The sequence below is a fragment of the Aerococcus viridans genome (genome assembly GCF_001543285.1).
GTDB classification, from domain to species: Bacteria; Bacillota; Bacilli; order Lactobacillales; family Aerococcaceae; genus Aerococcus; species Aerococcus viridans.
The window spans coordinates 2,133,846-2,191,516 of sequence record NZ_CP014164.1; the positions used below are offsets into that span (position 1 = coordinate 2,133,846).

A 57,671-nucleotide genomic window follows, 5' to 3' on the forward strand; every position below is an offset into this window, starting at 1 on the left:
CTCGATCCAAATTCAGAATGTGAATAACGGTCTGAATAGAAAGCATGTTGCCACTGATGCACCATCCCAAGCACCGTATTATTTAAAATAATAAATTTCGGTTGAATGCCATAATGTTGGATGATATTCAATTCCTGGTTGGTCATTTGGAATCCCCCGTCACCGATGATCCCTACAACAGGATGTTTCTCATCCGCCGCAAATGCCGCCCCAATCGTTGCCGGCACCCCGTATCCCATAGTACCCAGTCCACCTGACGTTAAGTTTTGGCCAGGGAATTGGTAAGGATAATACTGGGCAGCCCACATTTGGTGTTGGCCAACGTCGGTCACGATATAGGCCTGACCATCCGTCGCCTTCCCTAAGTAATCCAGTACCGCTTGTGGTCGAATCGCGTCTGTCATCTCAGGCACCCGAGTAGGATGTAAGGCTTGGTTAGCCGCTTGGTGAGCCAACCAGTCCGTCTTATCAGACCAGCCCGCGATAGCTCCTTGTAAAAGGGCCCCCAAAGCCGTTTTAGCATCTGCCAGTAAGGCAATATCTGGTTCCATAATCTTGCCAATCTCCGCTAAATCAATATCCACGTGGATAATCTTGGCATCCGGCGCAAAATTGTCAGGATTAGAAGCCACCCGGTCATCGAAACGGCTACCAATATTTAAGAGACAATCTGTCTCCATCAAGGCCATATTGGCTGCATACGTTCCGTGCATCCCTGCTAGCCCTAAGTTTAGGGGATCATCACTAGCAAGTAAGCCAATCCCTAGTAGGGTATGGGTTACCGGGATATTGTACTGATGAGCAAAGTCGCGTAGTTCTTGGTGGGCTTCAGATTTCACCACACCGTTCCCTACTAACAACAAAGGTTTTTCAGCTTGAAGCAAAGCTTCCTTAATCGCAGCTACCGCTCCCAAGTCTACCTCATGATCCATGTTGTAACCTGGTAAATCGAAGCTATCATCAATATCTTCTAAAGCTACTTCCTGCACGCCGATATCTTTCGGAATATCCACTAAGACAGGTCCTTTACGGCCGGAATTCGCTAAGTAGAAAGCTTCTTTGATGATACGTGGAATATCTTTAGCATCTTCAACTTGATAGGCATATTTCGTGATTGGCGTCATTAAAGAGACAACGTCGGTTTCCTGAAAGGCGTCTTTCCCAATACCAGATGTCGTAACCTGGCCCGAAATGACGACTAGAGGCACCGAATCCATCTGCGCTGTCGCCACCGCAGTGACAATATTTGTCGCTCCCGGTCCACTAGTTGTCACCGCTACACCCACTTGGCCAGCCACACGGGCGTAACCATCAGCCATGTGACCAGCACCTTGTTCATGACGAGCTAAGACGTGATTGACATTCTGGCGGAAAAATTCATCATATATATGTAAAGCTGCACCACCAGGATAGCCAAAAATAATCTCTGCCCCTTGATCTCGCAAGGCATTGACGAGTAATTCCGTTCCTATACTGGTCTTCTTCGTTCTCTCCACATGAGCACCCCATTTCTTTAAAATTTCATTTCCTTGGTATTGAAAGCAATTAAAAAGGCATCCCACAAACAGTATGTGGGATGCCAAGTCCCACTCAACATCGAATAGGACTCAAATTAACAGTAGTTAATTCCAGTCCTACGTCACGATAATGACTACAATATTAAAATTCGCTTCTTTGAACGATTTCATAATGAGTGAAACTCCTCTCGTCTTTTTGAATGATTCAATAACGAAAGTATACTGAGAACTCTTTAACTTGTCAATGGCTATTTTTAATTGTTTTCTCATTTATATATCTGTAATTCGCCATATTGACTTTCTTACTTGGTATGATAAGTTTAATTTAATAGAATATGCGACTACATTCAGAAAGGACACGCCCGTGACATCAACCACAAGAAAAACCATCATCGAACTCGACAATATCTGCTTCAACCGCCAAGATAAGGCCATATTAAAAAACATCCAATGGACCATCAACCAGGGGCAACACTGGGCCCTACTTGGTTTGAATGGGTCTGGTAAGTCGTCCATCATCAATATTCTAACCGGCTATCATTTTCCTTCTAGCGGTCAGGTGAAGGTTCTTGACCAGTTGTTTGGCGTATCCTCAATCCCTGACCTACAAAAACGAATCGGTATAGTTTCTGCTAGGATCAACCAGGAAATCCCAAGCCACTTATCTGTATTAGATACCATTATTTCGGGTAAATTTGCCAATCTAGGCCTTTATCAAAAAGTAACGGATTCTTTAATCCAGGAAGCTGAAGATCTCTTAGACACCTTTAATTTCGCCGCATTTAGGAACCGCAGGATGGCGACCCTATCTCAAGGTGAACGACAAACCGTTTTGATCTTACGGGCCTTAATGACCCAACCTGAATTATTAATCTTAGATGAACCTACTAGTGGACTAGATTTATTTGCTCGCGAAAGTCTTCTAGCCATGCTGGACAAATTGGCCAAAGAAAAGCCAGAAGTCACCCAATTAATGGTGACCCACCATACCGAGGAAATCATTCCACTTTACCAAAAAATTTGTTTATTAAAAGATGGGGAAATCTTTGCCAAAGGTGATCGGCCCTTGATGCTAGACCCTGATAAATTGCATGATTTCTACGGCCAACCAGTACTTTTACGTCCCTTTAAAAAAGGTCGCATTTTGGTAATGCCAAAATAATTTATACAAGAACTATCAATCCTTCGGCCGGACTTTCTCGATCATTGCTTTTAAGAAAATTCGCCAGGAAAGCTTTTGCCTCGGCTATACCTTACTTTCAATATTTTCCATTCACAAGTAAAGGCATTCTTTCAAAGAGGCTGATGGCTAAAATCATCAGTCTTTTTTGACGTATTTAAACTACCGATGCAGTATTGCATAATATCTTTGAACGACATTTATGGTACTCAAAAAGCCGCGATAGTTCATCACGGCTTTGAAAGGTGAATATGATTATTTGAGCTTTTAACGGAATGAATGTCACCCAAATTTAGACAATAGGTTCAGAGACGTATATGAAGTCTAGTACCTATTCATAGTTTGCGCGGTAGTATTGGTTAACACGCAGGTTTAAGTTTTCCAAGAAGCCTGTACCATCTGTTAGGCCATCTGTTAAAGCAACTAGGCTATATTGAGCTTCGTCGTTTTCATAGTAGATACCACCGTCATTTAAGGCAGTGCCGTAGTTACCATATTTATTCGCCATCAAACTGCTGTTCACATATGTTGTAAATAAGCGGTCTGGTGAAGTATTCAATAGATAATCCACAAGTGGTTGATAGGCACCATCCGTTGCTAATAAATCATAGTAAGCTGATAGCAGTTTAGCAGAAGCAACGTTGTCGCTATAGAATGCCTCATCAATTGCGACATCCACACTACTAGCAATGCTTGTTTTATATGTTTCTGATCCGTAAAGTTCATTATAGTATCTAATCAACATATTCGTTGCTGTATTATCTGAATACATCAAGGCGTTAGCGATTAAATCTTCGATAGTATAGGCTGCTTGACCTGTGCCGCTAGCAACTGCTGCGGTAATAGTCCCATCACCCTCCTCATAATCAGCATATGTATAAGTCACTTCTGTATCCCAATCAATGGTACCTTCATCAATCGCATCTACATAAATAACTGACAATGGTAATTTGATAGTAGAAGCAGCTGTTTGAAAGTTATTTTCATTAACCGTGTAACTTTCACCTGTTTGGTAATTGATGAATTCTAATGAAATTTGACTTTCATCTACACCAAATTCGACCATTGTATCTTCAATGACATCAGCCATTGAGTCATAAGAAGTTGGGTCAATCATGGCTACACCATTGGCCTGCATCAAATCCAGGTTGTATACTTCTTCATCACTTAAGGTTAATGGGGTGCTACCTAAGGATTCACTTGCAGTAGATTCGTCTACTGTCGCTGTTAAAGAATCCCCTTCACTCTCATCATTATATTTAAATATAGCAATTAATACCGCTACTAAGGCCACTCCTAAAATAAAGAAGGGCACTAGCGGTTTAATACTAGATTTTTTTCTTCTTTTCGACATGCATTACTCCTTATTCATTTTTAATATTCTATGGTTCTCGTTCCATGCATTTGCATTTTAACAATAAAATATGATGATACTGTGACAAATTGTCACTTAATATGAATGAATGATGTTTTATATTTTAAGAGTATGTTAATTCTATATCCCATCTCTAAAAAAACAGAGTTGTGACTTCATATCACAACCCTATCCTCTTTAACATTGCTCACATTATCGGGTTTAAAAAAGTCAGAATTTCCCGACGTTTTTCACACCTACCTATCATTAATAAGCACGTGCATACCACACAGTGTATTTAGCAGGTTTACCTGAATATAGGTCAACTGTCTTTTCTATTGGTGGGTTGAATGGAATATTACGCGAAGTAAATCCTGTGGCTTCTTTGATGGCTGCTTCTGATTCGTCAGTACCATCCCAACCAGCTAAGATCCAACCTGGACGCTCGCCGTTTTCTTCACAAGCTTCAAGGTGAGCGGTTAATTGATCCATTGTATCAATGTCAAAATGTTCATTCTCAGCACGGAAAGCTACCGCTTTATCGTAAAGACGTTGGTGCATGTCATCAAAGCGTGTGTTGATTTCAGCAAGTAAGTCTCCGTCTAATGAGAAGGCTTCTTTACCATCAACATCACGCATTTTTATCATGACCTGGTTGTTTTCCATATCACGTGGACCAAATTCAATCCGTAATGGTACACCGTGTACTTCAGACTCATTGAATTTATAACCTGGTGAGTTGTTTGAATCATCAAGGTTTACGCGTAAGCCAGCTGCTGATAAAGTGGCTTTAATTTCTTGTAATTTCTCAAGTACTTGTGGATTTTTCTTGATATTGCCAACAGGGATTAGGGATACTTGTGTACCGGCAACGCGTGGCGGTAAGACTAACCCTTGTTCGTCACCGTGGATCATGATCATGGCACCGATTAAACGAGTTGATGAACCCCAAGATGTTGTGTGTACGTATGTATGTTGGTTGTCTTCATTCAAGAATTTAATATCAAAAGCTTCCGCAAAGTTTTGGCCCAAGTAGTGAGAAGTCCCTGCTTGGATGGCTTTTGTATCTTTTGTCATCGCTTCGATTGAGAAAGTATCAACCGCACCCGCAAAGCGCTCTGATGGTGTTTTTTGCCCTTCGTAAACTGGCATCGCAAATACTTCTTTTACCAATTGTGTATAGTAGTGCAACATTTTCATGGTACGTTCGCGTGCTTCTTCTTCATTCGCATGCGCTGTATGACCCTCTTGCCATAAGAATTCTGACGTACGGATGAATGGTAATGTCCGTTTTTCCCAGCGGAAGACGTTAGCCCATTGGTTTAATTCCATTGGTAGGTCACGGTATGAGTTGATCCAGTCAGACATAGCGTTTCCGAATAAAGTTTCAGAAGTTGGCCGTAATGCCAATGGCTCTTCTAATTTTTCCTCACCTGCTTCAGTTACCCATGGCAATTCAGGGGCGAAACCTTCTACGTGGTCAGCCTCTTTTTCAAAGAAGTGTTTTGGAATTAACATTGGGAAGTAGGCGTTACGAATACCTTCCTTCTTCAACATTTCATTGAAGGCATCTTTATATGATTCCCATAATAAAAAGCCATCTGGTTTAAAAATCATTGTCCCACGGGCAGGACCGTAATCCATCAAATCACCCTGTTGAATTGCTTGTAAATACCATTTTGAAAAATCTGTTTGTTGTAAATTTTCTGTTGCTTCTTGCTTCGCCATTTTCATGCTCCTTTTAAAAATATGCTGATAACCAAAAAAGCACTTCATCCATAAAGGACGAAATGCTCGCGGTGCCACCTTTTTTAGCCAGGAAATCCATCGTCCCCAGCTCTCTCAAATGCGTTAACGGCGCCACCGTGCCTCTTTCAAGGCGATTTTTACATGTAGCAGGTTCATGTAGTCAGTGGGGATGTGCTTACACCTGGTCACATCTCGCTTAATCCTTGACGACACTACTAGTCTACAAATCGTTTATTTATTCGTATAGCTTACAGCCTATATTTTGCTTGATTACCCGCTAAAAGTCAATATCTCAAGTCCTTTTCCTTTGAAAAAAGGCGCCCATTACTTAATCTAGTAACTCAACTGTTAGCTGACTGATCAATTCTTTAGTAGCTTGACGGTTGTCAGCGTGTGCCGTTTTCCGGGTTTCATAACCCTTACATAGATAGATTTCCTCATCTGTATGTGGCACAACTTCTGGTAAGTGATAGTCGTCATCTACATAATCTTTCAAGACCACGTAGGTTAAAAAGGCAGTCGCAGCTAAGTACCGCTCGCCTGTGCGATTTTCGCCAATTACCTTAGCAAAAATCTCCATTGACCGTTTACCGGCACCTGTTACATAAGTTTCAACGTGGGCAATATCCCCTTCTGGTAAGGGGGCTAAGAAATTAATATTATCCATGTTGGCAGTCATAGTACCAAAATCTGTCAGTCGACCCGCCGAAACAGACGCCACGTTATCCATAATATATAACAATTGACCCCCGTACATGTTTTTGTAGAAATTGGTTTGATTAGGCATAATTCGATGTGATTGTACTGCCTTTGTTCGTTTGCAAGTTACTTGTGTCATAAATCTGACCTCCATTTAATCATTCATTCCGGACCTTTTAAGTAATTTACTTAAGGGTAACGATAGAATAGGCGTTAAAATCCCTGAAGTGACAGCTTCTAATAAACCATTACTACCAATAGTAACTAAAAAAGTAGCAATTAAAGCAGATGTTGGGATATTTAGCGCATTCGCATAAGCTTCTGCTGAAAATAGGTAAATCGCACCTAAAACAGTAACTGTATTCACAATAGAGCCGATAACACCTGTAATGATAAATTTTGTTCTATCTTTTACCTTACCATCAAGATAGACAGCTAACCAACCTGAAATCAAACCAACTAACATCCTCGGAATAACGGATACCAAAGGGTTCAAGAATACCACTGACATGATATCTGGCACAATCGCCGCCTTGATCATCCGCAAAATACCCCAAGAAGCACCGAGGATAAGTCCAGTTTGTGGTCCAAATAAACTAGCACCGATAATAACTGTTACATGAATAATTGTTGCCTGGACTGGTCCAATCGGGATATAGCCTATTCCAGGAACAAAAGTTTGAATAATTAAAATCGCCAACATCAAACTAATCACAGTTAATCTGGCGGTCCGTTCTTTTTGATGATCCATAATAAACCTCGATATCTAAATTTATAATATATGTGGCGTTATCATACCACGAATCCGCCCAAAAATAAAAGGCTAACATTGAGCTAGCCTTCCTTGTCATCCTGATTAAATGAAAGATGTTTACCCTTCAGTATATCCACAAAACGGGCAGTTAATTTAGCAGTCATTCCCCATAAATGTTCCCCTTGAATATTGTAAAAAAGAATTTCCCCTTGTTCAGATCGACTAAAATTATATTGTTTCCCACCTGGAATTAGGTTAAAAGGGAAATCATCCGCCACTTGCTGGTGGTGGGCCACATAATGGACGTCAGGTATCATGGTCTTCAACTCACGCAAAGGGATGGTAAAAACATGGTCCACTTCATACTTATTGAGGGCCAAAACATCCAAACTTTCAATGGCTAATTCACCAACATAACAACCGATCATTCGTTTGCCCATGACAATATAATCCATTTCCCCAACCACGTCGATCTTATCAGGGCTTAGCCCCAACTCCTCCGTCGTTTCACGGACCGCGGCTTGCTCAAACCCTTCGCCCGCTTCTACCCGACCACCAGGAAAAGCGGCATCCCCAGCTTGGGAAATGCCGTTTGCCCTGTGTTCGAATAAAATATGCCATTCCCCGTCCAATTTGGCTAGAGGGATTAAGACGGCATATGCTTTTTCAACGTCGAGAGGGCGTGGTTCGTAGGTTTGAAAGATACGTCTAACCTCATCCATCACAATCGCCCTTCCTTCAATTGATGTTGATCTTTTGATAATAAATTATTTGTCGCGGTTTTGGTAAGCTTCCCAGTCAGCTGTAAAGCCTTCGATACCTTTGTCAGTTAAGACGTGACCCCATAATTTAGGGAATAGGCTACCTGGAATAGTACCAATGTGAGCGCCCGCTAAAGCAGAACCTTCAAAGTGGACAATGTGACGGATAGATGCCGCAATAATTTCAGCTTCGTAACCGTAGATATCTAATACTTCACGTAATTCAGCAATTAATTTCAAGCCGTCTTGACCTAAGTCATCGATACGACCGATAAATGGTGAAATGTAAGTTGCACCAGCCTTAGCCGCCATTAAACCTTGAGAAACTGAGAAAATCAAGGTAACGTTTGTTTTGATACCTTCTTTAGAAAGTGTGTTAACAGCTTTCAAACCAGCTTCGGTCATAGGGATTTTAACAACAACGTTGTCAGCCCATTTAGCGATTGCATGTGCTTCTTCAACCATTTCTTCGTAAGTTAAACCAGTAACCTCAGCAGAAACTGGACCATCAATTGTACCAGCGATGTCTTTAATTACTTCTTCAAAATCGCGTCCTTCTTTAGCCACTAGAGATGGGTTAGTTGTTACACCGTCAACTAAACCTAAGTCATTAATTCGTTTAATTTCATCAATGTTTGCAGTATCTAAGAAAAATTTCATTTTTTCAAAAGCCTCCTGTTAGCTAATTCATAACTGTCGTAGTGACAAAGGCGGTAGCTGACGAATTAGTCAGCTAAACCCTTATAAGTATTGGCAACATTTTCAGGTGTAAAGCCGTATTCTTCTTGGATTAAAGCACCTTTACCTGAAGCACCAAAGCGGTCAATACCAACAATTGCACCGTTTAAGCCAGTGTATTTAGCCCATCCGAATGAAGAACCCATTTCAACAGCTACACGTTTAGTGATTGCTTTTGGCAATACAGACTCTTTATAAGCTTCGTCTTGTGCATCGAAGATTTCTTGAGACGGCATAGAAACAACAGATACGTTGATGCCTTCTTCGGCTAATTGCGTTTGCGCTTCAATCGCTAAGCTCACTTCAGAACCAGTCGCGATTAAGACACCTTCTTGTTCGCCAGCAGCTGGTGAAATCACGTAAGCACCTTTACGAACGCCTTCTTCAGCGTTTTCTTTAGTACCTTCAATAACCGGTAAGTCTTGACGACTTAAGACTAACATTGTTGGTGTTTCTTCTGATTCTAAAGCTAATTTCCAAGCCACACCTACTTCGTTTCCGTCTGCAGGACGAACAACATTTACGTTGTGCATTGCGCGGAATGAAGCTAATTGTTCAACTGGTTCATGAGTAGGACCATCTTCACCAACACCAATTGAGTCATGCGTAAATACATAAGTCACTGGTAATTTAGAGATTGCCGCTAAACGAACTGCTGGACGTAAGTAGTCAGAGAATACGAAGAATGTACCTGCGTATGTTTTAGAACCGCCGTGTAAAGCAATACCGTTCATAGCTGCAGCCATTGCAAATTCACGCACACCATACCAAATGTTACGGCCTTGGTATGAACCTGCTTGGAATTCTTCGTCTGCATCGTTCATTGTGTTGTTAGATGAAGATAAGTCAGCTGACCCACCCCAGAATTCTGGTAAAGCTTTACCAATTTCTTGAATAGCTGCTTGAGAGGTTTTACGACTTGCTGCTGCTTTATCGCCTACTTCATAAACAGGGATGTTAGCTTCCCAACCTTCAGGTAATTTACCTGCATAAGCACGTTCATATTGAGCCGCTAAGTCTGGGTAAGCTGCTTTATAGTCAGCAAATAGCTTGTTCCAAGCTTCTTCTTCAGATTGACCACGAGAAGCTACGACTTCATTGAAGCGGTCATAAACTTCTTGTGGAATATCAAATGCATCGTAGTCCCAGCCAAATTTTTTCTTAGCGAAAGTAGAGCCTTCAACACCTAATGGCGCACCGTGAACGCCAGAAGTACCTTGTTTTTCAGCACCGAAACCAATAATTGTTTTAATTTCAATTAATGTAGGTTGATCAGTGTTAGCTTTAGCTTGTTCAATTGCAGTATTGATTGCTTCTAAATCATTACCGTCTTTTACTAAAATGTGTTCCCAGCCGTAAGCTTTGAAACGACCACCAACATTTTCAGTGAAGGCCTTAGAAGTAGGACCATCTAATGAAATATCGTTTGAATCGTATAAAGCAATTAATTTGTTCAGTTTTAAATGACCAGCTAGAGATGCTGCTTCTTGCGTCACACCTTCCATTAAGTCACCGTCACCAACTAGGGTGTAAGTAAAATGATCCACAACATTGAAATCATCTTTGTTGTAAATAGCCGCGTCATGCGCTTCAGCCATAGCCATACCAACTGCATTAGCAAAACCTTGACCTAATGGACCTGTTGTTGCTTCTACACCGTCAGTTACGTGTACCTCTGGATGTCCAGGGGTTTTCGAACCGAATTGACGGAAGTTTTTCGTATCTTCTAAAGATACATCAAATCCTGATAAGTGAAGTAAGCTATAAAGCATTGCGGAACCATGTCCAGCCGATAATACAAATCGGTCGCGGTTAGTCCACTTACTGTGTTGTGGGTTTTGACGCAGGTGTTTAGACCATAGGGCATATGCCATTGGTGCAGCACCTAAAGGTAAACCTGGGTGTCCAGAATTCGCCTTATCCACCATATCTGTGCTTAAAGCACGAATAGCGTTTGTTGCTAAAATATCCGTGTTGTCAAACATTCATTTCACTCCTTAAAAATCTGTTCAATTTCTCATTTAAAGCTAACAGCTTGTCATACTGTCAGTATAACAAAAATTCTCTAAAATCACTATTTATAGCCGTTAGAACTTATTGGTCACGCAAAATTTTATTCTGTGGCGAAGACCAATTTTTCTAATGCTTTTGCAATCCCTTCATCATCATTGGATGCTGTTACGTATTGGGCATTGTCTTTTAATTCATCAATTGCATTACCCATCGCAACCCCACAACCAGCCCATTTAATCATGGATAAATCATTCGCTTGATCACCAAAGGCCATTGTTTCACTTTGATCAATACCTAAGCTTTCTGCTAACTTAGCTAAAGCTTCTCCTTTGTCAACGCCTTTTGGCATAATTTCTAAGAAGAATGGCTCAGATTTCATGATCGAGTATTTTTCGAACAATTCAGGGTCCAATGTTGCGATAAAAGTATCTAATTTTCCTGGTTCAGCAGTAATCATCACTTTTGGTGCCGTAACTTCCCCATCAAAGAAATCAACTGTTCTGATTGGCATCTCATTCAATTTAGACTCAACATCTACATATTGATCTTTAGGTGCATCTTGTACAATCACATATTGATCATCGTGGGCATGCACATCTAAATCGTGTGCCTTTGCTAATTCAACCCAACTTTGTAATTCACCGTTGGTTAAGGCATGTGAAAAGACGGTACGATCAGTTGCTACTTCTTTTACTAAGCCACCATTAAAACAAGAAACAAATGGTACGATTTCACGGCCAACTAAATCTGCATTTAATAATACACCTTTGTAAGGTCGACCCGATGAGATAACTACATGAATACCCGCATCATGCAATTTATGTAAGGCTTCCTTGGTCGCTTGTGTGACCTCTTTCTTTGAGTTGACTAAAGTCCCATCAATATCAAACGCGATTAATTTATACATCTATACATTTCCTCCGTCTTCTTTAAAGTACTCCGGCAGTTGCATGTCACCTTCATAAGAAATAATGACCGGCTTCTCACCCAAGGTTACACGGCCATTGACAACCCGGTAACTTTCTTTAGTAATTTCATTCTTATATTCACCGTTGGGTATACCTAATTCAATCGTAGCGGGCTGGCCATCTTCTTTTAACTTGAATACCCCAAACAAATGTTGGTTATAATAATGGTAAGAAAGGACTACAGTCGCTTCCCCTGCTGGCATAATCGTATAGTAACCACTCTTACAAACTTCTCGTTTCTTAATTTGTGACATTCGATTGATCAATGGGGTTAAATCTTGATTAATAGTCCAGTTAATCATCTCACCGCTTTGGAAGTTAAATCGTTCTTTTGATCCATACTCCTGTCCCATAAATACGCTGGCTATCCCTTTTTGGAAAAAGGAAAAAGCTGTCCAATTTTCTAGTTCACTACCTGGTTTAACACATTCTGCAAAGCGTGGGAATTCCTCAAATTCTAAAGAATGCATACTTACGTATGTATTTGGCAACATCAACTCTTGGTAATTTAAGGTACCAACAAAGTTTTCCAAGGACAAATCTCCATGATAAAAACGATTTTTATAGAAGGAACCTGGAATTTGATCAACTACGTCAAAGTTAGGATATAATTCCCCTTCTGTCCAATAAGGCATATTCATTTGTTGTAACTTCGTTAGGATTGATAAAGGCATGGTTGCAGCCACCCAATAGAAATATGGATGAACATCTTCCACTTCAGCCCGTGCTGACGCCCAAAATTCAGGACGAACCAGTTGGGCATGGTTTGCCGCAAACCCATCCACAAATTTAGCCCAATATTTTAGATTTTCAATGATGTAATCCCATAATTTAGGGTTGGTATAGTCTAAATCGTAGGAACTATCATAGATGTCCAATCGAGAAATCATTTCGCCCTGTTCATTATGTAAGAAATATTCAGGATGTTCTTTAACTAACTCCGAATCCTTTGCCAAATGGAATAATTGTAGGTTTAACATCACTTGCATCCCCATCTCATGGATACTGTCCACTAATTCTTGAAAATCATCTAGGCTCCCATACTGCTGGGAAACCTCAGAAATATTTTTCACGATCATTGGATTACCTTTCAAATTATCAGCAACCCTCAAGTCAGTAGTTGGAAAGATAGACTGCAGTAAAATAATGTCTACGCCCAAATCTTTTAAACGTTGAAGCTCTGGAATAATCGATTTGAAAGTCCCTTCCTTTGTAAAATTGCGAACAAATAACTTATACAACGTTTTGTGACGTAACGTTAAATTCGTTACTTTAGCCATGGCTGACCTCCTATATTAACTGCGGCTCTTTTTGCTATCTTCATTCTAGCATACGTGCATCAAATTACTCACCATAATCATCCTTATCACTAGTAAAAATGATTTTATTAGTTTAACAACGTGTAAAAGGCTTTTTTTGCCCGTGAATAAGCGGAATTTATACATAAAAATTTTTGCGAACGATTGAAAAATAAATTAACTAAACATTCGTGTTTAGTATTGATTTTTCCTCTCGAGTCTTTATAATGATAGGAGTAGTTAATTAAATTCATAAAAGGAGCAAGAAAAGTGAAAAAAATAGAGGAATTTTTCCAATTGAAGGAAAATGGGTCAAACTTTTCAACTGAATTGATTGCCGGTTTATCAACCTTCTTTGCAATGAGTTACATCATTTTTGTAAACCCAGCAATTTTATCTCAAACAGGTATGCCTTACCAAGGAGTATTCTTAGCAACCATTATTTCATCAGCTTTAGCGACATTATTTATCGGATTATTTGCTAACGTACCTTACGCATTGGCACCAGGTATGGGATTAAATGCTTTCTTTACTTATACAGTAGTTTTCTCACTGGGCTTTACTTGGCAAGAAGCGTTGGCAATGGTATTTATCTGTGGTTTATTCAACATCTTCATCACAGTAACTAAATTCCGTCAATTAATTATTAAAGCAATTCCAGACTCATTACAACATGCAATTGGTGCTGGTGTTGGTTTATTCGTTGCTTACATTGGTGTTAAAAATGCCGGTTTCATCAACTTTACAACTGAAGCAGCAAACATCACAGCTGTTAACGGTCAACCATTTGATGCCACTCAATCTGTATTCGAAGGCGGTCTAGCGACAATCAACTCTACTGGGTCAACACTACCAGAAATTTCTACTTTTACAGACCAAACTTCATTATTAGCATTATTCGGCCTAATCCTAACCATCATTTTATTATTGAAAAATGTAAAAGGTGCGATCTTAATTGGTATCATCGCGGTTTCAACTATCTACGTTATTTTAAACCCAGCTGCTTTAGCCACTGTCAACTTCGACCAATCTGGTTTAGGCGCTGCCTTCCAAGACTTGGGTGTTACTTTCGGAGCAGCCTTTGGTAAAGAAGGATTACTATCACTTTTTGCTGATCCATCCCGTTACCCATTAGTAATCATGACAATCTTTGCTTTCTCTTTATCTGATGTATTCGATACAATTGGTACCTTCATTGGAACAGGTCGCGCTTCGGGTATCTTTACTAAAGAAGACATTGATAATATGGATCAATCAAGCGTCATGAACACTAAATTAGATAAAGCACTTTTTGGTGACGTTGTTGGTACCTCATTAGGTGCGGTCTTCGGTACTTCAAATATAACTGTATATGCTGAATCTACTGTAGGTATTTCCATAGGTGGCCGTACAGGTTTAACATCTGTATTTGTTGCTATTGCTTTATTCTTATGTGCTTTCATCTCACCTTTCGTTGGTTTAGTACCAAGTGCTGCAACTGCACCAGCCTTAATCATCGTTGGTATTATGATGATGTCAGCTATTCGTGAGATTGATTGGACTAGCTTAGAGGTTGCAATTCCTGCCTTCTTCGCTTCAGTATTTATGGCTTATGCTTACTCAATCTCATATGGTATTGCAGCAGGATTCATCACTTACTGCATCGTGAAAGTAGCACTAGGGAAAACAAAAGAAATTCATCCAATCTTATGGGGTGCATCATTCTTGTTCTTAGCTAATTTCATCATCTTAGCCATGATCTAAATCACTAAACTAATATTATTCGCTATACCTAAAGACCAGGTTCTCTGGTCTTTTTTCTTGCTTTTTAGAAACATTTTTGTATTCTTTTTTCATTCAACATGATATAAAATTTCTTTGAATATTTATGAAAACGTAACAATTCAAGGTTTTCTTAAGGATACTTTGCAGAAGTTGATTTCAAATGATTTATAAACCATTAAACCGTTTCCTTTTTGACATCATAAGCGCTAAAATAGGAATGTTGATAGATTTGTCTTGCTCTATTTATTTTACATTTAGGAGGAGAGAATATAATGAATAACAATGACATTGAATATAATGCACCTAGTGAAATCAAGTACATTGATGTTGTCAATACTTACGACTTAGAAGAAGAAGCAAGTAAAGTGGTACCACATGGTGGTTTTAACTATATTGCCGGTGCATCTGGTGATGAGTGGACTAAACGCGCTAATGACCGTGCTTGGAAACATAAATTACTATACCCACGTCTAGCGCAAGATGTTGAAGCGCCCGATACAAGTACTGAAATTTTAGGTCATAAAATTAAAGCCCCATTCATCATGGCACCAATTGCTGCACATGGTTTAGCCCACACTACTAAAGAAGCTGGTACTGCACGTGCAGTTTCAGAATTTGGTACAATTATGTCCATCTCAGCTTATTCTGGTGCAACATTTGAAGAAATTTCTGAAGGCTTAAATGGCGGACCCCGTTGGTTCCAAATCTATATGGCTAAAGATGACCAACAAAACCGTGATATCTTAGACGAAGCTAAATCTGATGGTGCAACTGCTATCATCCTTACAGCTGACTCAACTGTTTCTGGAAACCGTGACCGTGATGTGAAGAATAAATTCGTTTACCCATTTGGTATGCCAATTGTTCAACGTTACTTACGTGGTACAGCAGAAGGTATGTCATTAAACAATATCTACGGTGCTTCAAAACAAAAAATCTCACCAAGAGATATTGAGGAAATCGCCGCTCATTCTGGATTACCAGTATTCGTTAAAGGTATTCAACACCCAGAAGATGCAGATATGGCAATCAAAGCTGGTGCATCAGGTATCTGGGTATCTAACCACGGTGCTCGTCAACTATATGAAGCTCCAGGTTCATTTGACACCCTTCCAGCTATTGCTGAACGTGTAAACAAACGTGTACCAATCGTCTTTGATTCAGGTGTACGTCGTGGTGAACACGTTGCCAAAGCGCTAGCTTCAGGGGCAGACGTTGTTGCTTTAGGACGCCCAGTCTTATTTGGTTTAGCTTTAGGTGGCTGGCAAGGTGCTTACTCAGTACTTGACTACTTCCAAAAAGACTTAACACGCGTAATGCAATTAACAGGTTCACAAAATGTGGAAGACTTGAAGGGTCTAGATTTATTCGATAACCCATACGGTTATGAATACTAGATTTTAGCAGTCATTTTATATATAAGATGAGGTCAAAGGGAATGTAGACATTTTCTTTGACCTTTTTGTTATCGCTAATAAAGGCGAGTATTTAAGCACCTGTCCTAGTATTAGCAATCCCCTCACCTTAGATACTAGTCTTTGCATTCCTGAATCGACACGCTTATAATACTTACTATAAGTAAATTGTAGAGAGGAGCGTTACCATGGGTATCGAAAGCCATAAATCTACTGAGTTAGAAGACTTATTTGCCTCTATCGTTAATATTGACGGCGATGGAGATAAGAATAAAAATCAAGATGATCAAAAAAACGAATCTGAAAACGACAAATCAAGGGACGATAATAAATAAACCACTACAAGGGAGCTATTTTTCTACATGGAAATTACAATTTGGTCTGACTTTGTATGTCCGTTCTGCTACATTGGACAAGCACATTTAGAACGCGCAATAGAAAACTTTGCCCACGCTGATGAGATTACAATTGAGCACAAATCATTTGAATTAATGCCTGGTGCAAAACATGATCCAAATAAGAACTTCTACGAATCATTTGCTGACTTAAAGGGCACTACACCTGAAGAAGCGAAACAAATGAACGACCAAGTCAAACAAATGGCAGCTGCTACTGGCTTAAACTTCAATTTTGATATTATGAAAATGGCAGATACCATGCCAGGCCACCGTGTATTCCAATATGCGAAAACACAAGGCAAAGATGACGAATACTTCAAAGCATTCTACACTGCATATTTTGAACAAGGTGCTTTAATCAGCGACGAAGACACTATTATTCGCTTGTCTGAATCTATTGGTTTAGACGGCGACAAAGTCCGTCAGATTTTAGCCAGCGAAGACGAATTCAAAGCTGAAGCCACAGCTGACATCTTCCGCGCAGGTGAAGTTGGCGTTCAAGGTGTCCCTTTCTTTGTATTTAATGATAAATACGCGGTACAAGGTGCCCAACCTGTAGAAGTATTCCAACAAGTTTTAGACCAAGTATACGCAGAAGAACAAGAAGCATAATACAACCTTATGGCCCGCAGCTTATTAGCGGGTTTTTTTGTAAAAGAAAAAGGCTAGGACAACTGGACCCTAGCCAATAATTACTTATATTTGTGAATTTGTATCCAATGAATGTACAGGTGTTCGTTCATTGATTTGCCAATGGAGAACGATAAAGGTCGCAATCCAAACAGCAGCGATATCCAAGCCTAAACGAGCTACTAAGTCAAAAATGCCGACATCATAACGTAGATACATCATGGCATAATTGGCTACTGCAATCCAAGCAAAGAACTGTAGGGCAAACTGATTGGTTTTGCCAATATGGTTCTGCCGGATGATATAGCGTTGTATTGCACCAAAAGATAAGCCAATTGAAAGTCCCATAATACCGGACCAAAGAATAGCTACTGGTAACTGCCCATCATCCGCTCCATAAATATCTAGGCCTAGATAAGCCACTAGCCTCATAATCGCAAAAACTAGTATGTAGACACGTAAGCCTCTGGTATAGAAAAAAGGTTTTGGCTTATACATTAACCGTTGGCGAGCCATTAGCCGGTAAATCAACTGACCTTGTATCATGAAAATTAAAATCGCTTTAACCGGATTAATCATCCAGTCCGTCTCCACTAAATGGGGCATGGGTTCAGCTCGGTAAACTAAGAAGACCAATAACTCTGAAATAACATAAAGTATTACCTTAGTTCCTTTGGTTCCTGGCAAGCGAAAATCGACTAGATAGTAAGCATAGGTCATGAATGTATAAATCAAAAAATAAATTATAAATAAAGTTGGATAATAAATCCCTTGTTGAACCGCTATACCATCTCCAAGAATTGCTTGAAAACTTGGATTTGGGAACCACATCTCTAACATCACATGCAACAGGCTCATAACACTCGCTATAAATGCGCTATATAGCCATCTTTTATTTCTATTTCGCATATTCCCTCACTTCTCAAACCATTATGAATAGCTAGCATGAAAAAAAGACAGCCAGCATTAAACATATGGATCATCATTAATAAGTCTATTCTAACATGCTATAATAAAAGTGAGAACTATGACAAATTCAAAAAAGGTGACCTATGGAATCAAAACGAACACAAGCAATTCAAAAATTTAATTACTGGACTACGCGCATGACCTGCCCTATCTGCAAAAGCAATCTATCTTTTAGCCATAATCAAGTCCGTTGCGATCACAATCACAGCTTTGATATCGCTAAACAAGGTTATATTAACCTTGCACCTAATCACCAAGAAGCACACTACAACAGCGACCTATTCACTGCTCGCCAACGAATCATGCAAGACGCAAATCTATACGCCGGTGTTTACCATCAAATCTTAGACCTGATAATGGAAAAAGGGGTAGACTTGTCGCAAGTTAGCAACCTAATTGACTTAGGCACTGGAGAAGGTAGTCACCTCCACCAGCTAGCGCAAACTTGGCAGGCACATGTGGCCAACGATCAAGATCAAATGCCACAATTCTTAGGCTTAGACTTAGCTAAAGATGGTATCCTTTCCGCTGCCAAACACTATACCAACGCCCTTTGGGTGGTTGCTGATTTAAGTCAATTACCCTTTAAAGATGGACAAGTAGAGGGTACGATTACCATCCTTTCACCCTCTAACTACGCTGAACTAAACCGAGCACTTTCAGAACAAGGTTGGGCCCTAAAAATTGTACCCGGCCCTAACTATTTAAAAGAATTACGGAAAATCATTCTACCAGTGGATGAACAAAAGCACGACACTTCTGCGTCCATTGCTAAATTTAAAGCAGCCTTCAATGACTTTGGTCAAAGCCACTACCAACAATATCGACCATTAAATAAAGAGCATATACGCGATTTAATTCAAATGACACCGTTAATGTGGCATGCCAACGAAAGTCAAATGACAGAAGCTATGGCATTAGATGGTATTACTATTGACTTACAAATTCTATTTGGACGCAAAAAGGAAAAGAGTTAGCCCTTTTCCTTTTTTTAATCTATCTCACTGATAATCAACCTAGACGTTTATTCTTTTGCATCCTCAAACACATAATCTGGGAAATACTTTTCTAAAATAACCGGTAAATCATAGTCATCCGGGAAAAATCTACTATATACCTCTTGTCCTTCATCAAATTGACCTTCAAGTCCTAAAACTTCAAAAACATCAACAACTTTAGCAACTGCCCATTGGATTGAAGTGCCTTCAACCACTTCATAAGGTTCTTCCAAATTATCCTCTTTGATAAAACGAATCAATTCTTCTTTTGGCATGTCTTCATCCAAATGATAAAGTAAGATTTGGTTTTCATAGGAATGACGCGGACTTCCATCATCCACATTATAAGCTTGTTTGATAATATTGATACTATATACATTCTTCATGTATTTCAACATCCTCTTCTACAAAGCTCTTTACCCGTAAAACATATTTACATGACTGCAGCCGCACCACCATCAATATTAAGTGCCACACCTGAAATATAAGAAGCTGCATCAGATACTAAGAAAGTAATGGCATTAGCAGCTTCCACCGTTTCACCAATACGACCTAAAGGTGTATTGGCTGATTGACTTTTAGAAAATTCTTCCCAAGTTTGATCAGGAGCGTTATCTTGCCAACGTTTTTCGATTTGTTCACTACGCACTAAACCAATAGATACAGCATTCACACGAATATTATACTCACCTAATTCTTTACTTAATTCCTTTGTTAAGCCAAGACCAGCAGCACGGCTAGTTGACGTTGGCAATGAATTAGCTGGAGGTGTTTTTCCGGCGATAGCAGTTAAATTCACAATAGCGCCTGAATTTTGTTTCTTAAAATATGGCAACACTTCACGAGTAAAATTCACTACACCAAAAACTTTAATATTCAAGTCTCGTTGCCATTCAGCATTATCCACCGCATCGAAACTATGGGCTGATGATCCACCTGCATTATTAATTAAAATATCAATACGACCAAATTGATCAATTGTCTCAGCAACTACTTTTTTAGCATCTTCTTCGACAGTTACGTCCCCAACGACATAGTGGACTTTTCGACCTGTGATTTCTTGAATAGCTCTTTGCGCATCGACAAGACGATCCTCACGGCGGGCAACAATTGTCACGTCAGTCCCCTCGCTCGCTAATGACTTAGCTGTCTCAAATCCGATTCCACGGCTGGCCCCTGTAATAATCGCTACCTTTCCTGATAAACCTAATTCCATCAAAAGACTCCTTTCTAAATTGTATTTCTATATATATTATAATCGAAATATTTTTAAACCAAAATAAAAACCCTTACAATCAAAAAGACCTATGACACGATAGGCATAGGTCCACTTCCGTATTGCTTGTTAGCCGATACCAAATTTGGCATTTTCTAAACGGGCTACATCCATTTTTTTCATTTTAAATAATGCATCTAGGACTCGTTTCTTTTGTTCTTCATTGGCTGTTTCCATGATTTGTAAGTAGGCTTGTGGGACCACTTGCCAAGAAATACCGTGACTGTCTTTCAACCAACCCATCGCCTCAGATTCTTCGTGGGCAGATAATTTGTCCCAGTAGTAATCTACTTCAGATTGCGCACCGGCAACAATCAAGAAGGAAATAGCTTCAGAAAACTCTTCATCACTACCAAAACCATGGTCCATAAAGACTAATTGTTGGTCGCCAACATTTAACTCGGCATAATTCACCTTAGCACGCCCATCTTGAGCTTCACCTTTTTGGTAATAATTGATGTGGCCGGGCGCTGCCATTTGAAAAATAGTGGCATAATCCTTTAAAGCTTGCTCTGCTTGACCACAATACTGACCGGCAAACAATAGAGATACACGGATTTTATGGTTTTTTGGCACGTCTGGTGCCAGCATAATTTGCCATGATAAACCAAATTGATCTTCTACCCAAGCATAGCGGTCGCTAAACGGATAAGCATCCAACGGCATCAAGTCTTTTCCACCTTTTGCTAATTTAGCATATAAAGTATCTACCTCTTCAGCAGTATCTAACGATATCATCAAAGAGAATGAGGGGTTCATTTTAAAATCACTATCCCCATTAAAAGCCGCAAATGCTTGATTTTCGATCGTAAAATCGTAAGCAACAGATTCACCTTTAGCCATTGGATAGTGGATTTCACGAGTAATCTCACTTTGACTAAAAACTTCAGTGTAGTATTTAACTGCTTCTTCAGCTTGGTTGTCGAAACATAACTGGATCGCAATTTGTCGCATATTTATTGCTCCTTCAACATTGAACTCTTCCAATACTTATAAGTAAAGAATAAGCTAAAAACCAATGAATGTCGAATAAAAACGGCTATACTTTTTACCAAGAAGCAACTACTGCACCTTTGAATGTTTCTTCGATAAAGGTTTTAACTTCGTCTGTCTTATAATATTCTTCTAGTTGTGCGATAACGGGATCTTCGGCGTCCTCAGTACGTGATACAACCCAGTTTACCCATGTAGTATCTTCAGGATCTTCCATAGCAATGGCCAACTCTTCTGCACTCAAACCGGCGTCTAAAATATAATTTGAGTTGATACCTGCCGCAGCCACATCGGGTAATTGAGCGATAAATTGGGCCGGATCTCCTGTAATAAAGTTTAAATTCAAATGATTTTCTTCAATATCATCTACTGTAGCAGCAATGCCTAACCCTTCAGGCAAAGTAATCACACCAGCTCGTTCTAATACTAGAAGTGCACGACCTTCTTGAGAAGGGGTATTTGGTACTGCAATCGTATCGCCTTCTTGTAATTCATCTACTGTATCGTACTGTTCAGAGTATATCCCCATTGGAATCGTGATATTTTCAAAGGCCTGTGTAAATTCATATCCTGTATCTGCGATCACGGTTTCTAAATAAGGGCCAGTTTGGATAGAGTTAAGATCTAATTCACCATCCGCTAAGGCGGTATTTGGTGCAATAAAATCATTGAACACTACTAATTCAATATCCAAACCATCCGCTGCTGCCCTTTCTTTTACTAATTCAAAAATATCTTCGTGGGGACCAGCTGTGACACCAATCTTTAGAACGCCATCTTCTAACAAGCCTGACGACGTTGCCGTCTCATCTTCACTTGTAGCTGTTGATTCACTTGCTGGATTAAAGCACCCTCCTAATGCAAGTGTCGCCGCCCCTAATACCGTTAGTAACCCTTTAGTCCGTTTCTTCATCTGTTATTCTCCTCCATATATAATGATTAGTTATTGAATTGCTTGTATACTCGAGCAATCCTACTAGCCGCTTCTTGCAAAATAGCTGTATCTGCGATTAAGCCAATTCGGATATACCCCTGACCTGCAGTACCAAAACCATTACCCGGCGCCACTGCCACATGCACTTCTTCAGCAAGAATTTGCACAAAAGTTTCTGCATCCACCCCTTTTGGTGTCTGCATCCATTGGTAAATGGTCCCTTTGGATGGCGTCACTTGAATGCCTGCTTGGTCAAATTCCCGAATGACCGCGTCCCGTCTAGCTTGGTAAGTGGCTTTCATTTTGCTAGTAAAGTCTTGATCTTCGTCCGCTAATAAAGCTGCGACGGCTTCCTGGATAGCCCCGTACATACCAACTGTCGTATGGTCCTGCAAGCTGTTCAGATAGCCGACTACTTGCGGGTTACCCACTGCGAAACCGACGCGCCAACCTGGAATGTTGTAAAACTTGGATAGAGAAAATAGCTCAAGACCAACTGCCTTAGCACCCGGGGTTTCAAGATATGATAGGGGGGGTGCCTGGTCAAAAACATACGGAGCGTAGGCAAAGTCATGAACCACGAAAATCTTGTTGTCCTTGGCTACAGCCACCGTGTCCTCGAAAAATCCCGGCGTGGCTAAAGCGCCCGTTGGATTGTTGGGGTAATTCAGGTACATGACCTTAGCACGGTCGCGGTCCCCTTGGGCAACCTGGTCAAAATCAACCAGGTAATTATTTTCCGCCAGTAGGTCCATAAAAATCGTATCCGCTTGGGTTAAACCAATGGCCGATAGATAGTCTGGATAGGTAGGATTGGGCAGTAAAATTCCGTCCCCCTTGTTGACTAAGACCTGACTCACCTTCATAATGGCCTCTTTAGACCCGTGGAATAGAGCCACTTCTGTTTCTGGATCAATGTCTACCCCAAATTGATGGTGGTAAAACTTGGCCACCGCTTGCTTTAGCAAGTCTTCCCCGCGATACGGGCCATACCGGTCATATTTCGGATTATCGATAGCCGACCGTAACACCTCTTTCAGGGCTTGTGGTGCCGGTAAATCTGGCGTCCCAACCGCTAAATCGATCACGTCATCATAGCGACTCTTAAGGTCCGATATCGCTGCTGTTAAACTTGAGAAATATTGACTTGGCAAGGATTGAAAAATATTTGAAGGTTGAAAATCAACCATATGCCACCGTCCTTTCTGATAAAAACTATGCGGTCTCTATCCAATGAGTTATAGCCACTTTACCTTTTAATCTCCTCCATATCAATTATTTAAAGATATCGATTTCCGTCGTATATTGAACGGTTATAACTATCACAAATCATTGAAAAAGGGGATTGCAACCGGACATTGCAATCCCCATCTTAATACGGTTATTTCAAAATAACCTGCCTGGATCATTATTTAATTTTACTAGCAATTTCAGCTACTAAGTCAGCGTCTTCAAGACCAGTGACCGTTTGAATAACTTGGTCAAGTGGTTGATCTGCTAACATTTTTTGCAGTTCTTGGCTTTGTTCATCGTCTGCGTCACTGTATTCAAAAATGTATGCGACTGTTTCAAGTAAAGCGTCGTAAGCTAGGCCACGTTCTTTTGTCTCACGAATTGGACGGATAAAGCGTTCGTCGTAACCTAATTTACGGATTGGTGTACGGGCAACACGTGTAATAGCATCTGAAATATGGCTGTTTTGGAAACGGCCTACGATTTTGTTGGCATAAGCTGCGTGTGCTTCTTGGTCAAAGCCCCATTTTTCAACTAATAAGGCACCAGTTTCTGCTAGCACTGCTTGTAATTGTTGTAAGACATTGTCGTCTTTTAAGGCCTGGTCAATTGTTTCGTAACCATAGTGTTTACCTGTATAAGCTGTCGTTGCATGCCCGGTGTTTACAGAGAATAGTTTACGTTCGATATAAGGTAGTAAATCTTCAACGTATAATACGCCCTCTAGCTTGATTTGCGTCCCTTTAACCTTAGTTTGGTCGATAACCCATTCAGAGAATGGCTCAACGGATACAAACAGAGGATCTTCGTGACTTTGCATTGGGACAATACGGTCAACTGCCGCATTGGGGAAACCAATATATTGGTCAACGTAGATACGATCAGCCTCATCGAAATAAGCTGACACTTTCTCATTTAAGAAATCAGTCCCACCGATCATATTTTCGCATGCGATAATGTCCATTTGACGAGTGTCGCCATTTTCCCGGCGTAACTTAACCCCATTGGCAATTAATTCAGCAATATAAGGTAAGATATTAGGTCCTATAGCAGTTGTCACAATATCTGCTTCAGCTACTGCTTCAGCTACCGCTTCAGGTTCTTTACCGTTGTTTAAACCACTGAAACCAGAAACAGTTAAACGTTGGTGCGCATCATCAGCGTATTCAATTTCGTAACTATCACGGTCGTTTAAGGCATCGATTAACGTTTCGTTGATATCGACAAAGGTGATGTCGAACCCATTCTTATGTAAGATTTCACCTATAAATCCACGACCAATATTGCCAGCACCAAAATGTACAGCTTTCATTTATGCTTCAACCTCCTTCAACATATCAATAACTTCTTCAGCCGTTTTTGCATCTCCTAGACGGACAACATTCGCCACATCTGAACAGTAGGCTGCAATTTTAGACAATAAATCTAAGTGATCATCACCAACGCCAGCAATTCCAAAAATAGCCACAGCTAATTTCTCTTCTTTACTATTATCAGAGAAGTTAACGCCCTTTGGCACTTGCACAAAAGAAATTGCCGTATGGTTGACGTGGTTTTTACTATCGTCTGTACCATGTGGGATAGCGACAAAATTGCCCATGTATGTAGACACAATGCCTTCACGCTCGATCATACCCTCTACATAATCAGCATCTACCGCACCGTCTTGTACCAATAATTGGCCAGCAGCGCGAATGGCTTCCTCTTTTGTTGTAAATGTATTATTCAACTGAATTAACTCTTTTTTCAATTCCATTCAATCACATCCTTCTTTTGCTTGAGCTGAACTGTAAAGTCCAGACTTAGTTTCCTTGCGCTCACCCAGTATTGAGTTCGCACCCTTTTTAATCTCACTTGTAACTTAAAGTTACGGGCTCTCGCACTCGCACCCTTTTTGTCTCATCCTTTATTCAAATGTGGTGGTTTCTTCTACAAACAATGCACTCAATAGTTGTAATACGATGGCCTTTGTCCCACTTCTATAGATTTCCGTGTTCAAATCATTATCAATAATGGAAGAGGATATCTTACCCAGCAATAGTTCATTTTCCCAAGATAATGGTTCTGGGGCTAGTAATAACAAGATTCGTTTCAATTCAATTGTCGTCCGGTCCATGCCCAATATTTCAAACGGTCGGTCTAATTCATATATGGAGAAGAAGGCTTCCTTGACTTGTGGGTTGGTCGAGTGGAATAAAGCAATGTTTGAATGCGGTATCCCAATGGGCGCTTCCAGATAGCGCTGAATCACTCGTTTCGTCACTCGGTCAGGTTCCTCCACCACTTGGTCAGATAATCCCTGGATGATTTCTAACAAACTAGCTTCAACTGTTTCCTTAGATTGAATTTGGTGAATATCAAATTTCTCGAGAATCTTATTGGCCGTGTTGACCAATTGATAAAGTCGTTCAAACTGCATGTCCGCTGACCCATTTGCCTGTTGACTCGCCTGGGTACGCTCTTTTGACTGCGATAAGTGTTTAATTTCTTGCCGAATCGCCATAATCTCATCATCCAAAAGTAAGGGCGAAATCACCTGATATGGATAATTAAAGCCTGCCAGGAAACTAGTCGATAAAATCAAATCATACTGGTCATAATCGACCTTGGACATCTGCGAAACCTTCACAATATCCAACTGCTTCACTTCTGGAATCTTATTGGAAAAACGGCTCTCCAAGATTTTGCTGGTACCAAACCCGCCAGCACTTAGGATGACAATCTTCAAGTTGCGGGAGATCGGCTGGCGCTCAATAGACGAGGCGTAATGGATAATAATATAAGCCATCTCTTCCTTAGTAAAGGTAATATCCGGAAAGACCTCTTTCAATGATAGGTCCACTGCTTCATGTAAATTAGGGTAGCCTGCAATCATTTTATCTAAGATAATATCATCACTAGTAATCGCTTGGTCTAAACGTTTTAAGGCCGCATTTAAATGGGTCAATAAGTCTTCAAACAAGCGGTTGTCCTGTCTAAAATCGTAACCTGTTTTGGTCGAAATTTTTCTAGTTAACTCCGCCACCCGATAGGACAATTCCGTATCAAAGTTGTTGGAGAAGATATTTTGTGGTCGGTTGAAATTCATCCCTTCCAACTGACGCGCAAACATATGGCGTTCATTGAAATCAATGGCCAGCTTCATTTCCTTGGCAATAATCTCATACATTTGATGAGACAAGCGGATGAAATGACTCGATTGGTCTTTAGCTAGGATTTCACTATGAATACTGTGCCCTTGTTGGATACGGAAAATATTCACCACAAAACTCAGGATAATCGTCTTCAATTGGTTATCTGGTAAGTTGGACAACTTTTGGTGAATCAAGTTCGACTTAAATATCTGGTAAGCAATTTCATATATGTCACTCGGGATTATCTGGATGAAAAAGGCATCCTCTGAATGGGGCAGTTGCCCTTGTTCAGTCATTTGGTTGAAATACAGAAAGAAATCAATTTCCTTGATATTGTAATCCAACAAATTGACAATTAATTGCCGGATAACCGTCTCTTCACCCTTCACCTTCAAATTAGCATGACTAGAGCTTTCAATTTGAATATCATATTCACTCAAACTGGCTTTTACACTAGCCATATCCGTGTTGAGCGTCCGTACACTGACGGAAAAATCATAGGCCATGGCTTCAACTGTGCTAATCCCTTGACCCGACAAGACCATTAAGGCAATGGCATTTTGTCGTTGGGCCTTAGATAAGTCACCATAAGGATGGGCATTGAGCTGGTCCCTCAACGCCGCCTTATCCTCATCGCTACCAATTAAGTAATACCCTTCATTTCTTGGCTTGTCTAACCGCAAGTTCAACTGTCTAAGCGACTCTTCAATATGGCTAATTTCACGATACACTGTGCGTTTGCTTATATCGAGTTCATCTTGAATGTCTTTTTGGGTCACACCTTTTGGATAGGCCAGCAACAAATTCAAGATGCTCTTTTCTCGCTCTGTAAAATACACTTCCATCGCTCCCTTAGTCAAAACCTACATGTTTTCGATATGACTAATTTACCTTATTTAACAGCTTGTTGTACTGGTTTTGCTCATATAATTTCGAAACTTCTTCAAATTGTGCTTCCGGTGCCACTTCTTTAGCAGGGTGAACCGTGTCTGCATCAACGATAATCAAGGTTTGCGAGTTATTTTGTAATTGTGCAAAAGGTACTGCTTCAGCTACAAGGTCAGATCCCGCTTTCTTCAATTCATTACGTAAGTTTGAAGCTGCCATAACTGAAGCTGATGGTTTATCTTCATGGAAAGGCACTTGAATTAACCGCACATCTGCATGAACATCATCTGTTGTAGTGGCTGCTGGACTTACCGGTGCTGCTGGGCTCGTCTCTTCTTCAGATGCTACCTGCATTTCACCTAAAATTTCATCATAACGGTCACCATCTAAGAAGTTACCCACAGATACGTGAGATGCTAAAGGTGCTTGTCGCTTAGCTCGATCAGTCAATTCTTCTTGAGTGATAACAAGGACACCTGCTTGATTTTCTAATTTCGAAATAGCCGTATTTGTGATAGACATGTCATAACCTAATTTTTTCGCTTTCTTACGTAACAATGAGGCACCCATGGCACTAGATCCCATACCTGCGTCACATGCGAAAATAATGCTGTTAATATCTTCTGGTGCAGGAATTTCACCTTCAACTGACGCTGAGCCAGCATTTGTTTCCTCAGAAGATTGGCCTTTTGAATCTGCTTTGGCTGCTTTAGCCGCCGCTTGGCTTTCTTCAAAGTTGTCTTGGTCTTGTTCACGGTCCATTTTAATAATTGGTGCCGCTACCAAGAATGAAACAAGTGTTGCAACTAATACTCCACCGATAACACCGATGTATGCACCTGGTGCTGTCATACCAAGGATAGCAATGATTGAACCTGGTGATGCTGGACCAGTTAAGGCTGCGTTTAATAGTTGGAAAGTTAATGTACCTGATACCCCACCAGCAATAACGGCTAGGAATAATAAAGGTTTCATCATCACATATGGGAAGTAGATTTCATGAATACCACCTAGAAAGTGGATAATAATCGCACCCGGTGCTGATGATCTTGCTGAGCCTTTTCCAAATACAGTAAAGGCTAATAGAATACCTAGACCAGGACCTGGGTTGGCTTCTAATAGGTAAAGAATTGAACGACCTGTTTCTGCTACTTGTTGTGACCCTAATGGCGTTAGAATACCATGGTTCAATGCGTTATTAAGGAATAGAATCTTGGCTGGCTCGATAAATACATTAGCCAATGGTAGTAATCGTCTTTGAATAATCCAGTCTACACCTGTTGCAAAGATGGTTGTCATTCCTGAAACGAATGGCCCAACTGCATAGAAACCAACTAATACTAATAAGAAACCGATAATCCCGATTGAGAAGTTGTTAACCAACATTTCAAAACCTGACGGGATTTTATCTTGAAATTTCTCATCAAATTTCTTGATGGCCCAACCACCTAAAGGACCTAAAACCATTGCTCCAATAAACATTGGCACTGTTGCTTGACCTGTTACAATTTCTGAGGCCCCTACAACCGCACCCATTGTGGCGATGGCACCAGTTACAGCCCCACGTTGACCATAAACCATGGAACCACCGGTATAACCGATTAAAATTGGTAGTAGGTAGTCACGCATTGGACCTACTAAGTTTGCTAGTGCTTCATTTGGCATCCACCCATCTGGAATGAACAGTGCTGTAATAATCCCCCAAGCAATAAATGACCCGATATTGGGCATAACCATACTAGATAAATAAGAACCTAATTTTTGAACCGATGCCTTTAAACCTGAATCTTTTGTTTTCTCCGACATAAGCGTTCTCCTCCTTTGTTTAATTCATCTATTATCTTATTCGTAATCGGAAGCGGTTACAATGATTTCAGCATGTAAGTTTGGCACACTTAAGCATGACACTTTTTCCTTGTTCCGGTTTCTATCTTTCTATGATAAACTGACAGTAAAGATTATGTATTGATCAAAAAATCACATTTTAGGAGGATTATTTATGGATATCAAGATTTTTGATACCGCAAAAGAAGCATCTAAAGAGGTTTTCCATGAATTTGAGCAAGCATTAGCCAGCGGTGCAACAACTTTTGGTTTAGCAACGGGTTCAACACCAGAAGATTTATATGAATATTTAACATCTTCTGACTTAGACTTTAGTAACGCAACTGCTTTAAACCTAGATGAATATTTTGGCTTGCCTGCTGATCATCCACAAAGTTACGCAACTTTTATGGACAAGCACCTTTTTAGTAAGAAACCTTTCAAAGAAACTTTTATCCCTAACGGTTTAGCAACAGATGTTGAGGCAGAAATTGCTCGCTACAATGCACTATTAGAGGAGCATCCAATTGACCTACAAATCCTAGGTATTGGACAAAATGCGCATATCGGTTTCAACGAGCCAGGTGCTTCTCGCCATATGAAAACACAGTTAGTAGACTTAGCAGAAAGTACTATTCAAGCAAATGCTCGTTTCTTCGATTCTATAGAAGATGTACCAACCAAAGCTTTCTCTATGGGCTTAGCGTCTATTATGCAATCTAAACGTATCCTACTACTCGCTTTTGGTGAATCTAAAGCACAAGCAGTTAAGGATATGGTTGAAGGTCCTGTGACTGAAGAGGTACCTGCAAGCCTGTTACAAGAACATCCTAATGTGGCCGTTTACCTAGATAGGGCTGCTGCAAGCCTCTTAAATAAATAGTCACCGAGTTTTACTTATAAATAAACAAATAGCCTATGACAGACTTAGAGTCGGTGTCATGGGCTATTTAATTGTACATTCCTTATTACTACAATCCTTCCTTTAGTCAGTGTATACAACTTTCAACCATTTTGCCTTTCAATGATTCATACTTATACTATACCCTGTGTCTTTTATTTAATGCATCTTCCTTTTACAAAACTTTTGTATGCACATTGAAGATTAATAGAGGAAATCGCATAACGCCTTGTAAGAATATGGGTAAATATTTGCAAATCTAATAAAGCGTTGTTATAGTGAATAATATAACTAATATTGGATAGGTCATATAGGAGGAATTTCATATGTCTAACTTAAAAAATCCAAAGGAACTATATCATAAAGATGGATTCCCCAAGCAAGACCAAGAGGGACCGGCTCTGCAAAATAAAATGAAACCTGTACCTGACTGTGGTGAAAACACTTATAAAGGTTCAGGAAAACTAACCGGTCGTAATGCGCTAATTACAGGAGGAGATTCAGGTATTGGTCGAGCGGTAGCGATCGCTTTCGCAAGAGAAGGTGCCAATGTGGCCATCCATTTCTTACCAGGCGAAGAATCAGACGCTGAGGAAGTAAAAGAGTTGATTGAAAAAGAAGGTCGTAAAGCACTCTTATTACCATACGATTTTAAGGAAGAGGGAAATGGCGCTAAAATTGTGTCAGAAACTGTTAAGGCCTTTGGTGCACTAGATATTTTAGTTTTAAATGCGGCGCAACAAATTGCTCATGAAAAGCTTGAAGATCTACCAATGCAACAAGTAAGAGACACCTTCCAAGTAAATATTATCAGTATGTATGAATCCGTGAAAGAAGCTGAAAAATACCTAGAGCCTGGCAGTACAATTGTTACAACTTCTTCCGTGAATTCATTTAATCCTTCTGTTTCATTCTTTGATTACGCCGTAACTAACGGTGCAATATCAACTTTCACTGCCCTATTATCTGGATACTTTGCACCAAAAGGCATTCGGGTCAATGGTGTAGCACCTGGTCCAGTATGGACACCTTTACAATTAGATGGTGGACAACTAGAAGGTGGACTCGAAAGTTTTGGGCAAGATACTCAACTAGCACGTTCTGGTCAGCCAGCTGAACTTGCACCGACTTATGTCTTACTTGCTTCAAATGATTCTTCTTATATCAGTGGAGAAATTATTAAAGTTACAGGTGGTAGCACCATCTCTACTGAATAATCAATGTGCATCATTAAGTGATTATGACAAATAAAAGCTTTAATAAGAGGTCAAGCTTAGCTTTAGGGATAAGCTTGAATCTCTTATTATTTATATAATCGACTAAATCGTTGCTAGCCTTAATTAGGTTACTAAACTGAAAGTAACACACCAATCACATAATAAAATACTGAGCAATATAGTCATTATTCCCTTTCTAAAAAAACGGTTCTTTTACAAATAGTGTTGGTAAATAATTTCAAACCAAGCGAATATGTTTTTTAGTTTTTAATAACAATTAAAAAATCAATAAAGTTAAATGCCATGCACGCCGTGATGTGTATGGCTTTTTTCTTGCCTTTAGGCAAGGAATGCGACCAATGAGATAACATTTTCTAACAAATGGTGTTTCGATCTTACAGTGTACGTTCCTTAAAAGCCGTGGCACCAGAGAAAGCCAAGGTCTCTTTTCTTTGAAATCGAGCCTTAGTCTAGATTTCATGCTTGTTCACGGCTAAGGTCGTACAGTTTCAGTCCTCTTTATTCAAAAATATACCACTATCCCTGGGTTAGCTTGCCATCCCGTCAAATGTATATGGTTCAGGATTGGATGGTTTGTAATTTAATTTGAATTGTACTAAAATTCTTGCACATAAATGGTGGAAGTTCGAATATCCAAAACCTGTTCGTTTAATTAATTTAATTTTATTATTAATACCTTCGGTAGGACCATTTGATACAGTATATTTCAAGGCGTTATGTATATAAGGCAAGAATTTGACTAATGTTCTGATCGTTCTTCTCGTACGACTTGGCAAAGTGCGATGCTTAGCCCCTTGTAGGATTTCATTGAAAATATTGATATCATGAGTTGAAATGGCATATTTTAGTTCATTCATCAGGGTATAAGTAACCAAAAGTTCGTGTGAGATGCTCAAAAGATAATCAACAATACGTTGTTCTGATATTGCTTCACCAAATTGGCGAATATAATGTGTATCCGTAAAATTTAAATCTTCAGCATTCTTTAACAATAATTTCCATTGTTTTTTGAGTTTTTTGTAGTCCGATAGACGGCTCGTTTTGATAGTATTCATCACTTTAATACGATTAGAATTGATTGTTTCATTCAGCAGCTTTACTATATGGAATCGATCAATTACAATCTTAGCATTAGGAAAACTAGTACGTATTACTTCAAGATAAGGTGTATATAAATCAATCGAAACTGTCTTCACGCTGCTTCGAGCAGTCCAGGTAAAAGAAGAAAAGTAATCGATGAGCGACGCTTGTTTTCTATCAACGATAATATCAATTAGCCTTCTATTATGCGTGTCTACAAGGACAGCACTCATCGCATTCGCTACACGACTGGTCGATTTAAACTCATCTACACCGAGGTGATTCGGGAGATAATTTCCCTTAGGTGATAGTCCCTTACTTGCTTTCATTAAAGTTCTGGCCACTGTTGGAGAGGAGACATGGTAACGTTTAGCGATTAACCGCATAGATTGCGTATCAACCAATTCGGAGCTAATTTGGCTTTTAATGGCTTTAGAAATACAGCAAAATTTTTCAACTAATGGTGTTTCAGCAATAAAAGTTTGTGCACAGTGTTTACAATAAAAGCGTTGCTTCTGTAATTTAAGTAAAACAGGATTAGTAGCTGTGTTCGGTAATCGAATGATAGCTGGTTTAAAGCCATGTTTGATGATATCTTGGTTACCAGTATTCTTTACACCACAGTGCATATAAGCCTTAGGCTTGTATGTAAGAACCCCATGTAAAACGAAATGATTGATTTCATGATACTTTTCAAGTGGCAACAGATGCATAGATTTTGGTATTTTTATATCAATATTATTGTCGAAAATACCGCAAAGTTGTTTTATAATAGATGTATGGGACATGATTTTTCCTTCTTTCTGTATTCGTCGTGGTTTACATGAATTAAGGATATCATGTCCTTTTTGTGTACACAAAAATAGTGTCAATGAGATTCAACATTGAACTGCACCCTGTCAAGTAGACAGGTAAATAAACAAAATTTTTGTGCCATGTATGATACTTTTCATCCATGGCTTTTTTTATGCCGGAATGCTTAAGCCCATTTTTAACGTCACCCGTTGAGTGTTATAAAACCCAATATATTGTTTAATATCATTCTCTAATTCTTCAAAGCTCACATAAGTCTTCAGCCGATACATTTCTTCTTTAATAATTCCCCAAAAGTTCTCCATTGGACCGTTATCAATGCATTTCCCCACACGAGACATACTGTGGGTGAGTTGATGTTTCTTCACAAAATTATTAAAGTCGTATGACGTGTATTGATATCCCCGATCGCTATGAATAAGCGTTTGGGTTGATATAATCTTGTCTTCAATTTGGCGAACTGTATCACGAACTAAGGCATTATCATTACGTTTCGATAGTTTAAAGGCTACGATCTTATTTTCGCCATAATCCAATATGGCACTAAGATAAGCTTTGGCGTTCTCTCCATACTTAAATTCAGTCACATCGGTTAATAAGACTTCCATCGATTGATAGTCCTTTCGGAATTCTCTATTGAGGACATTATCGGCGATATGTGCAGGATTGTGGGGCTTGTAACGATATCGTTTCCGACGGATAACAGCTTTCAAGTTCAGTAATTTCATCAAACGATAGACACACTTATGGTTTACTTTAGCGTTCATGAAGTAGTTCAGATAGATAGTTATTCGACGATAGCCATAAATACCTTTATGCTTTTCATAGACTTGAAGGATTAATTCAACAAGCTTTCGAAGCCGTTTTTCCGACGCAGTCGGCTTGCGTTTCAACCACTTATAATAACCCGCTCTGCTCACACCCAAAGCATCACAGAGATGGATTACTTTGTATCCTTCTTTTTGTAGTTTCTTGATCGTTTGGTATTCCGCTTCATACCTCGTTTGCGTGACATCAACTCTCTTTCCACTTCTTCTAACTTTTTTAACGCTACGTTCTCCGTTTCTAGATACTCATTTCGTGCTCTTAAAGCTGCATTTTCAGCCCGGATTCTTTCTTCTTCCGTTTGAACAGAGTTTGGTTTGCCGCGACCTCGTCCATCTACTAGTCCGTCAGGACCATGCTTCTTATATTTTTGAACCCATGAATACACGTTATTGTAGGATACCTGATACTTCTCAGCAGTTTTTTTATAAGATAAACTATTAGCTAGGCAGTCTTGGACTATTTTGATTTTTTCTTCTTGTGTTGATTTTTTATCTGTCATCGTATACACCTCGGATTTTGGAGAATAGCTCCTCATTTCTTCCCCTTTAGTATACTTGTTTATCCAGCTCCTGACAGTATCAACTTTTGGGATATTATATTTAACAGCTAGCTGACCTATAGGTAATCTATCTTCTAAATATTCTTTCACAACTAAGTCCTTAAATTCTTTGCTATATTTATTGTACTTAGATTTAACTTGAATCCCACTAATTCCATGCTCTTGGTATCTTAAGACTTTATCCCAAAAGGACGTCCAATTAATTAATAAACCATAGGCTTCTTTTAATTCTTTGAAACTGATTCCTTCATTCAGATACATCAAAATATATCTTTCGATTTCTTCAGTTGTATGTTTACTGTTTGAACGCATAAAAATCCCCCTAAAGTAATTTTTCTTTTTTAAGTGTCTACTTTAGGGGGAGCATATCACATGAAATCTCACCAACACTATTTATTATAGAACCAATTATTCCAGTCAATCCGCAACAAAAACAACACCTGCCGAAACAATCCCTTTTACTGTCCCGACAGGTGCTTTAATTAATTCAGTCCAACACGTTCAAATATTTCATCTACATTTTTCAGATGGTAGTTATAGTCAAAAGCATCTTCGATATCTTCAGCATTCAGAATGGACATAATCTTCTCGTCCTCTTCAAGCAGTGGTTGGAATGCTGTCTGTTCATCCCAAGCAATGGCAGTTTTGGGCTGAACCAGGTCGTAAGCTTCTTCCCGGCTGAGGCCTTTATCGATCAGCTTCAGCAATACACGCTGGCTGTAGATCAGACCAAGTGTTGCATCCATATTGCGTTTCATGTTCTCAGGGAACACGGTCAGATTGCAGACGATATTGGCAAATCGGTTCAGCATGTAGTTTAGCAGGGTCGTGCTGTCAGGCAAAATAATGCGTTCCGCAGATGAGTGCGAAATATCACGCTCATGCCATAAGCTGACGTTCTCGTAAGCTGTCACCATGTGCCCTCTGATCACACGCGCCAGTCCGGCCATATTCTCAGATCCGATCGGGTTACGTTTGTGAGGCATTGCTGAGGAGCCTTTCTGACCTTTAGCAAAACCTTCTTCCACTTCTCTAGTTTCCGACTTCTGCAGGCCTCTGATTTCGGTCGCAAACTTTTCAACGCTGGTTGCAATAAGGGCAATGGTGCTAATATATTCCGCATGCAGATCGCGCGGCAGAACCTGGGTCGAAATTTCCTGAGGACGCGTTCCCAGTTTATCGCAGACATACTTTTCAACAAATGGCGGGATATTGGCAAACGTTCCAACTGCTCCACTGATTTTTCCGGCTTCTACGCCTTTAGCTGCGTGTTCGAACCGTTCGATGTGGCGTTTCATTTCTGAATACCAGAGCGCCAGCTTCAGACCAAAGGTAGTCGGTTCAGCGTGAACACCGTGCGTGCGTCCCATGGTCACCGTATGCTTATGCTCTTTCGCTTTTTCACCGATAACTTCAAGCAGCTGCTGAAGGTCTTTTCTGAGTACATCATTGACCTGTTTCAGCTGGTAACCGTAAGCTGTATCAACGACATCTGTACTGGTTAATCCGTAGTGGACCCATTTCTTTTCGTCTCCCAACGTTTCAGAAACGGCTCGTGTGAAAGCGACCACGTCATGTTTCGTTTCTTTTTCGATTTCCAGAATACGGGCAATATCAAAAGAGGCATGCGCTCGGATCTTCTGAACGTCTTCTTTAGGAATCTCTCCCAGTTCGGCCCAGGCTTCATCAGCTAGGATCTCAACTTCCAGCCATGACTTGTAGCGGTTCTCCTCTGACCATAATTCTTTCATTTCAGGTCGCGTGTAGCGTTCGATCATTATACCAGTCTCCTAATTCCAGATTTTCGTTTCTTCAATGTCTTTCAGTGTCTTCTCGGTGTCAGCCGTCAGTATGGTCACGTGCCCCATCTTTCGCCCGGTCTTGACCTCTTTCTTGCCGTAATCATGTACATGCCAGGCTGGCTGACTGCTGTTCAGTTTCAGTGCCTGGTCAAAGTGCTCACCCAGGATATTGACCATTACAGCAGGCTTGAGAAGGTCCACTTCAGCAAGAGGATAGCCGCAGATTGCACGTATGTGCAGGTCAAACTGTGAGTCTGAACAGGCTTCGATAGAATAATGTCCGGAGTTATGCGGACGCGGCGCCAGTTCATTGGCATAGAGCTTTCCTTCAGAAGTCAAAAAGAGTTCCACACCCAGGACACCTGATAAGGTCATCTTTTCAGCGATGGTATCAGCAATCTGTCGTGCCTCGTCCATCACCTCTTCTGACACGCGTGCCGGTACGATACTCTTAAGAAGGATATTGTTCTCATGGATGTTTTCTGAAACAGGCAAGGTGACCACATTCCCTGAGGCATTACGAGCCACCATAATAGAAAGTTCCTTTTCAAATGACACCCACTCTTCCAGGACACATGTCCCTTTTTTTATAAGAGCCGAGGCTTCTTCAAAATCAGCATCCGATTCCAGAACGACTTGACCCTTCCCGTCGTAACCGCCTTGAACAGTCTTCAGGACACATGGATAGCCAAGACCTTCTATGGCTTTCTTCAAATTTTCTTCCGTTTCAATTTTAGCATAAGCGGCAATAGGAATCCCTGACTTTTTCAGAAAATCTTTTTCAGTCAGGCGATTCTGGGTATTAAGTAAAAGCTTGGTTCCCTGGGGAACTGCAATTTCCACTGCCTCAAGAACGTGTTCGATTGTTTCGGCATCGACATTTTCAAATTCATAGGTCAGCACATCGCTTGATCTGGCCAGTTCTTTCAAAGCGTCCAGATCATCATAAGCTGCTTCAATATGCAGATCCGCCACTTGGGCTGTCGGACAGTCTGGAGTCGGGTCAAGCACAGCAATCCGATAGCCTCTTTCCTTAGCAGAAAAAGCCATCATCCGTCCCAGCTGTCCCCCACCTATAATGCCTATTGTACTTCCCGGTCTGATCAGTTTAGACAAGTTCATCACTACTTTCCATTACCTTCTGTTTCAAGGCTTCTCTTCTATTTTCGATTCGGTCGGCCAGTTCAGGCTGAAAGGCTCCCAACATCTGAGCGGCGAGGAGACCGGCATTCGTTGCCCCAGCCTTGCCAATGGCTACGGTAGCAACAGGGACTCCTCCCGGCATCTGTACGATCGACAGGAGTGAGTCCAGACCGTTCAGCGCCTTTGACTGAACAGGCACGCCGATGACCGGCAGCGTCGTCTTCGCTGCCAGCATTCCTGGAAGATGTGCTGCGCCTCCCGCTCCAGCGATGATCACTCTGATCCCCCGCCCGCGCGCTTCTTCAGCATAATCAAACATCAAGTCCGGTGTCCGGTGAGCGGAGACCACTTTTTTCTCGTAAGCTACCTCCAGTTCATCCAGCACCTCACAGGTATGTTTCATCGTCTCCCAGTCGGATGTGCTTCCCATGACGACCCCTACTTCAATTGCCAAATCAAACGCCTCCTAATAGTTATGGTTCCATTTTACCTTATTGCTTATTTCCCGTTCATAACCGCTCTGTTTCCGATATCTTCCCTGTAGACATACTCGCTTGTATCTACGGCTTCAAGCGCTGAATAGACAGCTTCCTGCGCTTCTTCGATTGTTTCCCCAGCTGCTTCGACTAAATAGACACGGCCGCCGTTTGAAACCAGCTTTCCTGCGGTTTCTGATACGCCTGCGAAGTACAGGTTCATCTGATTGCCTATTTCAGGCAGGTCCAATGGTCTATATTTTTCGTAAGCTTCTGGATAGCCTTTTGAGGCAACTACCACCCCAAGACTGATGCCCTCCTGTTTCCAGACTAGACCGGGTTCCTGGTCATTAAGAATAGCTGAAATGGCTTCTGCGAGATCGGATTCCAGACGGTTCATCAGCACTTGCGTTTCCGGATCTCCAAAGCGGGCATTGAACTCGATTGTTTTAGGTCCATCGTCTGTTGCCATGACTCCGGCATATAATATACCCGTAAAAGGCGTCCCGTTTCTTACCATCCCTGTCGCAGCCGGCAGGAGTATCTTTTCAGTCGCTTCTTTTACTACAGCTTCAGATATATGCTTAACTGGAGCATAGGCCCCCATTCCTCCAGTGTTCGGACCTTTGTCCCTTTCAAGCAGGCGCTTATGATCCTGTGAAATCACCATCGGATAGACCTTCTCATTTTTAACAAAAGCCATAAGGGAAAACTCTTCTCCCGTCAGGTATTCTTCGATGACTACACGCGTGTTCTGGTCCCCGAATTTTTTATCCAGCATCATGTCATCAAGGGCATCAAGTGCCGCTTCCATCGTTTCAGCTACAACGACTCCTTTACCTGCGGCCAATCCATCAGCCTTGATGACGACTGGAATGTTTCCTTTTTCAATGTAACGTCTAGCTTCTTCATACTGATCGAAAGACTTGTAATCTGCTGTCGGAATAGCATTGGTGGTCATCAGCTCTTTAGCGAACGCCTTTGATGATTCTATCTGAGTCGCAGTTTTTGATGGGCCAAAAATTGCGAGCCCTTCAGCCTGGAAATCATCCACGATGCCATTAAACAGGGGGATTTCCGGGCCAACGATGGTCCATTCAACACTTTCTTTTTTGGCAAAATCAATTAACGACGCATGGTCTTCCTGACTGATATTCAGCACGGTTATACCGTCACGAGTCATCCCCGGGTTTCCCGGTGCACAGAACACCTGCTCGACTTGGCTGCCCTCCAGCAGTTTTTTGGCAATCGCGTGTTCACGTCCACCTGATCCAATCACTAGTAACTTCACATGTTTCTCCCCTTTAAAATCCCTAAATATAATCTATGTATAAAACGAAAGAGAGGTTTCCCTCTCTTTTATTGATCAATGTCTAAAGTGACGCATTCCTGTAAAGACCATGGCGATGCCGTATTCATTCGCCTTGTCGATCGACGCCTGATCCTTGATGCTCCCACCTGGCTGAATGATTGCTTTAATCCCGTTCTTGGCAGCATATTCCACACTGTCATCCATCGGGAAAAAGGCATCGCTGGCCATGACCGCACCTTCTGCCTGCTTCCCTGCCTGTTCAATGGCAATCTTGACTGCTCCGACCCGGTTCATCTGACCGGCTCCGATGCCTAAGGTCTGCTTGTCGTTCCCTACGACAATGGCGTTGCTCTTCACATGCTTCACTGCTTTCCAGTTCAGTTTCAGTGCACGCATCTGGCTGTCAGTTGGGGCCTTGTCCGTAACAACTGACCATTCAGGAGCATCTTCTTCGTTGACCCAGTCCTGGTCTTGGACCAGCAGGCCGCCAAGTACGGACACGGATTCTTTTCCACCTTGTCTGGCTTCAGAAAAATCCAGTTCAAGCAGACGAATATTTTTCTTCTTGGTCAAGACTTCCAAGGCATCCTCAGAAAAACCAGGAGCAATGACGATTTCAAGGAAGATTTTACTTAATTTGTCTGCCAGTTCAGCTGTGACTGTTTCATTTACTGTGACGATGCCACCGAAAATAGACACAGGGTCTGCATCATAGGCTCTGTCAAAGGCTTCTTCTATCGACTCACCAATTCCTATTCCACACGGATTCATGTGTTTAAGCGCTACAGCTGCTGGTCCGTTAAATTCACGAACGATACGTATAGATGCATCTGCATCCTTGATATTATTATATGACAGTTCTTTTCCGTGAAGCTGCTTGGCCTTAGCAATGGAAAAACTGTTTGCTTGGGGAGCCTCATAGAAAACGGCAGTTTGATGACTGTTTTCGCCGTACCTTAGAGTCTGCTTCACGTCAAATGTCTGTGTATAACTGTCTGGCTGAGTTTCTTCTTCAACCTGCGCAGTCAGATAATCAGCTATCAGAGCATCATAAGCGGCCGTGTGACGGAAAACTTTAGCTGCCAGACGTTGTCTAGTCTTGAGAGAGGTCTCACCGTTTTGTTCCAGCTCCTTGATCACTTGACTGTAGTCATCAGTATCTACAATGACTGTAACTGCTGCATGGTTTTTAGCCGCACTTCTAAGCATGCTTGGTCCGCCTATATCGATCTGTTCGATGGCCTCTTCTCTAGTCGTTTCGAGTCTGGCAATCGTATCTTTGAACGGATACAGATTCACACAGACAAAGTCGATCGGAGTGATCTCATGTTCAGCCATAGCCGAACGGTGAGTGTTCAGATCCCGACGGCCCAGCAGTCCCCCATGGATCAGCGGGTGTAACGTTTTGACCCGTCCGTCCATCATTTCAGGAAAACCGGTGACCTCTTCGATCGACAAGGTTGGAATCCCAGCCTCGTCCAGGACTTTTTTCGTCCCTCCTGTTGAAATAATCTCTATGTTCTGTCTGACTAATGCCTGAGCAAAGTCAACGATATTGGTCTTGTTTGATACACTGATAAGTGCACGTGTCATAGTTAGGCATACTCCTTCTGCAAATTTTTTATATAAGTCTGAATGACTTCAGGATACAGCACATGCTCGACAGCATGAAGCTTCTCCTCTAGTGATTCTATCGTATCATCTGGATCGATAACAACTTTTTCCTGAGCCAGTATCGTCCCGGTATCGATGCCTTCATCCACTAGATGTACGGTCACACCCGTTTCTTTGGCTCCTGCATCAAATGCATCCTGTATTCCCTGTTTCCCGGGATAAAGCGGAAGCAATGACGGATGAATATTAATAATTCGATTGTCAAATGCTTCCAGTAAAGTCTGCCCGATGATTCGCATGTAACCGGCCAGGACAATCAGGTCGATGTCTGCTTCTTTCAAATGATCTAAAACCTCTCTCTCAAAGACTTCTTTTGAAGGAAACTGTTTCGGGTAAAATGAAACAGAGGGAACAGCCAATGTATCGGCTCTATTCAGAGCAAAAGCGTCAGGCTTGTCACTTACGAGCAGAGCCACTTCTGCTTCTATCGTCTGTTTTCTAATCGCCTTCACAAGTGCTTCAAAATTCGATCCGCTCCCGGAAGCAAAAACGGCTAGTCTGATTGGTCCAGCTTTACTCAAAACGGATCGCCTCATTTTCATCTGCTCTGACTTCTCCGATGGTGACTGCTTTTTCTCCGGAATCTTTTAAGCTTTTAAGCACTGCTGCTTCGTGTTCTTCCGGAACAGCAAGAACCATGCCGATTCCCATGTTGAAATAGCCGTACATTTCATCACGGTCAAGTTTTCCATACTCCTGAAGCAGAGTAAAAATGCCAGGTATTTCCCAAGTATTTTTTCTGACTACTGCGGATAAGCCTTCTGGTAACATGCGTGGCAGATTTTCAATGAATCCGCCGCCTGTAATGTGAGAAATGCCGTGTACCCAGCCTTCCTTTAATAGAGGCAGTACAGCAGACACGTAGATTTTTGTCGGCTCAAGCAGAGCCTGGCCTAAAGTGTCGTCCCCTAAGGTCGCATGCTTAAAATCATAACCCAACTTATTCTGTTCAAAACAGATTTTTCTGACCAGTGAGTAGCCGTTAGAATGTATGCCGCTGGATAACAAGCCAATCAGCTTGTCGCCGGCTTTAACGTGATCCTTAGTCAGCATACGGCTTTTTTCCACCACACCGACACAGAATCCCGCAACATCGTAGTCCTCTTCCCCATACATGTCAGGCATCTCAGCCGTTTCTCCGCCGATCAGGCCTGCACCTGCCTGGACGCACCCATCAGAAATGCCTGCAACGATCTGTTCCATTTTCTCAGGAACCGTTTTCCCCGTTGCAATATAATCCAGAAAATATAGTGGCTCAGCACCTTGAGCTAAAATATCATTCACACACATCGCCACACAGTCGATGCCGATCGTATCGTGTCTGTCCTGCTGGATCGCAATCAGCAGTTTCGTGCCGACCCCGTCCGTCCCAGATACGAGGACCGGTTCTTTCACGTCGACAACAGACAGATCAAATGCTCCGCCGAAACCTCCCAGCGCACCCATCACACCAAGGCGTTCCGTTCGTTCAGCGTATTTCTTTATTCGTTCAACTGTTTCGTATCCTGCTTCGACATTGACGCCTGCGTCTGTGTAGGCATTTCCCATATAACAGATCCTCCTGTGTTTTTCTGACCGGCTGAAGTCTGACCAGCCCGGTCTTGTCTTGTTTTTTATACCCTTAACGGCTTGCTTTCTCTGAGTTTAGCCAGAGTATTCATATAGTCTGTTTCATAGTCATATAAAGGTGTCGGGTAGTCTCCAGTAAAGTAAGACATACACAGACCATTATGTGGCGCATCGAACTTCAGTCCGATCGAGTCCACTGTCCCTTCGACACTTAAAAATGACAGACTGTCTGCACCGATTTTCTCTCGGATTTCTTCCACTGAATAATCTGCAGCAATCAGTTCTTTCTGGTTCTGAATATCGATTCCGTAGAAACATGGGTATTTCAAAGGTGGAGATGAAATGCGGACATGTACCTCCGCTGCTCCAGCTTCTTTCAATAACTGAACGATGCGTCGGCTAGTCGTGCCGCGAACGATGGAATCATCCACCATGATCACTTTCTTACCGGCCACCACACCTCGAACAGCAGAGAGTTTCATTCTTACACCTTGTTCTCTCAGTTCCTGAGTCGGCTGGATGAATGTGCGTGCAACATACTGGTTCTTGACTAGTCCCATTTCATAAGGGATCCCACTCGCTTCTGCATACCCGCTAGCTGCGGATAAAGATGAGTTAGGGACACCGATAACCATATCTGCATCGACCGGTGCTTCTTCAGCCAGACGTTTGCCCATATTCTTACGTGCAGTATGGACATTGACTCCAGCAATATTTGAATCCGGGCGAGCAAAGTAGATAAATTCCATGGAGCAGATCTGAAGCAGTGTCTGGTCAGTATAGGTTTCGATTCGGTAACCCGAATCATCGATAATAACCAGTTCACCCGGCTGAACGGCACGGACAAATTCTGCTCCGACAACATCAAGGGCACAGGTTTCACTTGCAAGTACGTAGGCACCATTTTCCATCTGTCCAATGGATAAAGGACGGAAACCGTTCGGATCCAGTGCACCGATCAATGCATCAGGCGTCAGCATGACATAAGCAAACGCACCTTTTACGGTATTCAGACTTTCTTTGATTCGGTCGATCAGTGTATCCTGCTTGCTTTTGCGGATCAGGTGCATCAGGATTTCAGTATCCGAGTTTGAATGAAAAATCGCCCCAGCCTGCTCGAGTTCCTGGCGCAGACTCACTGCATTGATCAAATTCCCATTATGGGCCAGCGCCAGCTCCTCATCGTGAAACTTGAACAGGAACGGTTGAATGTTTAAGATACTGTTGCTACCGGCAGTGCTGTAACGGACATGTCCAATCCCAGCTTCTCCCGACAGGCGGATCAGTTCACGTTCATCTTTAAACACTTCAGATAAAAGTCCCAAGTCACGGTGTCCTTTCAGACGCCCATTGCGATTGGTCACAATCCCTGCGCCTTCCTGACCGCGGTGCTGCAGGCTATGCAGACCGAAAAAATTCAGCTGAGCTGCATCCGGGTGTCCCCACACACCGAATACGCCACATTCTTCATTTAAGCTTTTGATTTCAGCAACCAAGGAATGGCTCCTTCCCATAAGTCTTTCAATTCTTTAACATCAATAGTCAGCTCTTCCGTCTGCGTACGGATTTCAGCGATTCGTGTATCTTTTACTTCACCGATTTTAACGGCATCTTGTCCAAATACTTCTTTGACTGCTTCGGCGTTTTCAGGTCTGACAGATAGAACAAAACGGGACGGCGATTCTGAAAACAGCCACTCTGACGGCATATCTAGTGTCGCAGACAGCCCCAGCTCATTCCCAAAGGCTGATTCCATCAGCGCCACGGCCAGTCCACCTTCAGAACAGTCATGCGCACTTTGAATAAGTCCTTCACGAATCGCCTGCAGAACTTTATCCTGAATCATTTTTTCTTTATCTATATCAAAATCGAAAAGCTCTCCTTCGATTCTCCCCAGTTGCATTTTCTGCAGTTCAGATCCGTTAAAGTCAGCTTCTGTTTCCCCAATGACGAAAATTTTATCCCCAGCCTGTTTAAATTCTGATGTTGTCACATGATCTAGATCCTTGACCAGTCCGACCATGCCAATCATAGGTGTCGGATAGATCGCTTCCCCATTTGTTTCGTTGTATAGCGATACGTTTCCTGAAATGACAGGTGTATTTAATGTCGTACAGGCTTTGGCAATCCCATCCGCGGATGTCCACAGCTCCCAGAACACTTCAGGCTTATCGGGATTCCCGTAGTTCAGACAGTCCGTTATTGCCAGTGGCTCGCCCCCGCTTGCCACGATATTTCTTGCTGCTTCTGCTACAGCCATCTGTCCACCTTTCTCCGGATCGAGATAAAGGTAGCGGGCATTACAGTCAGTCGTCATGGCAAGCGCCTTGCGGGTCCCTCTGATGCGCAGAACTGCCGCATCGCTTCCTGGACCGACCACGGTGTTTGTTCTGACCATTGAATCATATGTTTCAAAAATCGATTTTTTTGAAGCAACTGTAGGCTGCTGCATGAGTTGTTTCAATGTTTCTTCTGTATCAGTGATGTCCGGTTTATATGGATCAAGCTTTTTAAATGCCTGAATACGTTCCGGCTCAGTGTATGGTTTATGATAGACAGGTGCTTCTTCCGCCAATGCGTCTACCGGTAAGTCAGCGACCAGTCTTCCTTCATGGTACAGACGATACTGCCCGTCACCAGTCACTTCTCCAATAGTTACTGCATCCAGTTCATAACGTGAGAACAGCTCTTTAACACGATCTTCAGAGCCTTTCGTCACACAGATCAGCATCCGTTCCTGAGACTCCGAGAGCATCATTTCATAGGGCGTCATGCCTGCTTCACGTTGCGGCACATCGTCCAGATTAAGGATCAGTCCACTTCCCGCTTTTGATGCCATTTCTGAACTGGATGAGACCAGTCCCGCGGCTCCCATATCCTGGATACCGACGAGAATATCGCTGTGGTCCTGGATCAGTTCCAGGCATGCTTCCATCAGAAGTTTTTCCATAAACGGATCGCCAACTTGTACAGCTGAACGCTCAGCCTCTTCTTCATCACTGAATTCTTCCGAAGCAAAGGTTGCGCCGTGAATGCCGTCACGACCTGTTTTGGCTCCGACATACATGATCGTATTACCGATCCCTTTAGCCTGGCCTTTTTGAATATCCTCATGGTCGATCAGACCGACACACATGGCATTAACCAGCGGGTTCCCTCTGTAGACGGGATCAAAGGCAATTTCTCCGCCGACTGTCGGAATCCCGATACAGTTGCCGTAGCCGCCGATTCCTGCCACGACTTCTTCAAGCAGATACTTTGTCCGTTCGTTGTCGAGTTCACCGAACCGTAAAGAATCCAGCATCGCAATCGGACGGGCACCCATACTGAAAATATCACGAATGATGCCTCCGACACCTGTCGCCGCCCCTTCATAAGGTTCAACAGCGGATGGATGGTTATGACTTTCCGCTTTAAACACAACGGCCTGACCGTCTCCAATATCAACGATTCCGGCACCCTCACCAGGACCTTGAAGCACTTGAGGTCCCTCTGTCGGGAATTTTCTCAACACCGGTTTGGAGTTTTTATATGAGCAGTGCTCGCTCCACATAACTGAAAACAGGCCAGTTTCCGTATAGTTAGGCAGATGTTTGATTATGTCCTCGGAAATCATGCGGTATTCTTCATCCGTCAGTCCCCACTGAGCATAGATTTTCTGATCTCTGATCTGTTCGGCCGTCGGTTCATGTAATGTCTTCATACCTCTGCAGTCTCCTTTATAAAGTTCTTGACCATCGATTCGAAAAAGCGCAGCCCGTCACTTGAGCCTAAAAGATCTTCGACTGCCCGCTCAGGATGCGGCATCATACCCAGAACATTGCCTTGTTTGTTTATAATCCCTGCGATATTTTCAACTGAGCCGTTCGGATTGTCTGACGCATAGGTGAATACGATCTGATTGTTGGCTTTCAGTTCCGCAAGTGTCTCTTCATCACAGTAATAATTCCCTTCGCCATGAGCGACGGGTATGGTGAGGAGTTCCTGCTTGTCATATTCAGAGGTAAATTTCGTCCGGTTATTGACCACTTCCAGTTCCACTGTCTTACAGATAAAATGAAGGTTTTCGTTACGCTGCAAAGCCCCAGGCAGAAGTCCTGCTTCAACTAAAATCTGGAATCCGTTGCAGGTACCAAAGACTGGCTTGCCTTCCTCTGCAAAGCGAGTCACTTCACTCATCACATTTGAAAAGCGGGAGATGGCACCACTTCTTAAGTAATCACCATACGAAAAACCTCCAGGAAGCAGGACACCATCAAAGCCGTCCAGACTTTCTGCAGTGTGAGGCACGTATTCAGCTTCTTCTCCTACACCGTCTCTGATTGCATGAAGCAGATCGACATCGCAATTGGAACCTGGAAACTGGATCACTGCAAATCTCATGCTTAGACCGTCTCCTTTACTCGTTCAATTTCATAGCGATAGCTTTCCATCACGACATTTGCCAGAAGCTTGTCGCAGATCGTTTCAATGACTTCTTCAACTGAACGGTCGGCAGTATCTGACACTTTGATTTCAAAATACTTCCCGATACGAATATCTTCAATTTCATCGAAGCCCATACGGTGAACGGCTCCTCTTACCGCTTCTCCCTGAGGATCCAGAATTGATTCTTTATAGGTTACATATACTTTTACCTTATACATGAGTCACTTCTCCTTTTGATCTCTCGTCAGACGGTCGAGTACTTCCTGATATAGTGGGATAATGTCGCCGAGATCCTGTCTGAAGACATCCTTGTCCAGACGATCGTTCGTCTTTTCATCCCATAGACGGCATGTGTCCGGTGAAATTTCATCTGCCAGAACGATTTGTTCTTTCGCAGCCTTTCCAAATTCCAGCTTGAAGTCGATCAATCTGATGCCGGCCTCACTGTAAATCTCAATCAGCGACTGGTTGATGTTGTGAGCCTGTCTTTTAATTTCGTCAATTTCTTTCTGGTCAGCCAGATTAAGTGCAAGCACATGATCATCATTAATGAGCGGATCGTTCAGTCCGTCATCCTTGAGGTAAAATTCCAGAACCGGAAAGGCCAGCTCCGTCCCCTCGTCTACACCGAGGCGTCTGGAAAAGCTTCCAGCAGCGACATTTCTGACGACAACCTCAAGATCGAACATATCCACTTTTTCAATCAGCTGATCCGTTTCAGACACTTCCATGATGAAGTGACTTGGAATATCCTTCTCCTTCAGCTTTTTGAAGATCATGCTGGTAATCTGGTTATTCAGCTGCCCTTTACCGGCTATGGCTTCTTTCTTGGCTCCATTCCCAGCTGTGGCCTGATCTTTATACGTGACCCAAAGGATGTTGGGTTCACTGGTCTCATATAATTGTTTTGCCTTGCCTTCATATAACAGGTCTCTCTTTATCAACTGAATACCCCTTTCATGACTTGGTTAAACACGAACATTAAACACACCTATACTTTCAATCGTTCTAATTTATCGATATAGCCTTATCATATATTGTCTAAGGAATAGAGTCAACCTTTGAGCGTCTATTTATGAGTGACATTTTGTATAATGTTCATGTTTCATGTTTATAAAGCTGAATTTACAGATTAAAATATTCTAATATTTTGTAATTAACGAACATTGCTGACTATTTATCCTTGAATAGTGATTTTAAGATCAGAGTTCGTAAAACTATTCACAAAATTTAATTAAACACAATTCGCTGACAGACTCACACTTAGGAGATGATTCACATGCAGATATACTGGACAACCCTTGTAGACGTCATTGATGAGGCCACAGACACAAAAACATTCTACCTCGACCTCCCAGAGGGCTTCACCTGGGAAGAAGGCGCGCACACTCACCTGGTACTGGAAGGAAAAATCTCTTCTTACATATTTGATGTTTAATTGCTGATTGACATCTAATTTTTGCGTCATATCTATTTCAATAACCTTTGTCATTAGTAAATGCTTAAATAATGATAGACCACAACCACTACTCATTCCAAAGTGATGATCAAAGTCTGAAGCAGTTTGACGTATCGTTTGCTTAGCTTCCAATAATAACCTAATAAAATAAATACTCATATCCTCTAATTCTTCAACAAGTATATTTTCGAATCCTTCAATGACAGAAAGGTTTGAATAACCATGAATAAACGCGATATTATGTGCCATATCTTTGGGTACTTCTAACTCTGTTACAATCCCCCAATCCACTTCTTGCCTTTCCCAAAAAATACGCTCTATTTCAAATTTTTCTAAAACACGTTTATCCATTAATTCATCTTTATATTTCAATGTTCTAGCAAACTTTTTAACTTCTGTATTGTTCTTAGTTGTTACTAAAAAATCTGTTGTCATCACTATTGGTTCTCCACTTTTAAGGTCTGTGGGGTGTTTAATTCCTAATTCATTTGCAATAATAATCGTTTCCTCAATTGGTAGCAAAGGGTATTGTTCTTGAATATCTTCAACTAAATCCGAATATTCTAATAAATAAAAGTAATTTCGTTCTAAATCTGAAAGAAATTCAAATTGTCTTGGAATCTTATATCCTTTTAATCGAGTAACCCTTCCCAATGAAGGCACATCCTGAATAGTTATCCATGGTTTATAATCGATTCCAATACCTTGACCGTAACCCTCTTTCATTTTTTTCTCATACGAACTTGAACGTTTTCTTTTAGCCATATACACCCTCCTCTTTATTAATTTTTAATTTTAAAACAAAAAAACAACCTCTTATGGACATCATACCCATAGAGGTTGCTTTAATAAAACTTTATTATAAATAATCAAACTTTGTTTTAAATGAACGAACTTTATTATAAATGATCAATCTTTTTTATAAAGCTACAAAATGTAATTTGTGATAAAGTTTATTATTCTACTGTTACTGACTTCGCTAGGTTACGTGGCTTATCTACATCTAAACCGCGGTCTAATGACGCATAGTATGCTAGTAACTGCGTTGGAATGACTGATACAAGTGCAGATAACAATGGTTCTACTGCTGGGATGACAATATCGTCACCTTCACGGTCTAAACCTTCCATAGAGATGATTAATGTATTCGCTCCGCGCGAACGCACTTCTTCAATATTACCACGAGAGTGAGCAGCGGTATTCTCTTGTGTGATTATACCGATAACTGGCGTACCATCTTCGATAAGCGAGATTGTACCATGTTTCAATTCACCTGAAGCGAAACCTTCAGCTTGAATATATGAAATCTCTTTTATTTTCAAGGCAGCTTCACGACTTACTTCGTAGTCAATTCCACGACCGATGTAGAAAGCACTTGCTTTATCAGTGAATAATTCAGTCGCTAATTCATGAATTTCATCTTTATCATCGATCATTACTTGAATAGCGTTAGCAATGATTGATAATTCATGTTCCATGTCAAATTGTGCTTCGAATCCTAAGTCACGACGTAAAGCTTCAGCTAATACAGCCATTACTGCGATTTGACCAGTATATGCTTTAGTAGACGCTACAGCGATTTCTGGACCTGCATGTAATAATAATGTGTAGTCAGCTTCACGTGATAAAGTAGAACCTTTCACGTTAGTGATTGTTAATGATTTGTAGCCTAATTTGTTGGTTTGAACCAATACTTGACGACTATCTGCAGTTTCACCAGATTGTGTTAAGTAGATGAAGAATGGTTTTTCACTCAATACCGGCATGTTGTAAGCAAATTCAGATGCTACATGAACTTCAACTGGAATGTTAACCATTTTTTCGATGATGTTTTTACCAACTAAACCTGCATGCATTGAAGTACCTGCACCGATGATGTAGATACGGTCGCTTGCATTAATTGCATCGATGATTTCTTGGTCAACTGTTAATTCGTTGTTATCGTCAGAGTATTCTTGGATAATACGACGCATTACAGCTGGTTGCTCATCAATTTCTTTAATCATGTAGTAAGGGTATGTCCCTTTATCTAAGTCGTTGGCATCTAATTGTGCAGTATATGGTGCACGTTCGATTGTTTCGCCAGCTAAGTTTTTAATAGTAACGTTTTCTTCAGTTAAGATAACCATTTCACCGTCATGAATTTCAACGTATTGGTCAGTTAAATCGATTGATGCCATTGCATCAGAAACGATTGTGTTGAAGTCAGTACCTTTACCGATTAATAAAGGTGATTTGTTTTTCGCTGCAAAAACAACACCTGGTTGTTCTGAATCGATTAAAGCAAATGCGTATGAACCTTCAATCACGTTTAAGGCTTTTAAGAATGCAGTTTCTGCATCTAAACCGTCTGTTAATGCGAAGTGCTCAATTAAGTTTACAGCAACTTCTGTATCTGTATCTGAGTGGAAAGTCACGTCAGATAAGAAATCTTCTTTCATTTCCCGGTAGTTTTCAATAACACCGTTATGTACTAATGTGAAACGACCTGTTGATGATTGCTGTGGATGGGCATTGCGAACACTTGGTTCACCATGTGTTGCCCAACGTGTATGTCCAATACCTGTATGGGCATCTAATGACATGTCCACTTCACTTTGTAGTTTAGCGATACGTCCTTCTTCTCTAAATAAATGACCATTTTGACCATTTCCATCGACAACGTATACACCTGCTGAATCATAACCACGGTACTCTAAACGTTCTAAACCGTTTAATAATACCTCTTGAGCTGATCCATTTCCAATATAACCTACAATACCACACATGTTGCAGTTTCCTCCTAATTTAGCGACATAAAAGTAGACCCTATCCATATAGGTGTCTTATCGCATTTATTGTTTGGCTACTACGTACGTGGCGGTAATTTGATAAGGCAAAATGATGGTCTAGATCATTGATTGTCTTACTTTTTTCCCACCTGTGGATTGTACAACCCCTGAATCATCCGCCGAATATTTCGATCAATTCAGTCCTCGTCACTTGCTAAGCAAGCCTGGCGCTATCCCAAAAATTACGTTTGAGATTTTATTAAAAGTAATAGCTCTTTACATTCTATAAATACAAAAAGTTATTGTCAACTTTTTTAGATGTTAATGGCTATAATTTAACCTTTTCTTAAGAAGATATATAGGTTATCCGCTAACTAGATTGCGAGCATAAAAAAGAGCCAGGAAAAACCTGACTCATTTGTTTGTATTTTAAATATTAATATTTTAAATAACCGTTTCTATAAAGAAAAAACTATATCTTAGTACCAACCGTTAGCGTTCCAGAATGCTAAAGCAGCGTTCCATGAACCGTAACGTTCAGCAACATATTTGTCAGCAGCAACTTCTTGTTCAGCTGGAGATGCACCGTAAGCTACTAATGTTGGGTTTAATTGGTAACGACCGTAGTAGCCACCTGCAGCGTTGTAAGCTGTGTAAGATCCACCTGACTCACGTTGAGCGATGATTTCTTTAGCTGAATTGCTAGAGTATGAAGTAGTTGATGCAGTTGTTTCAGCTGCTGGTGCTTTATATGTAGTTTCTTCTGCTACATAAGTTTCTTCAGCTGGCGCTTCGTAAGTTGTTTCAGTTACTTCTTCTTCAGCTACATCGTAAGTAGTTGCTTCTTCTGATACAGAATCTTCTACAGTTACTTCGTTAACTTCACCAGTTGTTTCATCTTTTGTAAATGAAAGTTTAGTGCCTGGGAAGATGACGTTAGCGTTTTGGATGTCGTTGATTGCAACTAATGCATTCACACTTACGTCAGATGCTTTAGCGATAACTGCTAAAGTATCACCGTATTGGATAGTGTATGAAGTTGTTGTATCATCTATAGCTTCTAAATCAGCTGAAACTTCAGCAACTGTACGAGCAGACCAAGTAGCTGCTTCTACGTTATTGTTGTTTGTAGCAGCGAATAAACCTGCTAATGCAAATGACGTACCTAAGATAATTTTGTTCAATTTCATGTGTAAATACTCTCCTTATAAGAATACTGCTTTTTAATTTTATTTTTTAAGTTGTCTGCTGCCATCAAGTAGATGACCCGCTATTTACCGCACCTTTATCGTGCGACTATATTTTAGATAAAGAACACCTGTCTCATCTACAAGCAATATCTTAACACGGGCCTTTTTTTAAGTCATGTAAATCAGGCATCTGTTAAAGCCTCTTAACTGCCTTGACATTAAATCCGGGGTTTTTGAAAACCTTATGTAAATTTGTAACAACTTTGTAACACTATAGCGCTAAAATTATATATATAAAGTGATAATCACAATTGTTTTCATAAATGATGTCATATTACCGGAAAATGATGCGTTTTTATTATGAATTAAATAAACAAAGTCCCCAAAAAAGCCTTTATATAAGTGTTTTAAATTCATGTCAAATCGCAATCGTTCTGTAATATGAGATATGATAATTGCAAAATATTCTTTTTAAATGTCTAATAATACAAATATTTAGATAAGCTATCGGGTATTTACTTATTTCAAAGCAATAAAAAAAGACCAGGCTCTCGCCTAGTCCTCTTGATTTATATTACTGGGATAGCTGGATTCGAACCAACGCATGACAGAGTCAAAGTCTGTTGCCTTACCGCTTGGCTATATCCCAATGTAATGGAGGGAGAAGGATTTGAACCTTCGAACCCGAAGGAACGGATTTACAGTCCGCTGCGTTTGGCCACTTCGCTATCCCTCCATATGGTGGTATCCTTGAGTTTTCTTGCCTCAAAAATATCGTACTTGATTAGTATAGCATCAGAAATTATAGATTTCAACAGTTTAGCCAAAAGTTTTTAAAAAAATTTTTTGGACTTATTTTACCGCCTTTTTCCCTCAGCTTTCTTTACGCTTATCATATAGAAGAAAGATGCTTTTGAGTGACTGTATTTCTGCTTCATTTAGTCGGCGATAGTCCCCCACCGCTAGGTCGTCAATCCTTAAATCGCCAATTTTTTGTCGGTATAAGTCTGTGACTTTTACCCCGCAAGCAAGAAACATTTTCTTCACTTGGTGGCGACGCCCCTCTGAAATTGTGACTAAACCAGTTGAGGATTGCGGGCTTGCCGAAATGATTTCAAGCCTTGCTGCTTTACAGATCGTGCCATCCTGAAAAATGACACCTGCTTGAAATTGTGCGACCATTTTTTTATCAATAAGGCCATTCACAGTGATGCGGTAGGTCTTTGGAATATCAAATTTGGGTTGTTGGAAGATGTAATGGAGCTGGCCATTGTTGGTGACGAAGACGAGCCCATGGGCATCGCGGTCTAGACGGCCAGTAATTGCTAAATCGCCGGGATTATCTGCTGGTTGAATCAGGTCAATGACCGTTGGGTGGGTCTGGTCTTTATTGGCTGACAGGTAACCCTTGGGTTTATGGACCAAGTAATAGGTATGGCCAAAATGGCGATCAATTACTATTTGGTCGACGGCAATCTCTTGCCAGCTGGGATCAACAACGGTGGCGAATTGTGTGACAACTTGGCCATCAACGGTGACATGGCCATCTTTCAATAGGCGTTTGCAGGCCTTTCGGGTCACTTGCCCAGCATCCATAATCAATTGTCCAAGTAACATGGGTAAGCTCCTTCCTTTAAAATAGTTCTTTCTATCAGTATAAACATTTTTGGGAAATGTGTCTTAAGTTTCTATCGACAAAAGGCTGATATGTTATACTTTATAGTGAAAAACTTAGAATGGAGGATAGACGCATGCAAATAGATTGGTCTAGTATTATTTCCTGGACAAATGTTTTCAATCTAATTGATATTTTGATTGTTTGGTTGTTTATCTACCAGCTTTTGAAGATTCTAAAGAATACGAAAGCCTTTAATATTTTGAACGGGGTTTTCATCTTCTTGCTGATTAAAATTATTTCCACCCTCTTCCAGTTGAAGACGGTAGATTGGATCATGAACAATATTATCCAATGGTCTGTCGTTGGTGCGATTGTCATATTCCAACCTGAAATCAGACGAGGATTAGATCATTTGGGACAACAATTCTTTGCTAGTAAACGTGAAGCTGGGGCCCGCAATCCAAACGAAAAAATGGTGCGCGATTTAGTTGAAGCTTGCGAGTACATGGGTAAACGACGGATCGGTGCTTTGATTTCCCTACAACGTTCGCAACCCTTAAATGAATATGTAGCTACTGGAATTAGATTAAATTCAGCCATATCATCTCAATTATTGATTAACATTTTCATCCCAAATACGCCCCTACATGATGGTGCCGTGATTATTCAAGATTTAGAAATTGCTTCTGCCGCTTCTTACCTGCCACTTTCAGAAAACTCGGAGATTCCTAAAGAATTAGGGACTAGACACCGGGCTGCTGTCGGCTTAAGTGAAGTAACAGATGCCATCACTATCGTCGTCTCAGAAGAAACAGGTGGTGTTTCAATTACTGAACGTGGCGAGATTACCCGCGACCTTAGTCAAGATGAGTTGTACACCATTCTAGCGGACAATTTCATCAACACTACTGATGAGGAAGCGAATGATAACTTCTTAACTAACTGGTTTAACCAATTAACAGGAGGTGGCAAGTCAGATGATCAATAAGTTTTATAACAATCGAATTGCCCTGTTAATTTTATCGCTCTTCTTATCTATCTTAATGTTTGTATATGTGAAGGCTGAGCAGTATTCGGAAAATCCAGTGAGTTTCTTCCAAAATGTCAGCGAAGCGACAACGGAAACGATTTATAACGTGCCTGTTTATATAGATGGAAACGTGGATGCGTATTACATCACTGGTCTACCAGATGCCGTTTCTGTCAGTTTATCGGGACCAAAAAACTTAATTGAACAAACACTTGAAGCCGATGACTTCCGCGTCATCACAGAAGACTTAACCGATCTAGGTGAAGGTTCTCATTACATCCAATTACAATTGGAAAATGTTTCAGAAGCCGTGTCTTATGAGATTTCACCTTCAAGCGTCAATATTTCAATTGATTCGCTACAAACAACTGAATATCCAGTCCAAGTGGAAATGTCTAATGAATCTGCAGTTGCGGAGGGTTACGAAATTACAGATGTGTCTTTAAGCCAAGATTCTGTCACCTTAACTGGTTCGACATCTGACATTGAAAGCGTGAGCAAAGTTTATACAGTCGTCAATATTCCAGATAACTTATCTGAAGACTACACCACAACCGCCACTGTCATTACAGAAAATGCGGAGGGGGATATCTTGAATATCAACACCGACCCAAGTGAGGTTGACGTGACCGTTCAAGTTTCGCCTGAAGGTGTGTCGGTCCCTATTGTGGCCAATATCACCAACGAACGCGAAGGCTACACCTATGAAGCAACGATTTTAGACAGCCAAAACGCGACTTTATCTGGTGACTACGATACCATCAATAACACTGAAAGTGTGTCTGCAACCGTTGATGTATCAGGAATTACAACAACAACTACTGTAGACGCGCCCATTGTACTACCTGATGGTGTAACGAGTTCAAATCCTTCAAGCGTTCGGGTCCAAGTGGTGCCAACCGCTACCGAGTCTTCGTCTTCGTCATCATCTAGCGCGTCATCTAGTGCCTCGTCAGAAAGCGATGAGGATAGCATCAGCTCAGACACCGCATCAAGCGAGTCTAGCGAAGAAAGTGCTACTAGTAGCGAAAGCGGCACTAGCGGTAATGAATCCACTATTGAAGAAGATACGACAAGTGATAGCGACAGCACCAGTTCAACCACAAGCGAAGTTGGCGTAACGACTGGCGTCAGTAACAACTTACAAAATGGCAACGGCAATGTCCAAGCCGACCAAAACAATTCAACAAGCTCAGAAAGCGTCTCTAGCTCTTCTAGCGCAAATGTCTTTAATGGAATACTTGCTTTTTTAGCTAGTTTTTCCTAGTATTAACCTGCGTAAGCTAGACTGCCTTTTTTCAAGGCAAGAAACATATCTATAACATTTAATTATGAATCAGTAAATGTTATACTATAACGAAATCGACGACAAAATCGATATTCACTTTCGAAAACAAAGGAGTAAATTATGAGAAAATATTTTGGTACTGATGGAGTTCGCGGTTTAGCGAATGAAGAATTAACACCAGAATTAGCATTTAAATTGGGTCGTTTTGGTGGTCACGTGTTAATGCAACATGCACCAGAAGGAATGGAACATCCGCGTGTTCTAGTTGCCCGGGATACACGTATCTCAGGTCAATTATTAGAGCAAGCCTTAACTGCTGGTTTATTATCAGTAGGGATTGAAGTGCAACAATTAGGCGTTATTACAACTCCAGCTGTATCTTATTTAACTCGTACTACCGGTGCAACTGCTGGTGTCATGATTTCAGCAAGCCACAACCCTGCCCCAGATAACGGGATTAAATTCTTTGGTTCTGACGGCTTCAAATTGTCTGACGCTCAAGAAGAAGAAATCGAAGCCTTATTAGACCAAGAAGAAGATACGTTACCACGTCCATCAGCTGAAGGTTTAGGGACAGTGATTGCTAACCCAGGTGCAGTTGGTAAATACTTAGAATTCCTAGCGTCAACAATTTCTGGTGATTTATCAGGTATTAAAGTAGCTGTTGACGGCGCTAACGGTGCCACTTCACCATTAGTTAACCGTTTATTCGCTGACTTAGGTACTGACTTTACAACAATGGCGACTTCTCCAGATGGTATCAACATCAACGAAGGTGTTGGTTCAACACATACAGAGAAATTACAAGCCCTTGTAAAAGAAACAGGTGCTGATGTCGGTGTGGCCTTCGATGGTGACGGCGACCGCTGTTTAGCAGTTGACGAAGAAGGTAACCTAGTAGACGGTGACCAAATGATGTTCATCTGTGGTAAATACTTAAACGAACGTGGTAAATTAAACGACAACACAATCGTGTCAACTGTAATGTCTAACTTAGGTTTCCAC

Annotated in this window: 49 protein-coding genes, 2 tRNA genes and 1 pseudogene (2 of these 52 cut by a window edge); 11 read left to right on the forward strand and 41 right to left on the reverse strand. The window is 41.2% G+C overall.

The annotated features are described in order from the left end of the window. Nucleotides 1–1,496: the 5' portion of a biosynthetic-type acetolactate synthase large subunit gene (gene ilvB, locus AWM76_RS09960; protein ID WP_167541425.1), read on the reverse strand. 205 nt of this gene lie to the left of the window's left edge; 1,496 of the gene's 1,701 nt are visible here — the first part of the coding sequence; it begins with the start codon at nt 1,494–1,496; its stop codon lies off the left edge, out of view. Nucleotides 1,497–1,881: 385 nt separating this feature from the next. Here ilvB and AWM76_RS09965 point away from each other — a divergent pair, with 385 nt between their 5' ends. Continuing rightward, nucleotides 1,882–2,679 carry an ABC transporter ATP-binding protein gene (locus tag AWM76_RS09965; RefSeq protein WP_106427286.1) on the forward strand — a complete coding sequence of 266 codons (798 nt, stop codon included), beginning with the start codon at nt 1,882–1,884 and terminating at the stop codon, nt 2,677–2,679. A 349-nt stretch (nt 2,680–3,028) separates the two neighbouring features. Here the strand turns inward: AWM76_RS09965 and AWM76_RS09970 are convergent, their stop codons facing one another. The 9 genes from AWM76_RS09970 to AWM76_RS10010 form a co-directional block, all read right to left on the reverse strand. Then, complete coding sequence (locus tag AWM76_RS09970) at nt 3,029–4,051, reverse strand: serine hydrolase (protein WP_003142063.1); 1,023 nt, start codon at nt 4,049–4,051, stop codon at nt 3,029–3,031. Between the two features lie 267 nt (nt 4,052–4,318). Next, nucleotides 4,319–5,779: a proline--tRNA ligase gene (gene proS / locus AWM76_RS09975; protein ID WP_039935214.1), complete on the reverse strand. Its 1,461-nt coding sequence runs from the start codon at nt 5,777–5,779 to the stop codon at nt 4,319–4,321. A gap of 349 nt (nt 5,780–6,128) precedes the next feature. Continuing rightward, on the reverse strand, nt 6,129–6,638 hold the full coding sequence (locus AWM76_RS09980; protein ID WP_039935212.1) for an acyl-CoA thioesterase: 510 nt from the start codon (nt 6,636–6,638) through the stop codon (nt 6,129–6,131). Nucleotides 6,639–6,653: 15 nt separating this feature from the next. Continuing rightward, nucleotides 6,654–7,250, reverse strand: coding sequence for an ECF transporter S component (locus AWM76_RS09985; protein ID WP_003142057.1), 597 nt, complete (start codon nt 7,248–7,250; stop codon nt 6,654–6,656). A gap of 83 nt (nt 7,251–7,333) precedes the next feature. Next, complete coding sequence (locus AWM76_RS09990) at nt 7,334–7,975, reverse strand: NUDIX hydrolase (RefSeq protein WP_003142055.1); 642 nt, start codon at nt 7,973–7,975, stop codon at nt 7,334–7,336. Between the two features lie 45 nt (nt 7,976–8,020). Further along, complete coding sequence (gene fsa, locus AWM76_RS09995) at nt 8,021–8,674, reverse strand: fructose-6-phosphate aldolase (protein WP_003142053.1); 654 nt, start codon at nt 8,672–8,674, stop codon at nt 8,021–8,023. Between the two features lie 65 nt (nt 8,675–8,739). Continuing rightward, a complete protein-coding gene (gene tkt, locus AWM76_RS10000; RefSeq protein ID WP_003142052.1) occupies nt 8,740–10,737 on the reverse strand; it encodes a transketolase in 1,998 nt (665 codons plus the stop codon). Nucleotides 10,738–10,865: 128 nt separating this feature from the next. Then, a complete protein-coding gene (locus AWM76_RS10005; protein WP_003142050.1) occupies nt 10,866–11,672 on the reverse strand; it encodes a Cof-type HAD-IIB family hydrolase in 807 nt (268 codons plus the stop codon). Then, nucleotides 11,673–13,013, reverse strand: coding sequence for an alpha-amylase family glycosyl hydrolase (locus AWM76_RS10010; protein ID WP_003142049.1), 1,341 nt, complete (start codon nt 13,011–13,013; stop codon nt 11,673–11,675). A 297-nt stretch (nt 13,014–13,310) separates the two neighbouring features. On the opposite strand from AWM76_RS10010, the gene AWM76_RS10015 reads away from it, so the two are divergent. The 4 genes from AWM76_RS10015 to AWM76_RS10025 all read left to right on the forward strand — a co-directional run bounded on the left by AWM76_RS10015 (nt 13,311) and on the right by AWM76_RS10025 (nt 17,220). Beyond that, nucleotides 13,311–14,774 (forward strand): NCS2 family permease, encoded by a 1,464-nt coding sequence (locus AWM76_RS10015; protein WP_039935231.1) that lies wholly within the window; start codon nt 13,311–13,313, stop codon nt 14,772–14,774. Between the two features lie 293 nt (nt 14,775–15,067). Further along, nucleotides 15,068–16,192: an L-lactate oxidase gene (lctO, locus tag AWM76_RS10020; RefSeq protein WP_003142047.1), complete on the forward strand. Its 1,125-nt coding sequence runs from the start codon at nt 15,068–15,070 to the stop codon at nt 16,190–16,192. Nucleotides 16,193–16,398: 206 nt separating this feature from the next. After that, nucleotides 16,399–16,545 carry a hypothetical protein gene (locus tag AWM76_RS10865; protein ID WP_003142046.1) on the forward strand — a complete coding sequence of 49 codons (147 nt, stop codon included), beginning with the start codon at nt 16,399–16,401 and terminating at the stop codon, nt 16,543–16,545. A 27-nt stretch (nt 16,546–16,572) separates the two neighbouring features. Then, a complete protein-coding gene (locus AWM76_RS10025) occupies nt 16,573–17,220 on the forward strand; it encodes a DsbA family oxidoreductase (protein ID WP_003142045.1) in 648 nt (215 codons plus the stop codon). Nucleotides 17,221–17,304: 84 nt separating this feature from the next. Here the strand turns inward: AWM76_RS10025 and AWM76_RS10030 are convergent, their stop codons facing one another. Next, complete coding sequence (locus tag AWM76_RS10030; RefSeq protein ID WP_003142044.1) at nt 17,305–18,147, reverse strand: hypothetical protein; 843 nt, start codon at nt 18,145–18,147, stop codon at nt 17,305–17,307. 143 nt (nt 18,148–18,290) lie between these two features. Here AWM76_RS10030 and AWM76_RS10035 point away from each other — a divergent pair, with 143 nt between their 5' ends. After that, on the forward strand, nt 18,291–19,184 hold the full coding sequence (locus AWM76_RS10035) for a putative RNA methyltransferase (RefSeq protein ID WP_003142043.1): 894 nt from the start codon (nt 18,291–18,293) through the stop codon (nt 19,182–19,184). 47 nt (nt 19,185–19,231) lie between these two features. Here AWM76_RS10035 and AWM76_RS10040 read toward each other — a convergent pair whose 3' ends face one another. From AWM76_RS10040 to AWM76_RS10080, 9 genes are all read right to left on the reverse strand, one after another. After that, the gene (locus tag AWM76_RS10040; RefSeq protein ID WP_106427285.1) at nt 19,232–19,591 is read right to left on the reverse strand and encodes a hypothetical protein; all 360 of its coding nucleotides are present in this window, start codon (nt 19,589–19,591) and stop codon (nt 19,232–19,234) included. Nucleotides 19,592–19,638: 47 nt separating this feature from the next. Then, nucleotides 19,639–20,421: an SDR family NAD(P)-dependent oxidoreductase gene (locus tag AWM76_RS10045; protein ID WP_003142041.1), complete on the reverse strand. Its 783-nt coding sequence runs from the start codon at nt 20,419–20,421 to the stop codon at nt 19,639–19,641. Nucleotides 20,422–20,550: 129 nt separating this feature from the next. Beyond that, nucleotides 20,551–21,435: a VOC family protein gene (locus AWM76_RS10050; RefSeq protein ID WP_039935203.1), complete on the reverse strand. Its 885-nt coding sequence runs from the start codon at nt 21,433–21,435 to the stop codon at nt 20,551–20,553. Nucleotides 21,436–21,529: 94 nt separating this feature from the next. Further along, entirely contained in the window at nt 21,530–22,387 is an 858-nt protein-coding gene (locus AWM76_RS10055) for a MetQ/NlpA family ABC transporter substrate-binding protein (protein ID WP_003142039.1), read from the reverse strand. Nucleotides 22,388–22,413: 26 nt separating this feature from the next. Further along, nucleotides 22,414–23,598, reverse strand: coding sequence for an aminotransferase class I/II-fold pyridoxal phosphate-dependent enzyme (locus AWM76_RS10060; protein ID WP_003142038.1), 1,185 nt, complete (start codon nt 23,596–23,598; stop codon nt 22,414–22,416). 218 nt (nt 23,599–23,816) lie between these two features. Then, nucleotides 23,817–24,953, reverse strand: a complete 1,137-nt coding sequence (locus AWM76_RS10065) for a mannitol-1-phosphate 5-dehydrogenase (protein ID WP_003142037.1) — start codon at nt 24,951–24,953, stop codon at nt 23,817–23,819. After that, a complete protein-coding gene (locus AWM76_RS10070; RefSeq protein ID WP_003142036.1) occupies nt 24,954–25,397 on the reverse strand; it encodes a PTS mannitol transporter subunit IIA in 444 nt (147 codons plus the stop codon). A 150-nt stretch (nt 25,398–25,547) separates the two neighbouring features. After that, nucleotides 25,548–27,620 (reverse strand): BglG family transcription antiterminator, encoded by a 2,073-nt coding sequence (locus tag AWM76_RS10075; RefSeq protein ID WP_003142035.1) that lies wholly within the window; start codon nt 27,618–27,620, stop codon nt 25,548–25,550. 37 nt (nt 27,621–27,657) lie between these two features. Beyond that, nucleotides 27,658–29,469: a PTS mannitol transporter subunit IIBC gene (locus AWM76_RS10080; RefSeq protein WP_003142034.1), complete on the reverse strand. Its 1,812-nt coding sequence runs from the start codon at nt 29,467–29,469 to the stop codon at nt 27,658–27,660. A gap of 193 nt (nt 29,470–29,662) precedes the next feature. Between AWM76_RS10080 and AWM76_RS10085 the strand changes: the two genes are divergently transcribed. Continuing rightward, complete coding sequence (locus tag AWM76_RS10085) at nt 29,663–30,370, forward strand: glucosamine-6-phosphate deaminase (protein ID WP_003142033.1); 708 nt, start codon at nt 29,663–29,665, stop codon at nt 30,368–30,370. A 344-nt stretch (nt 30,371–30,714) separates the two neighbouring features. After that, on the forward strand, nt 30,715–31,605 hold the full coding sequence (locus tag AWM76_RS10090; protein WP_003142032.1) for an SDR family oxidoreductase: 891 nt from the start codon (nt 30,715–30,717) through the stop codon (nt 31,603–31,605). A gap of 548 nt (nt 31,606–32,153) precedes the next feature. On the opposite strand, the gene AWM76_RS10095 is transcribed toward AWM76_RS10090, so the two are convergent. The 21 genes and pseudogenes from AWM76_RS10095 to AWM76_RS10195 form a co-directional block, all read right to left on the reverse strand. Continuing rightward, nucleotides 32,154–33,494 (reverse strand): ISL3 family transposase, encoded by a 1,341-nt coding sequence (locus AWM76_RS10095; protein ID WP_060779411.1) that lies wholly within the window; start codon nt 33,492–33,494, stop codon nt 32,154–32,156. Between the two features lie 177 nt (nt 33,495–33,671). Next, nucleotides 33,672–34,505: pseudogene (locus AWM76_RS10100) on the reverse strand (IS3 family transposase); the annotation flags it as partial. Continuing rightward, nucleotides 34,463–35,218 (reverse strand): helix-turn-helix domain-containing protein, encoded by a 756-nt coding sequence (locus AWM76_RS11175; protein ID WP_003143816.1) that lies wholly within the window; start codon nt 35,216–35,218, stop codon nt 34,463–34,465. The pseudogene AWM76_RS10100 and the gene AWM76_RS11175, both read right to left, overlap by 43 nt. A gap of 170 nt (nt 35,219–35,388) precedes the next feature. Beyond that, nucleotides 35,389–36,684 carry an adenylosuccinate lyase gene (gene purB / locus AWM76_RS10110; protein WP_003142079.1) on the reverse strand — a complete coding sequence of 432 codons (1,296 nt, stop codon included), beginning with the start codon at nt 36,682–36,684 and terminating at the stop codon, nt 35,389–35,391. A gap of 12 nt (nt 36,685–36,696) precedes the next feature. Further along, entirely contained in the window at nt 36,697–37,833 is a 1,137-nt protein-coding gene (gene purK / locus AWM76_RS10115) for a 5-(carboxyamino)imidazole ribonucleotide synthase (protein ID WP_172545067.1), read from the reverse strand. Then, nucleotides 37,817–38,305: a 5-(carboxyamino)imidazole ribonucleotide mutase gene (gene purE, locus AWM76_RS10120; protein ID WP_003142083.1), complete on the reverse strand. Its 489-nt coding sequence runs from the start codon at nt 38,303–38,305 to the stop codon at nt 37,817–37,819. The genes purK and purE overlap by 17 nt, the downstream gene beginning before the upstream one ends. A gap of 44 nt (nt 38,306–38,349) precedes the next feature. Next, complete coding sequence (gene purD / locus AWM76_RS10125) at nt 38,350–39,618, reverse strand: phosphoribosylamine--glycine ligase (RefSeq protein ID WP_003142084.1); 1,269 nt, start codon at nt 39,616–39,618, stop codon at nt 38,350–38,352. A 75-nt stretch (nt 39,619–39,693) separates the two neighbouring features. Next, nucleotides 39,694–41,232 (reverse strand): bifunctional phosphoribosylaminoimidazolecarboxamide formyltransferase/IMP cyclohydrolase, encoded by a 1,539-nt coding sequence (gene purH / locus AWM76_RS10130; protein ID WP_003142086.1) that lies wholly within the window; start codon nt 41,230–41,232, stop codon nt 39,694–39,696. Nucleotides 41,233–41,234: 2 nt separating this feature from the next. Next, entirely contained in the window at nt 41,235–41,816 is a 582-nt protein-coding gene (gene purN / locus AWM76_RS10135; protein ID WP_039935260.1) for a phosphoribosylglycinamide formyltransferase, read from the reverse strand. A gap of 10 nt (nt 41,817–41,826) precedes the next feature. Continuing rightward, nucleotides 41,827–42,861 carry a phosphoribosylformylglycinamidine cyclo-ligase gene (gene purM, locus AWM76_RS10140; RefSeq protein WP_003142090.1) on the reverse strand — a complete coding sequence of 345 codons (1,035 nt, stop codon included), beginning with the start codon at nt 42,859–42,861 and terminating at the stop codon, nt 41,827–41,829. Between the two features lie 65 nt (nt 42,862–42,926). Further along, complete coding sequence (gene purF, locus AWM76_RS10145) at nt 42,927–44,378, reverse strand: amidophosphoribosyltransferase (protein WP_003142092.1); 1,452 nt, start codon at nt 44,376–44,378, stop codon at nt 42,927–42,929. Further along, complete coding sequence (gene purL / locus AWM76_RS10150) at nt 44,354–46,585, reverse strand: phosphoribosylformylglycinamidine synthase subunit PurL (protein WP_003142093.1); 2,232 nt, start codon at nt 46,583–46,585, stop codon at nt 44,354–44,356. The genes purF and purL overlap by 25 nt, the downstream gene beginning before the upstream one ends. After that, the gene (gene purQ / locus AWM76_RS10155) at nt 46,582–47,265 is read right to left on the reverse strand and encodes a phosphoribosylformylglycinamidine synthase subunit PurQ (protein WP_003142095.1); all 684 of its coding nucleotides are present in this window, start codon (nt 47,263–47,265) and stop codon (nt 46,582–46,584) included. Before purQ ends, purL begins: the two co-directional genes overlap by 4 nt. Nucleotides 47,266–47,267: 2 nt before the next feature. Next, entirely contained in the window at nt 47,268–47,528 is a 261-nt protein-coding gene (gene purS / locus AWM76_RS10160) for a phosphoribosylformylglycinamidine synthase subunit PurS (protein ID WP_003142097.1), read from the reverse strand. Between the two features lie 3 nt (nt 47,529–47,531). Then, on the reverse strand, nt 47,532–48,254 hold the full coding sequence (purC, locus tag AWM76_RS10165) for a phosphoribosylaminoimidazolesuccinocarboxamide synthase (RefSeq protein ID WP_003142099.1): 723 nt from the start codon (nt 48,252–48,254) through the stop codon (nt 47,532–47,534). A 290-nt stretch (nt 48,255–48,544) separates the two neighbouring features. After that, entirely contained in the window at nt 48,545–49,534 is a 990-nt protein-coding gene (locus AWM76_RS10170; RefSeq protein WP_003142101.1) for a TnsA endonuclease N-terminal domain-containing protein, read from the reverse strand. 191 nt (nt 49,535–49,725) lie between these two features. After that, nucleotides 49,726–51,537 (reverse strand): glutamine--fructose-6-phosphate transaminase (isomerizing), encoded by a 1,812-nt coding sequence (gene glmS / locus AWM76_RS10175; protein WP_039935251.1) that lies wholly within the window; start codon nt 51,535–51,537, stop codon nt 49,726–49,728. Nucleotides 51,538–52,019: 482 nt separating this feature from the next. Further along, the gene (locus tag AWM76_RS10180; protein ID WP_003142105.1) at nt 52,020–52,730 is read right to left on the reverse strand and encodes an aggregation-promoting factor C-terminal-like domain-containing protein; all 711 of its coding nucleotides are present in this window, start codon (nt 52,728–52,730) and stop codon (nt 52,020–52,022) included. A gap of 577 nt (nt 52,731–53,307) precedes the next feature. Beyond that, nucleotides 53,308–53,379 (reverse strand) — tRNA-Gln (locus tag AWM76_RS10185). Nucleotides 53,380–53,385: 6 nt separating this feature from the next. Then, a tRNA-Tyr gene (locus AWM76_RS10190) sits at nt 53,386–53,466 on the reverse strand. Between the two features lie 137 nt (nt 53,467–53,603). Further along, nucleotides 53,604–54,347 carry a pseudouridine synthase gene (locus tag AWM76_RS10195; RefSeq protein WP_003142109.1) on the reverse strand — a complete coding sequence of 248 codons (744 nt, stop codon included), beginning with the start codon at nt 54,345–54,347 and terminating at the stop codon, nt 53,604–53,606. 134 nt (nt 54,348–54,481) lie between these two features. Here AWM76_RS10195 and cdaA point away from each other — a divergent pair, with 134 nt between their 5' ends. From cdaA to glmM, 3 genes are all read left to right on the forward strand, one after another. After that, a complete protein-coding gene (cdaA, locus tag AWM76_RS10200) occupies nt 54,482–55,336 on the forward strand; it encodes a diadenylate cyclase CdaA (protein WP_039935254.1) in 855 nt (284 codons plus the stop codon). Continuing rightward, entirely contained in the window at nt 55,326–56,645 is a 1,320-nt protein-coding gene (locus AWM76_RS10205; RefSeq protein ID WP_003142112.1) for a CdaR family protein, read from the forward strand. Before cdaA ends, AWM76_RS10205 begins: the two co-directional genes overlap by 11 nt. A gap of 141 nt (nt 56,646–56,786) precedes the next feature. Then, a protein-coding gene (gene glmM / locus AWM76_RS10210; protein WP_003142114.1) for a phosphoglucosamine mutase crosses the window boundary here: on the forward strand, nt 56,787–57,671 show its 5' portion. 480 nt of this gene lie beyond the right edge of the window; 885 of the gene's 1,365 nt are visible here — the first part of the coding sequence; its start codon is at nt 56,787–56,789; the stop codon falls past the right edge of the window.

Bases quoted from the DNA above. Each gene is read 5' to 3' on its own strand.
- AWM76_RS10035 (WP_003142043.1), top strand. From the start codon at position 18,291: ATGGAATCAAAACGAACACAAGCAATTCAAAAATTTAATTACTGGACT.
- AWM76_RS10025 (WP_003142045.1), top strand. From the start codon at position 16,573: ATGGAAATTACAATTTGGTCTGACTTTGTATGTCCGTTCTGCTACATT.
- AWM76_RS10080 (WP_003142034.1), bottom strand. From the start codon at position 29,469: ATGTCGGAGAAAACAAAAGATTCAGGTTTAAAGGCATCGGTTCAAAAA.
- AWM76_RS09970 (WP_003142063.1), bottom strand. From the start codon at position 4,051: ATGTCGAAAAGAAGAAAAAAATCTAGTATTAAACCGCTAGTGCCCTTC.
- purL (WP_003142093.1), bottom strand. From the start codon at position 46,585: ATGAAGACATTACATGAACCGACGGCCGAACAGATCAGAGATCAGAAA.
- AWM76_RS10050 (WP_039935203.1), bottom strand. From the start codon at position 21,435: ATGCGACAAATTGCGATCCAGTTATGTTTCGACAACCAAGCTGAAGAA.
- AWM76_RS10010 (WP_003142049.1), bottom strand. From the start codon at position 13,013: ATGGCTAAAGTAACGAATTTAACGTTACGTCACAAAACGTTGTATAAG.
- purB (WP_003142079.1), bottom strand. From the start codon at position 36,684: ATGATCGAACGCTACACGCGACCTGAAATGAAAGAATTATGGTCAGAG.
- purM (WP_003142090.1), bottom strand. From the start codon at position 42,861: ATGGGAAATGCCTACACAGACGCAGGCGTCAATGTCGAAGCAGGATAC.
- AWM76_RS10170 (WP_003142101.1), bottom strand. From the start codon at position 49,534: ATGGCTAAAAGAAAACGTTCAAGTTCGTATGAGAAAAAAATGAAAGAG.
- AWM76_RS09990 (WP_003142055.1), bottom strand. From the start codon at position 7,975: ATGGATGAGGTTAGACGTATCTTTCAAACCTACGAACCACGCCCTCTC.
- AWM76_RS10090 (WP_003142032.1), top strand. From the start codon at position 30,715: ATGTCTAACTTAAAAAATCCAAAGGAACTATATCATAAAGATGGATTC.
- AWM76_RS10055 (WP_003142039.1), bottom strand. From the start codon at position 22,387: ATGAAGAAACGGACTAAAGGGTTACTAACGGTATTAGGGGCGGCGACA.
- AWM76_RS10205 (WP_003142112.1), top strand. From the start codon at position 55,326: ATGATCAATAAGTTTTATAACAATCGAATTGCCCTGTTAATTTTATCG.
- AWM76_RS10045 (WP_003142041.1), bottom strand. From the start codon at position 20,421: ATGGAATTAGGTTTATCAGGAAAGGTAGCGATTATTACAGGGGCCAGC.
- AWM76_RS10075 (WP_003142035.1), bottom strand. From the start codon at position 27,620: ATGGAAGTGTATTTTACAGAGCGAGAAAAGAGCATCTTGAATTTGTTG.
- AWM76_RS10070 (WP_003142036.1), bottom strand. From the start codon at position 25,397: ATGGAATTGAAAAAAGAGTTAATTCAGTTGAATAATACATTTACAACA.
- AWM76_RS10005 (WP_003142050.1), bottom strand. From the start codon at position 11,672: ATGTATAAATTAATCGCGTTTGATATTGATGGGACTTTAGTCAACTCA.
- lctO (WP_003142047.1), top strand. From the start codon at position 15,068: ATGAATAACAATGACATTGAATATAATGCACCTAGTGAAATCAAGTAC.
- purH (WP_003142086.1), bottom strand. From the start codon at position 41,232: ATGACACGTGCACTTATCAGTGTATCAAACAAGACCAATATCGTTGAC.
- purS (WP_003142097.1), bottom strand. From the start codon at position 47,528: ATGTATAAGGTAAAAGTATATGTAACCTATAAAGAATCAATTCTGGAT.
- AWM76_RS10195 (WP_003142109.1), bottom strand. From the start codon at position 54,347: ATGTTACTTGGACAATTGATTATGGATGCTGGGCAAGTGACCCGAAAG.
- AWM76_RS09980 (WP_039935212.1), bottom strand. From the start codon at position 6,638: ATGACACAAGTAACTTGCAAACGAACAAAGGCAGTACAATCACATCGA.
- AWM76_RS10095 (WP_060779411.1), bottom strand. From the start codon at position 33,494: ATGTCCCATACATCTATTATAAAACAACTTTGCGGTATTTTCGACAAT.
- glmS (WP_039935251.1), bottom strand. From the start codon at position 51,537: ATGTGTGGTATTGTAGGTTATATTGGAAATGGATCAGCTCAAGAGGTA.
- AWM76_RS10060 (WP_003142038.1), bottom strand. From the start codon at position 23,598: ATGGTTGATTTTCAACCTTCAAATATTTTTCAATCCTTGCCAAGTCAA.
- AWM76_RS10865 (WP_003142046.1), top strand. From the start codon at position 16,399: ATGGGTATCGAAAGCCATAAATCTACTGAGTTAGAAGACTTATTTGCC.
- AWM76_RS10180 (WP_003142105.1), bottom strand. From the start codon at position 52,730: ATGAAATTGAACAAAATTATCTTAGGTACGTCATTTGCATTAGCAGGT.
- AWM76_RS10030 (WP_003142044.1), bottom strand. From the start codon at position 18,147: ATGCGAAATAGAAATAAAAGATGGCTATATAGCGCATTTATAGCGAGT.
- AWM76_RS11175 (WP_003143816.1), bottom strand. From the start codon at position 35,218: ATGCGTTCAAACAGTAAACATACAACTGAAGAAATCGAAAGATATATT.
- AWM76_RS09985 (WP_003142057.1), bottom strand. From the start codon at position 7,250: ATGGATCATCAAAAAGAACGGACCGCCAGATTAACTGTGATTAGTTTG.
- AWM76_RS10065 (WP_003142037.1), bottom strand. From the start codon at position 24,953: ATGAAAGCTGTACATTTTGGTGCTGGCAATATTGGTCGTGGATTTATA.
- tkt (WP_003142052.1), bottom strand. From the start codon at position 10,737: ATGTTTGACAACACGGATATTTTAGCAACAAACGCTATTCGTGCTTTA.
- fsa (WP_003142053.1), bottom strand. From the start codon at position 8,674: ATGAAATTTTTCTTAGATACTGCAAACATTGATGAAATTAAACGAATT.
- AWM76_RS10040 (WP_106427285.1), bottom strand. From the start codon at position 19,591: ATGAAGAATGTATATAGTATCAATATTATCAAACAAGCTTATAATGTG.
- AWM76_RS10085 (WP_003142033.1), top strand. From the start codon at position 29,663: ATGGATATCAAGATTTTTGATACCGCAAAAGAAGCATCTAAAGAGGTT.
- cdaA (WP_039935254.1), top strand. From the start codon at position 54,482: ATGCAAATAGATTGGTCTAGTATTATTTCCTGGACAAATGTTTTCAAT.
- purQ (WP_003142095.1), bottom strand. From the start codon at position 47,265: ATGAGATTTGCAGTGATCCAGTTTCCAGGTTCCAATTGCGATGTCGAT.
- proS (WP_039935214.1), bottom strand. From the start codon at position 5,779: ATGGCGAAGCAAGAAGCAACAGAAAATTTACAACAAACAGATTTTTCA.